Here is a 50,160-nt window from a genome sequence, read left to right as displayed (position 1 = left end):
TAAAAATATTTATCTTTTAATCTAGTGTACCTCATAATAGACGCAAGTGCTGTAACCATGTTAGATACAACTCATTAAGAAGAAACTTAGGTGTTCCAAATCCAGTATTCTTCTTAGAAATTTCTGATTTATTAGATACTCATTGGTCTACAGTTAATCAAATAACAAAACGTTCTAATTTTTCAAAAAGTAAGCCTACTCATACTCCTCATCCACAACGTGAGCGTTCTATTTCACCTATTCTCGATTTCTACTTAATTCCTGTTGAAAGAGCTAAAAATAGGATAGCCGGGCGATATATATTACATACAGACATTTCTCGATTTTATCAATCTATTTACACTAATGGAAGATTCGATAGTAGCAATTTTAGCTTTAAATGCACGTAAGCAAGGACAGATTAAAGAAAGTTTAGATACAAGTACATGGGAACAATTTTTAAATGAAGATGAACTTTATGGCGAGCAATGGCTCCTTTGTTATGAAGCTAATCTACAAGGGCATTTATTTAAAGGAGTCGATTACGTATCAAAAGATCCTTGGTTTTCTCTGCTAAAGGATAATGGTGTTACTTTTTATGCAAGTAAGACTCCCTTAGTTATTCCGCCAAGCTCTACTAGTGGCCCCTCTGGTAAATTCTGAACTTTGGCAATTTAACTTGTTAACACTAGTATTTGGCGAGAAACTCTTTTGCGATCGCACCAGTCTCCTGCTGACCAAAACTATTGGTAAACTAAAGGCAACGCCAGTTCTGCTGAGTAATTTATTCTATGTTCGCTGAAACCTCCTCACGCTACGTTACCCGTAACCCTGAAATATTGAGTGGAGAGCCAATTATTATTGGTACTCGGACATCTGTTCGTGCAATTGTCGGTTTGTGGCGATTGGGGATTATGCCAGAAGAAATCTTGAACCATTTGCCACATCTGATGCTGGCACAAGTGTTTGATGCCTTGAGTTTTTATCTCGATCATCAAGCAGAGATTAATGAATACATTGAGCGAAACCGAGTACCCGATGAATTAGTACATCCGTCTGTAAAAGCTGTATTGGGGACATCGTGACGGTTTTTGCTGCACTTTACAGTGATGAGGATATGTCAGCTTTGGTTGCTAGACTGTTGCGATCGCGCGGTCTAGATATCACAACTGTTTCGGAACAAGCAACACTCGGAAAAACTGACCGCGAACAACTTGAATTTGCAACTTCTGTGAGTAGATGTATCCTGACACATAACCGTGTCGATTTTGAACGGTTGCATCTCCAGTATATAGAGGAGAATAAAGAACATTTTGGGATTATCGTTGTGCCTCAGAAAAACGCTTATGAAGTCGCACAACGGATTGGGATTCTGGTAAGCACACTAACGGCTGATGAAATTAGGAATCAGTTGTTGTATGGATAAATCCTTCCAAATTAAAAATATTAAGGTGGTCAGTAAATGACACTAACCACCATGCGTGAAACTTTATCTCACTATTCCTGAATGACCGGGGATATCTGCCAAAGGTTCAAATCTACCGCCTAAGTATTTGGCGAGAAATTCTTCTGCGATCGCAAAAAAGTGCAACCGATTTTCTGGTCTAGCAAAACCATGTCCTTCATCTGTGTAAAGTACATATTGCACTGGCAAACCAGCCTGTTGCATTGCGTTGACAATTTGATCGCTTTCTGATTGTTTCACTCGTGGATCGTTTGCACCTTGACCGATAAGTAAAGGTTTTTGAATCCGGTCAGCAAAGAATAAAGGCGATCGCGATTTCAGAAATTCCTCTTCTGTCTCCAAGTTACCGACACGATGAGAAAGCATTGCCTTCAATGGTTCCCAATAAGGCGGTATAGTTTCTATCAGAGTAATCAGGCTACTCGGCCCGACAATATCCACACCAGCCGCAAATACTTCTGGTGTAAAAGTTAATCCTACTAGAGTGGCGTAACCTCCATAAGAACCGCCCATAATCGCAATCTTTTGCGGATCGGAAATGCCTTGTTCCACCAGCCAGTTAACACTGTCAATCAAGTCATCGTGCATTTTACCAGCCCATTCCCGATTCCCAGCATTCAAAAATGCTTTACCGTAGCCAGTGGAACCGCGAAAGTTCACTTGCAGAACGGCATAACCCCGGTTAGCTAGCCATTGCGCTGTGGGAGAGAAACCCCAAACATCCCGCGCCCAAGGGCCGCCATGAACCAGCAGTACTGTTGGGAGATTCTGCGTAGGTATTCCTACAGGGGTTGTCAGGTAACTGTGAATAGTTAAACCATCCCGCGCTTCATAGGAAATCGGTTGCATTGAAGCTAACTGCAACGCTTCGAGTTTGGGTTGGTTGCTAAAAAGGAAAGTGCTAGTTTTGGACTCTCGGTTGTAGGCATAGTAATAAACTGGCCCATCGTCAGTTCTATAAGCTACTAGCCAGGTTTTATCTTCCAAGTCGCGGCTAATTATAGAGAATTCTCCAGGACGCACCTTAGCGATTTCCTCAAAATCTGCGGCGATACTTTCGTCAATTACCTGCCATTCCTGTTTATCTTTGTAGAAAGAAACTGCTTGGATAACTCGTGTTACAGGCTGAATGACTATCCCCATAACATCATACTGCTCATCTTGGGCGATCGCTGTTTCTTCACGGGTATCTAAGTCAACAGCTAGCAGACGTTGGGCGTTAGCATCATGACTGCCTTCAATATAAAGTGTTTTGCCATCAGCCGAGAAGCTAACAGAATTCCCTTGTTCTTCTAGTCCCCAGTGACGGAGAACATCCCACTCTTTATCCGTGGTTTCCCGTAATAACAAATCGTAACCACCATCAGGAGTACTAGCTATTGCTGCACGTACTTGGAAATCAGCATCAGCTGTCCAACTGATAATATTACCGGGGTTGTCAGTGTCAAAATCTACTGCACCATTTGTCAGGTTGATTCGGTAAACGTCGAACTTTTGCGGATTATTTAAGTTCAAAGCTACCAGCACTTGATCTGGAAATTTTGGTTCCAGTTCCACTAGTTCTGCTTTCACACCCTGGAATGGCGTTAAGTCACGCACAATCTTGGAGTGAATATTAACCAAGTGGAGATGAAAGTTCTCGTCACCATCCGAGTCTTGCATATAAATTAACTGGTCGGCGTTATAAGTCCAGAAGAAAATGCGGATACCGCGCTTTTTATCGACAGTTAGTATCTGGTCGTCTTCTTGTCCTATAGTTCGCAACCATACCTGCAAGACATTTTTCTCATCAGGGGCGATATATGCCAAGTACTTGCCATCAGGCGAGAGTTGTGGGCTGGTTTTTTCGGGATTCCCAAACAGGATTTCGCGCGGAATCAACGGTGGTAGCGAGGGCGCTTGAGCAGATGACATATTTTTATCCTCTACTTGACTACCCTATTGTCACTTGGTGGTGAAAATGACAATTCATCCTATTGGGTGAACCTCATTGGAGAATAGTAAATGAGTCTTTGATATTCGTGAATGAGTCTTTGATACTCGGCGACGAGTCTTTGATACTCGTGAACGAGTCTTTTATACTCATTGACGGCAATTGTCGCAATGTCCGCAACGCAGGTTAGCGGCTTCTTTGTCAAAACCAAAGGCATTTAACAAAAACTGCCAACGACACTGCTTAGTTGTTAGGTATTGCTGCATCTGTTTAGCAGCGTGTAATTGTGTTGGTGGCTGATTTCCCGCTTTTTGCCCAATGGTGTAATGGAAAGGATCGAGCCAGTTTAGCTGACCGTTGCTATGGAGTAAAGCTAGCGCCGTTGCACCTTCGGGAAATTGTCGAGTTACTGCACTCACTTCTCCCTGTTTTGGTAATTTTTTCACAAGTTGCTGCGCTATTTGTTGTTGCGATCGCATTTGTTCTTGAAAAAACTCCTGTCTTTGCTTATCCCCTGAATCTAACCACCCGGTAGGTTCACTCACCAACGTTAACGCTTCGGCGGGTTTCCCATCCCTTCCAGCGCGGCCAATTTCTTGCACATATTCAGATAGCAGATGTGGCGCGTGAAAATGTGCTACCCAGCGAACATCACTTTTATTTATCCCCATACCAAACGCACAGGTACACACAACAAAAGGGATTTTGCTACTTAACCAGCTTGCTTCTACTTCACGGCGTTCTGTTGCACCCAGTCCCGCATGATAGCTAGCTGTAGCGTAACCCATCTCTGCTAACCATTCAGCTAAATCTTCGCTATCTCTCCGAGTGCGAACATAAACTAATCCCGATTGTTGCGGTCTATTTTGAATAAACTTTAATAATTGTTGTTTCCTACCCCGTGGTGTCCAAGCGATGCGAACGCTGGGATGCAAGTTCGGACGGTAGGGATTCAAGCGGAAAATCTCTGGTTGCTGTAATTGTAAAACTGTTTGAATAATTTTTTGGGCTGAGGGGTCAGCAGTCGCAGTAAAAGCGGCGATGCTAATTTTTGTTCCTGGTGGTTTTGATTTGAGCAATGCCGGACGCACCGCCCCTAATCTGCGATAAGCTGGGCGAAAAGTATCACCCCACTGCACTAAACAATGAGCTTCATCTAAAATCAAGCCATTAATTTGCAATTGCGGGTGACATAATCTTTCCCACACTGGCGCACTGAGCAAAGTTTCGGGCGATAAATAAAGTAATCTTAGCTGTTGACGTTCTAAAGCTTGCAGAGTTGCACGGCGTTGAGATGAAGATAATTCACTATGCAAAAGTGCTGCTTTTTGGTGGCTTTCTCGTAGTTCCTGAACTTGGTTTTCCATCAACGCCACCAAAGGCGAAACTACCAAGGTTAATCCTGTTTGTAGCAGTGCGGGAAGTTGAAAACAAATTGACTTTCCGCCACCTGTGGGCATAATAATCAGCGCATCTTTTTGTGATAATAAACTGCTGACAATTTCTCCCTGTGGTGGACGAAAATCTTCATAACCCCAGATTTGTTGAAAAGCTGCTCGAACTTCTTGCCAAGATTTTGTTGTAGGCTGATTCATAATCAATGATAAATGCACCCATATCCTTGAATGCTGAATATAGCCTCTGTTATCCAGTTAATGGTTCAGTAATTTCATCATTTGACACTATAAACCACTGACCCCAAGAATGAATTATAATTTTTCAACCTATTAAATAAAAGATGTAGCGAGATGAATGAAGAATTAAAACATCGATTTTACATCAACACCGATAAATCTAAATTAGATATTCAAATGATTCATGATTTTTTACAAACTTCCTATTGGGCTGAAAACATCTCATTAGCTACTGTGCAAAAGTCAATACAAAATTCTTTATGTTTTGGACTTTATGAAGATAATCAACAAGTTGGCTTTGCAAGAGTCATCACTGATTATGCAACTTCTGCGTTGTTAAAAGATGTTTTTATTCTGGAGCCTTATCGAGGACAGGGTTTAGGAAAATGGTTTGTAGAATATATTTTGGAATATCCAGAATTGGAAGATGTTCAAAGATGGATGTTAGGCACAAAAGACGCTCATGGACTTTATCGACGTTATGGATTTAAAAATTTGACAGAGCCAGAGAAAATCATGATGCGTTTAAATCCCAATGCTAACCAAGCTTGAGCAAAGCGGGGGGAAATAAGTGCGTAGGCGTAGCCCGTCGTAGACATCGCTAATAATTATTAATCTACGAACAAAGATTCTAAATCTCGATAACCACTGGCAACACGATTAATACTAATTCTGTCTTCTATCGGATAATAAAATATAATGTAATCATCCACAATAAAACCGCGCAGATTTGGTACAAGCCTTCCATAACTTTTTCTCATATTGGGGAAACTCTCTACTAGTTTACATTTGGAGCGAATGTCATCAAAAAGCTTACTAGCTGCTTTTGGGCTACTCCGAGCAATATATTCACAAATTTCATCTAAATCTTGAATTGCTGCATCTGAAAATGAATAATTACTCATTCAGCAGACTCCTCAGCAATTAGACGAATTTTTTCTTGTAATTTGGCGAATACAACTTCGCCGTCAGTTACTTGCCCCTTAGCAATTTGTTCAGTTCCTACAGCAATTTTTTGCCGTAATTCTTCAAGTCGCTGCTCTCTTTCTTGTAATAGTTTAAAGGCTTCATTGATAACATCATCTGCATTAGTAAATCTACCACTTGCAAGCTGTGCCTGAATAAATTGCTCTAGTTCTGGTTTAATTTGGATGTACATATTTTCTAGCTCTATATAATAGATATTCTTATCTAGATTTTAACAGCATTGCTTTCTCGATTGGTAACTAACCATCCCACAAATGCCGTAAGCGTTTAGGCGTAATAGCCTTTCCTTACGACGACTACCGATGTGGTAAACCGCAATTGTATTTTGTAATTGCTACCCATAACCATCGATATTTACCTTCCTCGTACCAAGGTGTTTCGTCAAGGTGGTTGTTAGGCACAAAAGATGCTCATGGACTTTATCGCTGTTATGGGTTTAAAAATTTGACATAACCAGAGAAAATTATGATGCGTTTAAATCCCAATGCTAATCGAGTTTGAGTAAAGCGGGAGCAAGCCAGTGCGTAGGCGTAGCCCGTCGTAGACATCGCTAACCCACATTGACAGTTAGATTACAATCTTAGGTATAGTTTCTCTGACTGGAGTTGTTCATCGGGTGATTCAATCCGATTCAATGACAAAGCATACCAGACAAGTATTACTTAGTGCGCTCAAGGTAGTTGTCTTATGCCTGACACTGTTCCTACTATGCACAAGCAATAGTTGGGCGCAAATCACTACTGACAGCAAAATTGCTCCCCTGATTGAGAAGCTGATAGATAACGATGCCCACATCAGAAGCCTTGCAGCAGATGCATTAGTTAATATCGGTTCGGCAGCAGTGCCGTCTCTGATTGAAGCTTTGAAAAATCAGGATATTAATCTTCGCTGGCACGCCGCTTCGGTTTTAGGAGATTTGGGTGCAGAAGCAGCACCAGCAGTTTCAGCCTTAAGTGCGGCATTGCAAGATGAAGATGGACAAGTCCGCCTGTACGCCACCTTAGCTTTAGGAAATATTGGTACAGCAGCCAAAGCAGCAGTTCCATCGTTAATGGCAGCATTACAAGACAAGGAGCAATTCGTTCGCATTTATGTTCCTTCTGCACTCAGAAAAATTGGTGTAGAAGCGAAAGTAGCTGTCCCAGTATTAACTGCTGCCTTAAAAGATAAGAACCCCACTGTACGTTACAATTCTGCTTACGCTCTGGGTGCAATGGGTACAGAAGCAGTATCTTCTGTCCCGAATTTAATTGCCCTGTTGAATGATAGCCAGTTTTACGTGCGTTTAGGTGCTATCAAAGGTTTAGGAGGAATAGCGGCAGGCTTTCAGGACAAGGCAAATGCTTTACCTACCTCCAAGTTGCAGAAAGTCATCTCAGACTTTGAAGAAGTATTGGCAACTATACAAAAATACAAAGATAAATTCACAGAGACAGACATTAGGCTGATACGTCGCCCTCTCAATGCCCTGAAAGCAGAAAAAGAAACTCGCCTCTTTGATAGAGTTCTGGAATCGCTATTTGAGCATAAATTACTCTTGGGAATTGCCGCTTACCTTATCTTATTGCCTTCTATTTGGTTAATTCTCTTGCGGATAGCCCCTTTATGGTTGTTGAAAATTAACAACGCCCTCAAACCTTACACAGATTTTTCTCTCCCATTTATCAGCGTTAATGTACCTCTGCGATATGTGCTATTTGTTGGCTGGTTTCATTACCATCCCAGAGTATTAGATGCGTGGGTAGCTAAATATATCAAAGCAGCCCGCGAACAATTCCCTAAAAAGGATACAGTTAGCAGTCGCGCCTGTTACATCCCCATTCCCGTTGTTCTGGATGGTACAACAGTTCCCCAACTGATGAATGAGAATCTGCGCTCAACTTTCGAGAAACAACGTAGCTGTCTAGTAATCGGTGGGGAAGGGGGTGTAGGTAAAACCAGTTTAGCGTGTCGAATCGCTGGATGGGCAATGGCTGAGGATGAAGACCAACAACTCTGCAAACATTTGATGTTACCTGTGCTTTTAGAAGAAGAATTTCGGGTAACTGAAGGTAAGTCGCCGCTTTTAGAAGCCATTAGAGGACAGTTGCAAGCTTTAATTGATGAACCAGAGCCGATTTGTCAAGAATTACTATTACGTTTGTTAAGAAAGAAACGCATTCTAGTGATTGTAGACCGTTTCTCAGAAATGAATGCCACTACACGAGAAGCAATTGAGCCGGAGTCGCCAGAGTTTCCGGTGAATGCGTTGGTGATTACTTCTCGAATTGAGGAAAAACTGGGGCGGGTTAATAAGACGATAATTAAACCCTTGCGGATTGAGGCGAATAAACTATCGTCCTTTATGGAAGCTTATCTCATGCAGCGAGGTAAACGCGATCGCTTTACTGACCAGGAATTTTTTGACGCTTGTAACCGTCTTTCTCTCATGGTGGGTCAAAATAATATCACTGTCTTGCTGGCTAAACTTTATGCTGAACAGTTAATCGCCAGTAAAGATGTTACATCTAATATTTCTGCGTTGCCAGAGAATATTCCCAATTTGATGCTGGGTTATATCAATGAACTCAATCGTGATGTTACAGACAATCAATTTGATGACCGCACTGTTCATCAAATTGCCAAAACCATCGCCTGGGAATGCTTGCAGCAAAGTTATCAACCAGGAACCGCCAAGCGTGCAGATGCCATTGCTGCATTAGCAAATTTGGGTATTGATGACCCCGAAGCACACCTCAATTATCTGGAAAAGCGCCTCCACCTGATTCAAACTATCGGTTCTGCCAAAGACAGAATCCGTTTCTGTCTTGACCCTTTAGCTGAGTATCTTGCAGGTTGGTATTTAATCGAATTGTATGGCAATAACGATGGGAAATGGCGATCGCATTTTTTCAAAAAGGCAGACGATTTAGTTAAAACAGGCGCACCAGATGCCATCAAAGGCTTGTTGTTAGCAGTGCGAGATTGCTACTTATCTGAGGTTCAAGGTAGCAAAGAAACGGATTTTGTACCCCAAAAGTCGGGTAAACTGGCTGGGTTTACACCTTCAGTCAACACAGCAGCTAATACTGTGCAAACACGAATACCATAAACGGTATTTTCCAACTTATTTAAATTTCTCCGCATTCCCTTCTATTGCAGACTTTCGATGATTATAATCACTCGATCGACGCTCACTGCTGTTTGCTAAGAGCGCCGATGAGCGTGCTATTCGATAGACTATAACTAAATGAAAATTAGTGATTGTTCTGATTTTGAGAATGGAAAGGACAACCACCTGCCGTTAATTTCTGAAGAAAGACATTATTATCAAAATAATGTTCTAAAGACTCAATCTTCAAATCATCAGTGACGCGAGCAATACTAACTCCGACGATTTCGATTGTTTCACCTGTGGGTGCATAGTCTTTATAGGAACCATTAAATGTTCCCCAATGTCGCCACTTAAAGGTAACATTAGGCGGCCCCGAAAGAATTTCTGTTAATTCCCAAAGAAAGCCATTAGGAAAGGCTGTATGAAAAACTTGAAATGAAGATTCAAAGGTTTCTGTTTCAGAACTGTATTGCTCAGTTTCACCCAAAAACAGGTTATAAGTCCCTTCGGTTGCAACATCCTGAGCAGTGAATTGTTGTCCCCCATTGGTACTCATTTTGAACTTATCAGTAACAATCGAAAGCCACTGTTGAGGATTAGATTTATTAGAAGCTTCCATCTCAAAATTTCGGACTAAGTTTTGAGCGATCGCTTCTAAAGAACCTTCTGGATGCTGAAATTTACTCTCTTGATGAAGAAATTCATTGGTATATGAATAATCCGGGCGTTTTCCTTCTCGCCACTGTACTTCTTCATCATGAGCAATGACTATATCTCTATCTTGTACCCAGAGTGGCAATTCTGTTGTCTTTTCGCTACTCATACAAGCTGACTGATTATAAACATCGTTTCTCAGAATAAAGTTTTATCCATACAAGTCAATCGAAAAATTTAAAAAAGTAAACAATATTCATAATCCACCCAATAAACTTGACCTGTTGTACAAATCCGAATATGAGCAAACACGGATGCTTCTTGAGCTAGAAACTTATCCTGTCAGATTTAGGTTTGTTCACCCGCTAGTTACACAGAATTAAATTCTGAATTCTGGCTCCTGACCCCTGAATTCTGTTTTGTTAAATCAAATCCAATTGCATTACATTCCCTTCAGAGAAACCGAGGCTGGAGTAAACTGGTTTACCCAATGGCGAGGCGTTAAGAACCACCCGCGTGCAAGCGATCGCTTTTAAATATTCAATTGCTCTATTAGTTAAGGATTTGGCAATTCCTTGTCTGCGGTAAGATTGTTCGACATAAACGCCCCAAATATATCCAAACTTACGATATTCATCTTTTAAAACATTCGGGTATAAACCTGCAAACAGTTGACAGCTTACAGAACCCACAACTGTCTTATCAATCTCTGCAATAAAAGCCTTATAAAACAAATCTCGACGCGCTTCTTCTATAAATTTGAGGGTAATATTCTCCCACTCCAGAATAATATTACTCTCATCAACACCAATATCTAGCCACATTTGGTAAAAGTGTTTTGCAATCAGTAAGTCTTCTTTGATTGTGCCTTCTCTAATAATGAGATGTTTTTCTGTCAGCATAATTTCTAACAAATTTTTGGAACTCACAAATAACTCCTCCCCAAAGTTGGAGAGGAGTTTGTTAGCATCAGCTAAAAACTGGCAGTTTCACAGATTCCGATCTCAGACTTTCTGTGCAGTTACTTCCTCTGGCTTTTCTTGAGTTTGCAAAGATGCATACAACCTATTCAACGCATTTACATAAGCTTGCGCGGATGCCACGATGATATCTGTGTTCGCTGCATGACCAGAAAATACTTTAGATTCATAACGTAAACGTATCGTCACTTCGCCAAGGGCATCAATACCGCCTGTTACTGACTGCACAGAAAACTCAATCAACTGGTTGGGTACATTCACTACACGGTTGATGGCTTTGTAAACTGCATCCACTGGCCCAGTACCGATCGCAGCATCGGTTAATTCTTCACCTTCTGGGGTACGCAGGGTAACTGTAGCAGTAGGACGGGCGTTGCTACCGCAGGAAACTTGCACCAACTCTACCCGGAATAAATCGGGTGCTTGTTGGATTTCATCGTTAACGATCGCTTCCAAATCCCAATCAGAAATATCTTTCTTTTTATCTGCGACTTCTTTGAATCTGACGAAGGCTTTATTTAACTCGGTATCCGACAGTTCAAAGCCCAATTCTTTCAACCGAGTCCGGAAAGCATTTCTGCCTGAATGTTTGCCCAAAACTATTTGATTGTCTGTTAAGCCAATCAATTGGGCATCCATAATTTCGTAAGTTAACTTATTCTTTAATACACCATCTTGGTGAATTCCAGACTCATGGGCAAAAGCATTCGCCCCTACAATCGCTTTATTTGGTTGTACCAACATTCCCGTCAAATTAGAAACTAAGCGTGAGGTTTTGTAAATTTGTCGGGTGTCGATATTTGTCAGGGATTCTTGAGAATCTTCTGGTCTGCCGAGATAAGGGTTAAAATATTGCCGCCGCACGTGCAGCGCCATTACTAATTCTTCTAGTGAGGCATTGCCGGCGCGTTCACCAATACCATTGATGGTACATTCTAGTTGCCGTGCGCCATTTTTTACGGCTTCTAAGAAGTTAGCAACTGCCAAGCCTAAATCATTATGACCGTGAACGGAAATAATCGCTTGGTCGATGTTGGGGACATTTTCGATAATGCCCTTAATCATGGCTCCAAATTCGCTAGGAGTTGTGTAACCTACAGTATCGGGAATATTAACTGTTGTTGCACCAGCTGCGATCGTTCGCTCTAATACTTGGTACAGAAATTCTGGATCGGTACGAGCCGCATCCATCGGCGAAAATTCTATATCTGTCATGAAGGACTTGGCATAAGCTACCATTTCTTCAGCGATCGCTAGCACTTCTGCTCGTGACTTTCGCAATTGATACTCTAAATGAATATCAGAAGTCGAAATGAATGTGTGAATTCTGGCATTAACTGCTGGTTTTAATGCTTCGGCTGCCGCTTCAATATCTGCTTTAATCGCTCTTGCCAAACTACAAATTACCGGGCCATTTTCTGTCCCGACAATTTGAGCAATTTTCTTGACTGCTTCAAAATCTCCGGGACTAGCAAAGGCAAAGCCTGCTTCAATTACATCTACACCTAGACGCGCTAATTGCTTGGCAATAACTAGCTTTTCGTCTATATTCAAAGTCGCTCCCGGACACTGCTCTCCATCTCGCAATGTTGTATCAAAAATGATGATTCGATCTGTTTTGTTTGTCATTTGCCGTTTGGTGTTTAGTGTTTACTTGTGGCTTAATATATCTTCAACCCTAGTTTTTCTTTTACTCTTATTTTTGTAAATAATTGTTAAAGCTACTAACCTTCAGTTTTTTCTATTTGATCTCTGATATCATTTAAATCTATATATCTATCAGTAGCATTGCGTAGTTCTCTAGCAATCATTCCTTCCGTTGATACTACCGTAATATGTGTATTTTTTGAGCGTAATAGTTCGATTGCTCTTTCAAAATCTCCATCACCACTGAATAATACTACTCGGTCATACTGGTCTACTGTATTAAACATATCTACAACAATTTCAATATCTAAATTCGCTTTTTGCGAGTAACGACCAGACGTATCATCATAATATTCTTTAAGAATCTTAGTTCGTACTGTATATCCTAAACTAATTAGAGCATCTCTGAAACCTCGCTGGTCTTGTGGATCTTTTAAGCCAGTGTACCAGAAGGCATTAATTAATGTTGTTTCTGATTGCTCATGTTTGAAGTATTCTAAGACTCGCCGCGGGTCAAAAAACCAGCCATTTTTTTGTTGAGCATAGAACATATTGTTTCCATCTACAAATATAGACAGACGATTCATTGGAGAACCCATAAAAATTTACACCTAATAATATATATGAATTTAGATGGAACAATAGATTATAGCAATTTTCAAATGCCTTGTTTGCTAATATCTATAACGTAGTTCTTTATCTATAGCTTTTATCCTACCTCTTTCAAGACATAAAAACGCCTGTAATATTGAAGTTGAGATCCTGGGTGTTAACCTGATTCACCTCCAGCACTGCAAGAGCTACTCGGCGATCAAAATCTACCCATAAAATTGACCCAGTAACAGCATTCATCGCTGCATAACACTAAAGTTTACTCCTAAAGAGGTATAACATAGGCTTAAGGTAAGATATAAATTAATGCCTATCTTTCGGTAAAGCTGTCAGTATCAGAACACGCTTTCTGGAGATTACCAACATTGCACCAGAGACAGAAGACAGCCTTGGGACTGCTTCTGGTATAGCACCCAGTTAGTAACGTAGTTGTTGGTTAGGTAAGGGTAAAATCTTGCCACAACCAAATTCACAGGTAGAGTATATCTGGCTCCGATCTATGAGACAATCACTACTTGTAACTCATTCAACAGAAAAAGAATAAATTAAGTAGTGGTTGAGTAAGAATTTATTGGGGGCTGGCTCTGCCAATAAAAGTTTGTTGATGAATAGAAGATACTTTACAAATGTATAAGATTATCATTTAAGTCTTATTTCAATGTGCTTACACTAAAACGCGGTCTGAATAAATAAAAGTGTTGGACTAAAATCAATCAGTAACACGATATGGCAGAAGAACCTACGTCTACCTTAACTAAAAACTATGTCTCTACTGCCAATAGACTGTCAAGTAAACCAACAAAAGTGACTTCAACAGCATCTGCTCGCCACTCCCGGTGGATGGTTCGCTTAGGTCATCTACTGGCAGGTACTTGGGCAATTGGGGGCGCACTATTGAGCGCTTCTGGTGGGGAATTGGTTCAATTGATGGAAAATCAGGTGCTTTCTGGTTTTTTTCAACTGCGCGGGCCGATGGTGCCTCCAGAAGACATTGTAATTTTAGCAATAGACGATCAGTCAATATCGGTTCCCGAACAGTACTATAAAACTGATCCGAAACAGTATGCCTACTTAGAAACACTGAAATCTTATCCTTTTAAACGGGCTGCATACTCGCAGGTAATTGCAAAATTAATCGAGGCAGGTGCCCGTGCTGTAGCGTTAGATGTAGTTTTTGATACAGCAAGCAGCTATGGAGTTGCAGACGATCGCCAATTTCAGACAGTATTACAAAAATATGGCAATAAAGTTACCTTAGCAGCCGTCTACGAAAATTCCCAGACGCATCAAGGCTCTTTTACGCAACTAACAGACCCACAACAAATGTTTCGTACAGGGTCAGTATCCATTGGCTCAGTTAATTTTCCTTTAGAAGTAGATGGAAAAGTTCATCGATTAGCGAGTGAGTTTCCCAAGTTCTTAGGTGAAGATAATTTATTTACTAAAAAGCGACTCTCTTTTGATGAAGCAGCACTGAAGGCAGCACAAGTAAATTATCCCCGACCAAAGGGCGATCGCATTTATTTTTGGGGGCCTGCGGGTACATTTGAGCAAAAACCTTTTTGGCACGTACTCGACCCGGAAAACTGGAACACCTATTTGCAGCAGGGAAAGGTGTTCAAAGACAAGATCGTGCTGATTGGTGCAACAGATAAGTTACACAATGATTATTATCCAGTTGCTGGTAGTAATAGCACTGAACCGATGTCGGGCGTGGAAATTCACGCCAATGCGATCGCAACTTTGATGACAGGAAAAGCGATCGCACCAGGAATTAAGAGTCCACCATTGCAGGGTTTGTTTGTGCTAATGCTAGTGGGCAGTACAGCCTTGATGATTAGCAGACGCAAGCGTAGCATCCATAGATTTTTCTATAGCCTCGGCCTGTCTGGCGCTTGGGGAGTAATTAGCTATGGGTTATTTATCTATGGTCAGTTAATTTTCCCTACTAGTATACCAATGATCGCGATCGCCATGACCGGAATTTGCTATTTGGCAACCTCAGTCATCAGAGAAAGCATCAGAAAACGCCAATTGGTAGACATTTTTCAGAAGTATAAAACTTCCCCTGTTGTCCAAGAGATTATCAGCCAACAAGATGACTTCCAACACCTAATTCAGCAACGAGATTTAGCCTTATCTGGGAAAGTTTTGGCGAGACGCTACAAAATTGTCAAAGTGCTCGGTTCTGGTGGATTTAGTGAAACCTACATTGCCGAAGATACCCAACGTCCTGGTAATCCGCGATGCGTTGTCAAACAATTAAAACCAGCCAACACTAAACCAGAAGGATTGCAACTTGCCAGACGTTTATTTCACTCAGAAGCACAAACATTAGAAAAATTGGGAAGACACGCTCAAATTCCTCAACTTTTGGCTTATTTTGAAGAAGATGAAGAATTTTATTTAGTCCAAGAACAGATAATTGGTCATCCTTTAAATGAAGAACTTCCAGCAGGTAGAGCAATTGAAGAAATTGCCGCGATCAAAATTGTCAGAGACTTATTGCAAACATTAACATTTGTCCATGAAAATCACGTGATTCATCGGGATATTAAACCCAGTAATATCATCCGGCGACACTCAGACGGAAAACTAGTGTTGATCGACTTTGGAGCCGTCAAGGAAGTCGGCATCAAGCAACTCGATCGTCAAGAGTCAACCCCTTTCACCATTGGTATTGGTACTCAGGGTTACGCACCAAGCGAACAATGTTTTGGGCGTCCACACTATAGTAGTGATATCTATGCAGTTGGCATGGTTGGGATTAAAGCCTTGACTGGTGTAGCACCCCGTGAGCTAGATAGAAATGCTGATGGGGAAATCAAATGGAGCGATCGCACTCAGGTAAGTCACTCCTTAGCTAAGATTCTCAGTAAAATGGTACTGGATGACTTCAAAGAGCGATATCAGTCTGCATCAGAAGCTCTTAAGGATCTTGAAGCTCTGAAAGCTATTAAAGCTCTTGACGATTTGGTAAATTCCCAACACAGAGACTATATTCCACAAGATGACTTATTAATGAATACTTTAGATGAATTAGGCGCTCCCACAAAATCTTACTCAGAACCATCCTCAGAAAATCCTTGAGAAGGAATGTAGGGACAATATTTAGATATCAAAGGAACAGCGATCGCGCAATTCTTACTAAGCTATATTACATTGTGTTGACAAACAACGTATCTTGTCTATTTGTAAGAGGTGAAGTTTGCGATCGCACTTAGCCAGCAGCGATATAAGTGATGCATTGTTTGCGTATAATTACAGAGAATTAAGAAAAATTTGCATATCCTGTGCATCTTGTGTCATCCCTAATTGCTTAAAACCATTAATAGCCTTAGTTGACCATTCCTGAGCCTTCTCTACGCTTCCCCACTTTTTCTCCCAACGGGCAAAAGAACGTTGATAGCGAGCTAAACGCCGCTTGTTGTGAGTCATTTCAGCAACAGTGAATCCTTGAATTAATAGCTTTTGAGCTTCTTCGCGATCGCCTTGTTCAATGGCAATATCAGCAAGCCAATTGCTAGCAGAATTGATCACCCGATGCCAACTAATGTTTTCTGCACTTCTCATCACCTCTTGAAATAGCTGCTTTGCTAAAAGATATTCACCTTCTAAATAAAAGATTTCAGCCTGATGGTAAAGAACGGGAATAAAATAGCGGATATGCTGTCGCTCTTCAAGATTTGCCTCGATCACCAATTTTTCTTCTATCGTCAGCCAGTGGCGTGCATCTTGATAATCCTTTTGTCTAATTTTTAGCCTAGCCATACTTTCGGCTAAGTCAGCCTGAACGCACAAATCCGCATGGTCACGCAAAATCCATGTCCGCTGCAAAATTTCGTCTGCTTCTTTCAGACTTACAGAAGAACACTCTCGAATTAGTAACCAGCTTTTGCGGACGATAATTTTTACAAAAGAAGACCATTCCCCACGGCGTTCTGATTGTTCAATGAGCCATTGCAGCCAATCTAGGCGATCGTCCCAGTAGGCGTAGACATTTGCATAATGGATCAAGAGCATCCATAAATCTCTAACTGCTTCGTAGCGGTCTTGGTCTTTACACCAATAAAGTACTGTGCGCAGATTTGCTTCTTCTGGCTCTAACTTATTGTAGTGTATCCACTTTTCCCAATCTTCACCGGCATAACTGTGGGCAAAATCCAAATACCATTTAACCCACCTATTACGTGCTTCCTTCTCAAAATCTGGGTAAGCAGCTAATTCTGCTAAAGCGTACTCACGAGTCAGAGAAAGCATTTCAAACCGCTTAGTCTCTGGGTTTAGATTCACCAAGGAAAGTTGCTGCAAACGTGCCAAGCCATTATTTACAGCATCAGGAGCGGTTGTTAGTCCAGCAACCTCAGCCACAGCAGCAAGTATGGGAGAGTCAGGAAAAATCGCCAGTGACATCAGTAACTTGTGGGGCGACTGTCCCTTGATTCCTTGCACTGATTGCTCGAAGCAAAAACAAGCTACATCATCTGTAGCCGAGGTTAATCGATCCAATACTGAGTTTAAAGAGTAGCCACTAGATACTTGACCGATCGCATACACAATCGCGAGAGGGATTCCACCAGTGTTTTTGTAGAGGAGCTTTGATTCCTCATCGTTGAGGGCTATACCTTTTTCTTCAGCTTGTTGTCGAATCAGCTGCAAACCATCATCTAAGGGCAAGTTTCGTAGACGAATCGGTAGCAAGGCAATTTGCTCACGGGTAGTAATTACCACTTTGACGCAAATGGGCAGATTATATAAAAACTCAATAACCTCATCTCTGTCTTCTATAGTCTCCATATTATCCACAATCAACAGTGTTCTTTGTCTTGAGAGACTTTGGCGTACACGGTCAAATTGGTCATGGGCAGGAGATTGAATAATTGTAGGATCGTCTAAAGCATTGGCAATTTCCCGAAAGATATCGCGCAGGTTACGCTGTCCCTGTTGCCGCCGCAATATACTATTGTTGGGAATAAGTTCTTGTTGTTTGGCTGAAGTGAAAATAATCGCCTCAAATTTTGGTGCATCAGAAAAGTTTTCATTACTGGCTTTTAAACACAGGTAAGCAGCTGCTAACACCAACGCCGTTTTACCCACACCACCAATACCATGCACCGTGATGATATGAGCGCCATGATCCGGGGAAAGGCGTTTTAGTAGCTTATTCATATCCGGTTCCCGGCCAATAAATTGCGTGTAAGTTGGTGCTGGTAAATTGTGGGGAATAGAGCGGCTTTTGATCGTGGATACCACAGAATTTTTGCGATACCCATGTTTTTCTAAAACGTGGACAAGATTGCTGGACTTGACAGTGTTATTTGGTTCTCCTGTCAAAATTTCAATGTCCCGATAGATATTGCTTAATCCTGCTCTGACAACAGAATTTTCCTTGTGTAAATCTTGACCAATCTTTTTCAAGCTACACCCACAGAGTAACCCAAGTAACAGGTCTTTTCTGGTACTTTGTCTATAACGTTTTTGAAGCATAGACTCTAAGTCAGTCAGTAGTCGGTTTATCTCCCAGCCCTGCAAAATCTTGCTATTCCAACTTTTAGGTAAATTCCAAGGTTCTGACTGACCTGACATAAATATCACCTAATAAATTTGTCATCAATGTGGCATTAATAACAACATTTTAACGAACAGGAGTTTGATAAATCACTAACATTTTTTTAACAATGTTAATTCCTGCCTGAAATTTAATCAGTAAGCTAATTTATAAGTCTATTTTTTTCTCTAGTTGTTAGAGGCTAGAGGCTCTCGACATACTACCTTCTAAGCTCTAAAAGTAGACCCGGTTATTTTTTTCAGAAATTACTCAATAAAACTATGACAAAGAAAGCATCTAGTTTCCTAAATCTATTGCTTGGGCTAAAACAATCCCGGCGTTATTTCCCAGAAGAAAGACAAGTCTGTGTATTCAATAAGCGTCCCATATTATACCGAGACTTTTCGCCAAACTCTGCACAAGAATCAATTAATGAACTACAAGAACGACTGCAAGCTCAGGGTTTTCTCTCAACTATTAGTGGTAAATTTGACTTAGAAACAGAAGAGGCTGTACTAAAATTTCAGAAAGCCAATAATCTTCAGGTGGATGGAGTAGTCGGGCCACTAAGTTGGGCTTGCCTTTTCTACCCAAGGCTTTACCGCAATCAGAAAAGTATGTCGCCAAAATTACAGGATGCTATTAAGGAACTGCAAACTATCCTTAATGAAGAAGGATTTTTCAAAAAAGAACCTGATGGATATTTTAGTCGGGAAACTGAAAGAGGTGTTAAACGCTTTCAAAGAACTTATGGACTGAAAGATGATGGCGTAGTTGGGGCTGCAACTTGGGCTGTATTAATGGGAATGCGACAAAAAATAGATAACAAAAGCTTTCTCCAGTTAGTTTATTTTCTATCGCCCCAATCCTGGTTTTTTTGTGAGCAGCTTTTAATGATCTCTTTCATTCTACTGGGTATTTATTGTAGCCCCATACCAGTAGCAGATGAACTGAAATGGAATATAGCCTTAGCAACTGCCTATGGACTCACCTGTATAGTGCCTTTTCTCTTGGAGTGTTTACCGCTGAAGCCCTCGAAGCACTCAAGTTTACCGCTTTTAGAATATGCTCCTTATGTGTTAACTGGTATCTTTTGGAAACCAATTATCGGTTTTTTGGGGACATTGTTTAATTAACATTCAGTGAGTGAATAGATGATGAGCGATCGCTGTGCTTTTAAAAAATAGCGATCGCCTATCTGACCGATGCGATCGCACTTTTTGAGAAGTACGACACCAATATTGAGTGCAGAATAACATAGTTAATAAATTGGTGAGGAATGGAACAGTTGTTCGACTCAATTATCAACCTTCTTCCTCCCAATCCTCAATCTGTAACCCATTCACGCGATTGAATTCACTCCTATTATGGGTAACTAAGATTAAATTATGTGCCTGAGCAATTGATGCAATTTGTAAATCGTAAGGCCCAATAGGCGTACCTAAAGTTGCCAATTCAGCACGAATTCGACCAAAAATTGTGGCGGCTACATCATCGAAACTCAAAGAGACAAAATTATTGAGAAAAGCTAACTGTAAAGCTAAGGTGCGTTGAGGATTCTTGCTTCTTATCGCACCATAAAACAGTTCAGCCTTAACAATTGAACAAATAGCAATATCCTGTGGTGATAAAGACTCTAACCGTCGTCGCACTCCAGATATTGGACGATTTAGATAAACAATGCAAGCATTGGTATCTAATAAATACATCACTCTAATGACTCCCGCACTTCATAGTCACCTTGGGGATATCTCACCAGAGGATCATCTTGCAGACAACCAGCCGTCTGTTCAAAAAAACCAGGAGGCCACCCCAATTCTTCAGGTGTTTTTACCTGCACTGGTGCTTCAATGTTACCCTTTGCTGCAAACACCTTCAGAGCATCAACAATTACTTCCTCTGGCGAAGCATACTTACCACTTTCAATCTGAGTTTGGATGAATTGCTCTATCTCTGGATTTAAGAACACATTCATAGATTTATTTCCAAGGGTGCTTTTCCATAACTATTTTAGTCTGAGGTGAGATCGTAACTGAAAATCAGGCTGTTATTTATATGCTTTGGCTCAAAAGTGCGATCGCACATCGAAGACACCCTACTCTTACCTATCGCTGAAATAGAAAAACGACCATTCAAAAATTAAATCGCCTTCTTGTTTGCGTGAGCTAAAAATCAAACAAAGGCGGGTGCGGGGATTGAACCCGCTAATCCCCACAATGGTGGAGACGTAACCGATAATCCTAAATTCATCGGCCCCGAAAGGCAAGTTGCGAACAAGGATAACCCGCCATGAAGCATGAAGGATAAAGTGTTTCATCCTTTATCCTTCAGCAATATCTACACTTCACCCGTAGCCAGCATCTGGATAATCCGAGGCGTACCTGGGTCGAACCCTGCCAAATCCCAAGATAGCGAATCTTCAGGATCTACCAAAGTAATTTGGTAAGGTGTCAAGGTGACATACACCGCCTTGACGTTGGGATTTACCTTTTTGCGGTACTCCTTCAGCGCTTGACTTGGATGCTTATACCCAGCCCAGCTTTCCGAGTCAGTCCAAAAGCAGACTACATCAGCTTTGAACTTATTCTTAATCATCCAGTCATAAGCTACTGATGCATCCGTTCCACCGAAGTTTTGGTTGCTAGCTTTGCGAACCGCAGAACTAAAACTATCTTTGGCAGTGATACCTAATTCCCGGAATTCGGTAGCAAAACCACGAATCATGTAGTTTTTCTCTGCTTTTGCTGTCACCAATGCCATTGTGGTGGCAATTTCACAGCAAGTCAGTCCCATATCTGCAACCATGCTACCCATAGAACCAGAAACATCTACGGCGTGCATGAACGCTTTACCTGTGGGTTGCACAACATCAAAAGACAGTTCAACCGCCTTTTCTAAAATGTCCGCAATCCGAGGAACTGGGTTCCAAGTTTTCTTACTGCGTCCTAATGTCCCACCAGATTGATATGTTTTGAGTGCTTTCAAAACATCAATCGGATGGATGCGACCTTTACGCAGATGTTCCTTGTTGTTGAGAACTGCTTCCACTCGCAGTAAGTTGGCACTTTCATCGGCTCGCAACACACCGAGTTCAGTTAAAGAACCCAAGTTACGTAACATTGCACCTATTGGCATTTCCTGAAATAGCAACTGCCAAGCAAGCTTATCCATTTTGCCCACAGGTGCAGCCATTTCGTGGGTTAAGCGTCCTTGGGAAATAGCTTCATGGGTTTGGGCTGGATTCCGCTTCAGCCACTCATACCACCAAATCTGCGCCAACGCTTCTGAGGGGATATCTGCTGGCAATTCTTCCCAGCCTCTAACTACCCACTCAAATAGTTGACGGTGATTTTCTGTAGGCGGTTTGACATGAAACAACCGCAACGCATCCCGGTGGGAAAAGCCTTGACGCTGTTGATATTTCAACAGTTGATAAGCTAAACCCTTAACATCTTCCCTTGAGAGCCAACTTTTACCAGCTTCCCGCACTACTTTGCCAAATCCCCGCAGAGATTTGGTGTAGTTGAGCCATTCATAGAAGTGGCTACCAGTACGGACAACTTGCGGGAATATTTCACCAAACGCCTGTTTTGCTTCCGGTGCTTCACCCATTGATAGCAATACCAAAGCCAAGATAGGCGCACTGTTATTGATGGCGCGTCCATCGCTTGCATACAGAATTTCTTCTGCTACACGGCTGGGATTCTCAGCAACAGCTTGTCTGACAACTGTCACAAAATCTTCAGTTAATTCCTGTTTACCAGCGTAGTAAGTGCTTTTTGCTGTGCCAACTAAAAGACAACGGCGCAGCATTTTCCAAATACCAGCATCAAACATCCAACCGCCGGAACGTCCCTGAAGCATTTCTGCTTCTCGTCCGGGGATAGGTTGATTTTGGGGTGTAGTTGTTTTCTTTTTAGTGAAAAAATTGTAATTCATCACTTCATCTCCCGGCCCTTGCGGGCAAAAATGAAAGGTGGCAGAGCAGGAATCGAACCTGCGACATCCGGCTTAAGAGGCGATAACCCTAATTCGTCGGCCTTTTCAGGCAAGGTGTGAACAAGGATGTTTTTCGGCGCTCTACCAACTGAGCTATCTGCCACATGAAAATTTTAGATTTTAGATTTTGGATTTTAAATTTAATCCAAAATTAATTGGTGTGGTGGAGCGGGAATCGAACCCGCGACCTCCCGCTTGGCAGGCGATAACCCTCAATTCTTCGGCCTTTTCAGGCAAGGGTTGAATAAGGATGTTTAGGCGCTCTAACCACTGAGCTACCCACCACATGAAAATTAAAAATTCAGCACTCTATTTGCTGTAGCGAAGTAGGATTCTTACCTACACCTCCAGAAGTTTGATCGAGGGTGTTTTTGTTATATACGATAACCCTCGATACGTCGGCCCTTTCGAGCAAGGTGGGCGCTCTGCCATTTGAGCTATTCGCTACTGGTGAAAGCTAACTCCCTCATGAAAGTTGACTTGTATTATTAATGTAGTATATGTATTATTTGTTGTCAAGGAAATTTAGAATTATTGCTTTGGAAAGAAAAGTCTGAGGAGTACAAGCAAGACATTGCTCAGAATTTCGGGAGCAGATTATCCGAGATGTATGGCGCTTATTTTCTCTGGTAAAAACTTTTGCGCGTAGTTTACCGCCGTAGGCATCGCAGACCAATCTTATCTGAGCCGAAGGGTGATAAGCCTATAACACTTACTGAATAAAGATTTTGCTGGCAAATTTGCCGCAACTTTGCCAAAAGATACAAAAAAGTGACACAATTTTTGCCAAGATAGATAATATTATTTACTAAAATTCACTTGGCAAAAATCGGCATGAGTGAGAAACCCATAGAAGGTAACGGTAAGGCTTTTCTCGTTCTACTTTTGCCCATCTCGTTTTTGATTATTTTCCTAGTTGCCACTTGGAGAATTTTACTGGCGGTAATTGTGCTGGTAATTGCCTTCAAGCTTTGGCAGGAATATCAATGGCAACAGTGGACTGTGCGAGTTAACCCAATTTTTCATCAATTGGTTCGCGAAAATCAGGGCAGACTGACGCCAATGGACTTGGCAATCAGGGGCAATTTTCCTGGAACAACGGCAAAACGCTACTTGGATAGTAAAGCCTCGGAATTTGGTGCCAGTATAGTCAACTCTGAAGATGCAGGGCAGTCTTATTACTTTATAACTGCCAGCATTCTCGGCAATATTCTTGATAGTAGTGAGCCTGTTAAAGAACTTCCGGCTCAACCAGTTACTAAAACAGCGCGATCGCTATTAGCACCACCACCAATCCCACAGGAGGAGGAACCAGAAACCGAATCACTACCACAGACAACTCATGAAGAAGCTAAACGATCGCTGGAAAAACAGTTAATTTTTGGCTCTCTAATTCAATCTGAACTCGCCAAACGGCTAAATGTCTATTCCAGCACGGTTTATAAACGGCGAAACGATCCAGAGTTTCCTGAGTGGAGTCGCAGCAAAGACCCTGATAATATTGCCTGGTCATACTCGGAAAAAACTAAAGAGTTTTTCCCAGTGGAGGAAGAAGGGTAAAACAATTCGTAATTCGTAATTCGTAATTCGTAATTAGAATTTTGGAATTTTTGTTTGTAAACCCACAGCTTCGTTGATGGAATTTAATCCGCTTTGTTCTAGCTTGGAAAGTAAACCAGCTAGAATTCGGCGTACCATCATTGGCCCTTCGTAAATCCAGCCTGTATAAACCTGAATCAAGCTAGCACCAGCAGTAATTTTCTCCCAAGCATCTTCTGAGGAAAAAATACCACCAACCCCAATTATTGGGATTTGTCCTTGAGTTTGCTGCCAAATAAAACGAATTACCTCAGTGGAGCGATCGCGCAATGGTTCACCACTAATTCCGCCAGCTTCTTCCTGGGGTGATTTGCCTGTTTGGTCAATCACTTGGGTTTTCAGTCCATCACGGCTGATGGTGGTATTAGTGGCGATAATTCCTGCCAGTTGGTAGGTTTTAGCAAGAGTTATAATGTCAGCGATCGCTTCCCATTCTAAATCTGGGGCTATCTTGACAAAAATTGGTTTTTGTGTAGTATTTTCTTGTTGTAATAAATCTAAGATGGCACTGAGCATAGAAGCATCTTGGAGCGATCGTAACCCTGGTGTATTGGGAGAAGAGACATTAACAACAAAATAGTCTCCCAAATCCTTGAGTAAACGAAAACTATCGAGATAATCCTGTGCGGCTGCTTCTAGGGGAGTTATCTTAGATTTACCCAAATTTATCCCTATGGGTATCGATCGGGTTAACTCATACTTTCCTTGTGACAAACGTGCTGCCATTACTGCTGCACCACTGTTATTAAAGCCCATCCGATTGAGAGCAGCTTTATCCGACGGGAGGCGAAACAAACGAGGACGCGGATTTCCGGGCTGTGCGTGAAAAGTTACAGTTCCTAGTTCTGCAAAGCCAAAACCCAAGTTAGACCAAATGCCCGCAGCGACTCCATCCTTGTCGAAGCCAGCCGCTAACCCTACAGGATTTGAAAAGTTTAGCCCAAACAAATTTTGTTCTAAACGTGAATCATACAGGCATAAAGACTTCTGTAAGCGTTGGTTTACCCAACTAGAAGGCGTTTGCGATAGCCAATTAAAACTGCGAATCGTCTGCTGATGTAACCACTCCGGGTCTGTTTTTACCACATTGAACAAAAGCGGACTAATTGCAAATTTATAAATATCCATTAGCTTTTATAAAGAATAACTCAGAAATCAGAAGTCAGAATTCACTCTGAAATTATGTACGAGTAGGCTCAAAACCTTACCCAGAAGCAAAATCAGGATGATTACAGTTCAAGTAGAACAGGAAGTAACTCAGCAGGATCGGATGACTGTCATCCAAATGATTCGCCAGTTCAATCAAAATTTTTTTCCGTTGTCGCAGTGGCAACCCATAGCAGTTTTTGCACGAGATGAATCAGGCTTAATTGTTGGTGGAGTTCTGGGTGAAATCGGTTGCGATTGGCTTTATATCAGAGTTCTAGTTGTTCAAGAAGACTTACGCGGCAAAGGAATCGGAAGCAACATCCTGAAAATTGCTGAAAAAGAAGGTCAAAAGCAAAACTGTGTAGGGGTTCATCTTGAGACATTAGACTTTCAAGCTAAGGAATTTTATGAATCTCAAGGCTACACTGTATTTGCTTTTCAAGAAAATTACCCACTGGGCCATAAAAGATACTTCATGCAAAAGTTGTTTAATCTGAGTTAAACATTCAGAAGGTAGCGATTTTAAGTTGTATAGTTCAAATCGCTAGAAAGACGCAAAGATGCGGAATGCAATTTGAATGACGATTAGCTTAATGTCCTATTAACCTGTCCAGGTTCAACATTAAACACTTGTGGCAATATTACTCAGGGTGCTTTTCTGGGCATCTTATATATTACAAGTTATGTTAACCAATAAATCAGATGGGGCAGCCACAAAAACCTATAGCCGCCGAACAGCAGATCCTCTCTTTGGGGCGCGTCCTCCAGAGCCTTAGAGAAGAAGATGATGTTGACGTTCTGATTGAAACAACTATTTCTTATCTCAAGGAAGAGTTTGACTACAAACTGATTTGGATTGCTCTTTACGATCGCCTGAATCACATATTATTTGGAAAAGGGGGCATCACACCCGATCGCGACATGAGCTTTTTACGCCAAAGGGTTGTTCTCAGTCCTGGGGATTTATTAGAGCAAGTAGTAATTGAACAGCATCCTTTGGGCGTAGCTGATTTGCAAACTGAAATCCGTGCCGCCGAATGGCGAAAAGTTGCCGAAAAATTCCACATCCAAGGAACGATTATTTTACCGATTCGCTACAAAGACCGTTGCTTGGGCTTGGTATTACTGGGTTCAGAACGCTGGGGCTACCTACTGACAGGAGAAACAAAAGCACGTTTGATGATGGTTTTAGGTGAACTGGGGGCAGTGCTTTATCAAAATGAAATGCATAAGCACCAAAAGCAAACCAGGCGAACTGACGAGCCATTATTAGAATTGCTAGAAAATTTACGCACCCTCAGCAACCTGAATCAAAGACTTGAAGCAGCTGTGCAAGCAACTCATAAATTTGTCTCCCCCAGCCGGACAAATGTTTACTGGTTTGAGCGCGAAGGGCGCTACTTTTGGTGTCGAATGAGCAATCAGCTGGTCAAAATGGATCGCAATTCTAGCAGTCAGCAAGCAGCAGGAATGACTGTACAGGACTTGAGCGATTTTTATTATGCTTTGGCAGTTAACCAAATTGTCTCCATTGGTGATGCCCGCAGTTCTTTAAAAAGCCATTTTACGGCTAAATTGCTGCAACGTTTGAACGTGCGATCGCTCCTAGCAGCTCCGATTATTTGGCAAAAGAACTTAGTCGGTTTTCTGGCGGTGGAAAGCAATGAACCTCGCATCTGGACAGACACAGACAAAAATTTTGTCCAGGGTGTTGCTGGTTTAATCTCCCTAGTTACACCTACCGAAAGCATGGAAAGCACTATCAAACAGATTCAAGAGGATGCCCAACTCACTAGCCAAGTTGCTCAAGGTATCTATAGCGAACATGACCTCCAGACAACTTTACATAGTTGTGCTAAAAGGGTTTTAGCTCGATTAGGTGCTACCCGCTTTTTGCTGTTGCAGTATGACCCCGAACAGAAGAATTATCAATTTACTTACCAAAGTCAGCCCCAAAATCGTCGTCCGTTGGCATTTACCCTTCAAACCCTCAAAGAATTAGATGGGCAGCTTTTACAAAGTTCAACTCAAGCGGTAGAAATTGAGAACTTAGATGAAGATTTACGCTTTTTTAACTGGCGACCCTTGTTGTTAGAGAATAATGTGCGATCGCTACTTATTTGTAAATGCACTCATGAGCATATCCCAGCAGCACTTTTGCTGATTACTCATGACACCCATCGTTCTTGGACAACTATAGAAAAAGAATTACTGTGGGCTGTCAGTCAACAGATTGGTGTAATTGTTCGTCAGTGGCAATTACATAACCGCACTACCCAGCAGCAAAAAACTTCCCAGGCATTTGAGCAATGCTTACGCATCCTGACACAATCCCAAAACAGCGTTGAGGTCGAAAAAAAGCATTTAGAATCTACAGCCCTCGAACAAATAGCCTCAATTTTGGGTTGTCCTCTAGCGCTAATGCTATCCTGGGCACCTGGTGAAAGTCGGGCAGAAATTATTCCTGGAGTGATTGACAATAGCCAATTTGGGATTTTTTCTGATGCATCTATTTATATCCAGGCTGAAGCCTTAATTCAGTGGGCACTTGTTACGGAGAATTATCTGACTTTGAAGGTGGATAATTTACCTCCAGAAACCAGGAAATGGTTGAATGTTCCAGACAAAAGTCAAATTTTGGTAATGGCATTACGTACAACTGCTGATTATGAAACCACTGGTGTCGTGTTGCTTGTAGACTATCAAGAGCGTCGTTGGTCAGAACAAAACCTCAGTGCAACAGCAACTCTGATTTCTCAATTAGCCTGGTGGCGTCGTGAAAAGCAAATTACCCGACTTTTAGAATCCACAACCGAAGAATTACGACAACTCAACTGGTACAAACACCGTCGTCTAGAGGAAATTCAAAGAATAACGGCCCATTCCCTTAAACAAATACATGATTTGGGCATTCCTGCTAATGAACTGACTCAGATGCGCTACCAGCTATTGCTGCGGCAGTTAGACCATACAGCCACCTCTATGAGTGGAATGCTAAAACTCGAACACTGGCAGCTACATATTAGTTGGGAAACGATGCCCATAGCCAGTTTACTGAAGCGATCGCTCGAACGGATCGACAATTTACTTAAACAACAAAAGCTGTGGATTGGGGTACATGGCTTGGGACAATCAATTGACGAGCAAGAATCGCCCAAAAACTCTCCATTAGTTAGAGGCGTTCCTCCCTCCAGCGCTCAATCTGCAATGGCGATCGCTGGTGATATTGTCAAAATTGAATTAGTTATCCATGAATTATTGATTACTGCCTGTAACCGTTCTCAAACCGGTAGCAGAATTGATATTTGGTGTCGCCGTTTAGATGCGTCAAAACCCTTAGATATAAAATATTCTTCTTCTTCTTCAACTGGAGCGGCTGAACATCAGACATCCCTAGAATTATCGATCACATATAACGGTGCGATCGAACCCCAGTTACTCACAGAACTACATGATAATACACCCAAAGATGTGCTTGCTCCCTCCAACCTCGATCAACCACCAGGTTTACATCTAGCCATCTGCCAAAACCTCATGCAAGAGTTGGGAGGAGAATTAAATTTCTATCAATTACCAGATAATCGGGTAGTCAGTCGCTTGCTATTACCGTTAGCTATTCATGATTCTTAGTGCAGTTTTGCATAAAATCGTGGCGAATTGAGAGTTGAAATTTAAACGCAGATGCGCTTCATCTTCCCGCAGGGAAGATTAGTACAGATGTGCTGTGGTTAATTATCTGACTTATACGATCACTGCTATAACTACAAGCATTAACAATTTATTTTTGTCACTGTCAAGGCTAATTAAACCTAAATATAAAATTATGTTGGCAATTATCGCAACTATTTTGTATATATTTACTGAGTCTATAAAGAGTTCAACAGTTAGCTTTTGTTAACTTGAATATCTCCAAAAAACGTGACATTTTTTAAAAGAATAGTTAACATATAGCTTGATAAAATACTGATTATCACTATTATTAATTTTAATTCAGGTGAAAAATAATCAGATTAACAACTTGTACTAAATTTTTCTATAAATTTTCTTTACAAATATTATTAAACTAGAAAAATCTAGAAAGTATTTAGTATTTAATTATTGATTAAATATCAAGCTTAATACTTTGCATAAATAATTAAATCAAAATTAATTTCTGAAATTACATATCGTATTTACATATTTAATCAACCTTTTATATTGCTTTTGGGATGGCAATAGCAGCTTGAGCCTACATTTTTGAGGTAATGAGATGGAATCAGTGCATCGAATTATAATTGTCAGTTTATGGATTTTAAGTTTACAGCAAAGAGAGTTATATGGATGCTACAAAATATTTACAAGCATCAAGAGGATTAAATTGCGACTCTTAAACTACCGTTTTGAGGAAGGTGAATATAAAATTTATCTGCCTGGAGAAATCTATCAATGAGCTTTAGATACCTTAAGCATTTGTTGAGATTTAGTTCAATCCGAAGCATTATTATTTTGGTTCTAATATCAATTCCTAACTTGTATACTGCATCTGCTCAGACTACTACGAAAGGTGGAATTGACTGGATTTTAGTCGTAGATACTTCTGCTTCCATGCGTGGTGCTGGTGGAACCAAAAACATTTTTGAACCAGTAAAAAACTCTATTACCGAATTTGTTAATACAGCCAGATTAGGCGATACAGTTACTATTTATAGCTTTGATAAAGATGTCACTCTAAATGCCAATGATATCACTATTAATAGTAACCCAGACAGAGGTAAACTCAAGCAAATAATTAGCTCACTTCAAGCTGAGGGTGTGCGTACTTATACAGGTAAGGCTGTGCAAAAGGCTTTAGAACATTCTGCCTTATTAAATAAACGTGCTGACGCTCTTGGTCGTACTGTGAGTATCGTATTTTTGACAGATGGATTAGAAGATGTGCGTGGTATTGCTAATCCTGTTTCTATTCCTGGTAATACCCAATTTCTACGCGAGCAACAATGCAAACCCTACATATTTTTTGTGTCTTTAGGATTAAAAGAACACGAAAAGCAACTGAATGACTTTGCTAGCAATCCAGCGCTTTGTGGCAAAGGGCAAGTATTGCGAGATCCTGGAGGAGTTCAGCTAAACCAACTGGCTCAAAATATTCGACCAGCGCTTATTAAACCCAAACTTGATGTTAATCTAACGACTGTCAATTTACCCCCAGTGTTACCGGGAGCAACTACTGAACCACTCAATATTAATGGTATTAGTAATGTCAATGCTAAGGTAAGTTTGCAACTGGAAGACCCTCAGCAAAGTGGTATTCGCTTAATTTCAGCAGATCGCACCATCGACTTAGCAGCTAATCAAGCAAAAGTAATTCCTGTGCGTTTACAGATACCACCGGAGGCAAAGGGAGGCGTTAGTAGCTTGCGCTTGGTATTGACAAGTGCAGATCAAGCGATCGCACCAATTAAAATTGACCTACCTGTAACCATTCAGTCACAACTACAAATACAACCTACAAAGATAGATTTTGGCTCAATAGAAGCAGGGAAAACCACTGAAACCCAAACTTTTGTAGTTCGCAGCAATATATCTGGAACAGCTAGCTTACAACTGCAAGGCAATTTCAAAGACGTTTCTATAGCAGAACCTTCAGCAGCCATATCCTTACAACCAGGGGAAAGTAAAATTCCTGTGCAGTTGCAGGTTACTGATAGTAGTTTTGCAGGCGATCGCACCTTCACCTTAGCCCTGAAGCCAGATAACTCAATTGCTAGTCCTGTAAGTGCAGAAGCTCATCTGTATATTTTGATGCCCCTATGGCGGAAAATAGTTATTTGGTTGCTCTTAGTGCTGCTGGTGTTGTTAATTGCCTTGATAGTAGTTTGTTTGATTCAACGCAAAACCCCCTTAGAATTAGCCGAAGATTTCCGCAACCGCAACCGCTTAGAAGGAGCATTGGTAGTGCTAGAACCACTGCCACAATCATCGGAAGATGAAGAGATTAGTCTCACTCACCTACAGAAGGGTAGAGTATGCCTGAGTGATTTGATACCAGCCATTGCTGCGACAAATTCTGATGCCGAGTTAGTCACAGTTTGGCGGTTAGGCAAAAAGAATATAGATTTGCGGTGTTTGAAAGGTGTAATTTTTGTCAATACTAAAAAGATAAATACAGATGAACTCTTCAACGAGGACATCATCGAGATTGGCAACGTTAAGTTGCAATTTAACTGGATTGAACACCAAAGACCCTCTGAGACAAGCAGTGGGCAGACAAACTTTTGAATAAGATCGCAGGAAAGTGAATGTTAAGTCCCACGGTTGTGCGTCCCACGGTTGTTTTTCGTCCTACCGTTGTTATCGGGCTAGGAGGAACGGGTTATGAAGTCGTACTCAAACTTAAAAAGCGATTTATAGATGTTTATGGCTCAGTTCCAGAAGTTATTCGTTTTATTTCTATTGATACTACTGAAAATATCCAAGAACGAGAAAAATCACCTGATGGCACCAAGGTTATCTTAGAACCGAATGAACTTTATGCAATTTCTGTCGCAAATCCCCTACCGCTAACACGTAACGACCACATCGCTGAATGGTGGCCTAGGGATATTTCCGCAGCTAGCTTGATCAGTGGCGCTGGACAGATTCGGGCCCGGGGACGGCTCGCCTTGTTTGCGAAAGTAGGCGATATTGACGCTTTAATCGCTCAAGCAATCAACACTGTCCGCGAAATTCGCACTAGTAAACAAGCATTTTCCGATAACTTTCAAGTTTCCAGTCGGGATGGTGTCGAAGTTTTTATTGTTGGTAGCTTGGCTGGTGGAACGGGCAGTGGCACATTCTTAGATACGGCTTTTTTAACACGAGAACATCTTAATAATTTTTCTAATATTACGGGGGTATTTGTTTTACCCAGAGTGTTTGCCAATATTCCCCAAACTCACTTGGTAAAGTCTAATGCCTATGGCGCTCTCAAAGAAATCGAACACTTTTGGGGATTGTCACCATCTAATAGCATTGAGATCGATTATGGCATTAAAAAAATCAAAGCCGATCGCCCTCCCTTTGATGCAGTATTTTTAATTGACGGGGTTAACAAAAATGGAACTGTAGTCGGTCGTCCAGATGATTTGCAAAATTTAGTTGCAGATGGTTTGTACATCCAAATTGGTTCTCAAATCGGTCTAGACGCTGCTAACGTTGCTGATAACATTCGCGCTTATCTGGCAACTGGTGAAAAAGTTCGAGGACGCAATATCAATTACTGTAGTTTTGGTTTTGCTACTCTAACTCTGCCAGTACAGCAATATGAGCGGATGAAATTAGAAGATGCTCAAAGTTTGCTGAAGAATGAGTTGATGGCATCTACCCCAACACTTGATTTAGAAAGCGACATTACCCGGTTTTTAGAAGATTGCAAATTAGCAGAAGCTACTACTCTCCTGAATGCGTTGACTGAAAGCGATCGCGGCGGACAGATGAAACCCGAATTTAGAATTGGCGAAATCCGTCAGGATCGGACAGCTTTGCCGACGATCAAAGAACTCTACAAACGCCAGTTGGATCAATTTGAACAACGGACGGCTCAAGAATTGGGATTAAGTTTTTATCGCTTAGAGCAGACTGCATCTACTGCGATCGCAACTTTCTGGGAACGCAGTCTTAATCGTCCCAATGGACTAGCTTATGTTTTGGAGTTTTTGAGTAACCTTTCCCAAAAATTAGACGAACTACAACAAGGTGTCCAGCGTAAGTCGCAAGAGGCACAATCCAGTTTCAATGCTTTGAAATTAGAACCACAAGAAGAAAAAATTAAAGAAGTTGCAGAAACTTGGTTCCCAAATAAAAACACGATCCAAGCAGCTTGTCAGAGATACAAAGAACGGGCTGACCAAAAGTGGAAAACTTATTTACATTGGAAACGGTGTGATAAAGCGGCTGAACTCTATGGTGTACTACGGGCAAAGGTAGAGCAAATCCAGGAAAAGTGTCAGCGTCTACACAGCAACTTAGATAAAGTTTACCGAGATTTAGAACAAAGTTATCACGAGGTCAACCGTCAAGGAAGTAACGATAATCCTTTTATTCATACCATTCAGCGTATAAATATCCAATCGAAACGCCCCAAAGTTACTGGCGAAGATTTTATCCGTTGGCATCGAGAACAGTCCCAAACTTTAACGAATTGGTCTGAGAAAAAAGCTGAAGATGTCAAGAACGAAATCCTGAAATTTGTAAATGAAGCTTACTATCCTCTCACCAGCATGACTGTTGAGCAGGTTTTAGCAGATAGTAATCCCGAAGATGCGGGGCAAGATTTGCAACAACTTGGCAAACTTGCAGTTCCTCTCTGGCAGTATGAAGTATCGGAAATTCCCATTCAACAGCAGCACTTAATCACAGAATTTTATTATTACGGAGTAGAGAGCAACAACACAATTTTTAGCGATCCACCTCTTTCTAACCGCTTACCTAAAGGAAATAATAATCCTTCCTTCGTACCGACAGGCGAACCCCATAAGGTGATGCTGTTTCGGGTGGAAGTCGGCGTTCCCTTATTTGCCTTCAACGGAATGAGGGAACTGGAATCAGCTTACCTAGATCCGAATAAAGTCTTCAAGCACTTACATCGCAATTGGACAAACTTAGCTAATTTAATTCCACCGGAAGACGACGGTGGGGCGTTGCGTTGGTTTGCTTTAGCGCTAGCACCCGATCCTTATAAATTGGTTGTCAATCAGAGTAAAAAATATTTTGTTTCTACAGAACAAGCGAAAAGATTAGAGGGCGGAGTTTTGCCATTGGGAGGCGATCGCAAATCAGCATTTAAAGCTTTCAAAAGCAACTTGCCTCTAGTTAAGGAAATTGCTGACAAAATTGAGCGAATTACCCACGAAGATCAAGACAAAGCCAAATCTACTTTGCAAAACTACATCAATCACCTCAATCAAGTTTTAAAGGGAGGCAAGGTTGATGCCCAAATTCAAGAACAGGTAGAAATGGAAATCCAGGAAATTGAAGCTTACCTGGAAGATTTAGATGTGATTATTTAGCCCTATACTTTGCACTCTGAGAGGATGTTTGAAAAGTCGCAATTCATACTAGTCCTGGCGACTAGAAGTCGCGGCTATACAGACAAAACCTGCCTCCGCAGGTTAAAAACTCTTGATTTTTTCTTAGTCCACGGAGGTGGACTTTGTTTGTGTAGTAGCGAATTCTATTCGCCCAATCTTTTCAAACAACCTCTAAGAATGTTTTTATGCCAAAACCAACTATTTTACTTGCACTCGATCCTCACAGTGCCGCTTTTTGTACAGCCATTAAACGGCAACTGCAAAAATTTCCAGCCGATCAAACCTGTTTAATCCAAACTTATAACTTAACTTGGGATGGTCAAACTTTTGGCTTTAGTGGCGAGTTAGATCGGTTTGCTGACACAAGTTTTGATCTGGCTCAAACTCATAGTAAACAAGCTTATGTTTCCAAAATCCGTACCCAGTTCAACGAAGCTACTGGCGAACTGCAAACTGCACTGATTGAATTATTGAAAACAGCTAGTCAATCAAAAGAAGCGATCGCAGCGAAACGTCAGGGAGTGGAAATCAGCAGCAGCCATCGAGTATATCTCATGCTATCAGCCAGCAATCAATTTGCTAGGGGAGTAGTTTTTGACATAGTACGCTTGATTCGTTGGCTATTTTCTAAGTACTTTACAGATATTCCTTACAGTTTAGAAGCTTTATTGCTGCTGCCAGGGTTATTTACCCAAGCCACAACTACTGATTATGGTGCTGCTTACGCCTTCCTGAAAGAGTTAGATTACAAAATGATCGGTGGAGTTGTGATTACAGGTAGTCAAAAAGTACCACCTTTTGATAACTGCTGGCTGATGGATGAGCGAATTGGGGGACTGAGCGATAATTTGCCTAGCTATGCTGATGCTTTGGCAGGTTTTCTCACCGTGGAACCAGAAACCAACGGCTTATTGCTTGGCGCACAAAAAGTACGGGGGAAAATACCCGCCTATAGTTCATTTGGTTATGGAGAATTGTTTTTCGCTGGAGAAACAACTATTAACCGTTTGAGTGCTGCCTTTGCTGCCGATATTATCAGGGAGCAGTTTTTACCGAAGGCAGAGTTCACTCCCGAAGCAAGTCGAAAATGCCTGTTAGATGCCAAAGGATTTGTCCTTAGCGAAGATTTCAGTAATGCTTTTTTGCAATTAGAACGAGACAACGGTAAACCAGTTTGGCAAGATTTTAATCCGCGTATTGAGATCCATGCAGGGATGGCGCGGGAATATGGGATGGAATTGCAGCGTGCTTATCGGCAGTTTGAAAATAAAGAGCTACTTTCTTATAAGCGCACGTTGGAAAAGTGTTGTAAACAACTACAAGCAAACCTAACCAACTTCTTAGATCGCAGCATAAATAGCTATGTTGATGCTACACCTAGAGGCTTACATGAAGGAGTTAGGCTATTAAACATATTGACCTTTTTATATTTGGAACTGCAAACGGATGCCATTGGCGATCAATCCCAGAATCTGGTTACAGAACTACGAACGGCTGAAGCATTTCTCGATTCAAGATTGCAGGTAACAATTGATCCAGAAGCCACTCAAAAGCTGCTCAACCAAGTTCTATCCTTAAAATTGCGGCAGCAACAATTACAAGATGCTTTAACTGAAAGAAAATCTGAAGAACAACTGCAAGAGTTACAAACTACACAAAAACAGCTAGAAACAGCCGTTGCTGACTATCGTCAAGGGTTAAATGCCGAAATCGAACAAGCTCGACAAATTCGCTTTATGGCGATCGCTCGCGCTCGCGAACAAGCTGAAGCTGCGATCGTTGTCGCTCAGAATCACTTAACGGCCATTGAAAATCAACTTGAAACAGCTACAGATAATTTAGATGAACTACTAACGGAAGAAAACCGTTTTCGATCGCAGTATCTGATCGTTTATCCGATTTTAGTTACTGGAGCTTTATTAGCCTTACTGATTCTGACGGGAATTTTCAGTCAATCAACGCTGTGGCTGTTATTGCAAAAATTTTGGGCTAACTTAGTTACTTATCTGCTTTGGACTGCGGTAACAATTTTGACTTACTTAGGGATAGTTTGGCTCAAATACAGCACTAATATTCGCGATCGCATTCAGAAGGTTCAGAAACAAATTAAACGCCTAGAAAGCACTATTAAAGCAACCGCCGTCGAATTACGTCGCAGTTATAACGAACAATTAAAGTTAGAGTACGATTTATACGCCCAAAATCTCCGTGTCGAGGCGTTAAATTATTTGATTAAAACAGCTAAACAAAGAACTGAAACCTTACGTCAAACTCTATCTGATTTCTCTGAGATACACAATAATTTAATTGCTCAACGCGATCTATCTACTACAAAGTTCTCTGAAACTCGGCTCACAGTTCTAACCGATGCAGATATTGATGCTTATTACCAAAGTTTCCTTTCCACATTACCAACAAAAAAGTTTACTCAGGAACAGGTTAGCCGTTCTCAATCGTGGAAAATTTCTGCTGAAGAATTTCAGAATCAACTTATGCCCTTTGCTCGTCAGCAGTTCGAGCAATTGGGTAACTTGTCTATTGGCGAAGTATTAAAGCAGTCAGATTTAATTGCCGCTAATACAGCTAATTTGCGTTTGAATCAACTTTATGATAGTGCTAATTTATTACTGCGAATTCAAGATATTGACACTAACTTGAACCCAACTTCTCAACGGGAGATTACCCTCTGGCTGGGAGCAAAAGATAAAGAACAAATTTTTGCGTTTTACAGTCGCTTTAGTCGTAGTTTAACCGCCTTGGTAGCTGAAGATGAGCAACGGTTGTGTATTTTGACTCGTTCGTTAGGCTTTCCGGCTTATTTTCTCAGTCAAATTGAGTATTATCGAGACTGCTATGAACGGACTCAGAACGAACAAATCGATGAAGACGAAAACATTCCCGATTTAATCCCAGAAGAAATTGGTTCTGGTAGAGAATTAAAGCTAGCTTATCAAACTTTGATTTTAGCGATCGCTCTTGGGCTACTATCCCAGCATTCTCAAGGTGATTATCAATTTAACGGTCGGTCACTTGGTAAAGACCGAGAACAAATTGCCTTAGCTTTAGCAACTGAGTTTACCCTTCAAGAACTCTATGGAGACTTAGAAGAACGTATCGAAATATTTGAAGGTGATTTTATTTACCATAAATTACAGGAATTTGGAACATCTGCTTCAGATTTAAATCCTTACGAACGCAAGCTTTTAGATCGTCTGCTCTCAGACTATAACCCTCTTAATTAGGCATTAAATCACCTTTTTTACTTCTCTGGAAATTGAATATAGACCTAACCTCAGCCCCTAAAGAACTTCCAGTTAAAACCCTGCGGGACACTGCGCGTTCGCGTAAGCATCCCGCAGGGTACGTAGAGGCGCAATGTCTTATGCCTCCAGTCAGATATTGAGTCATAGGCTCAATGAATGCATTCCCAGTTTCGGACTGAGAAAGAGAAAAATCTTATTAAGCTAGGTTTTTAGGGCTTGTGTGTACACCTAGCTTTTTAAAGGGGATCTTTAGACTATGCACCCTAAGCAAACCGCATTGATACCAATCCTAACTTCGATAATTGGTACAGGCGATCGCTGCTTGATTTTACAGTGAATTGCTTGCTCATCAAAGGATGCTCTGGCACCAACATCACTTATGTGAACTCCTCTCTACTGAATTTGTGAACTTCTCCCTACGCAATCCTTACGTAAATTCCAATTAAAAAACGCTCTTTTTTACTCAAGCTTTACAAGAAACTAGTGGATGCACGACTAGTATGGGTATGTAATCAATCGACTGCATCCCAGATGTAATAACTAAATTACTTATACGGTTATTACTTATGCAGAGGTGTAGAACTGGTAAATAAAAATTCGTCCTTAAATAGAAGATTTCTTCTGCATAAGACAAACATGGCTTGAAAAGTTCCCAAGCTACCCATCCTGCTTGTCTAACTTGGCTCTTACTCATTAGTAAGGCAGTAGATAAGCATGACAAATTTGCAATCTTAACATCGTAAAAAGAAAACCAAAAAATTGTATGAAAAAATACACCACAGTCGTAAAGCGTTTTTTGGCATTAGCTACTCCAGCGATCGCTACTTCGATATTTGCAACCTTACCGAGCCAAGCTGCTACCATTGCCTATTCTGAGTCAAAATTCAACATCAATAACTTTAGTAGTAGTCCTTTAGATGTTAGAACTTTGACTGATAATGTGACTACAGCAATTAGCACAGGTGGTCAAGTAACTGCTGATGCTAACGCTGAGGCTAAGTTTAATATCGATGCAAACAACTCTGCCTCTAATTTGTCTTTCAGCCAAGCTCAAGGTCAGGGTGATGGCTATACAGGGTCGGCGGAAAGCTTCGCTGCGATTATCGGTTATGATTTTATAGTAGACAAAGAGTTTTCTTTTGATTTCAGTGGCTTATTTAACCTTAAAACATCCATTGATGATGCAGTGACTGAACGTGCAAATGCTCGTGGAGAGTTCTTATATCAGTTATACGACAGCGATACTGGTAATCTTTTGGACTCTTTCAAGATTTCTGGAAATCTATCAACGATAGGTAACAATGATGCTTTTGTATTTGAACCGAGTAGTAACATAACTCTTGATTCAAGTCAGACTTCTATTGATAAATCTTTTGGCGGAACACAGGAATATGCTTTGACTAGCTTTAAGGGTAAATATTCCCGTACTTTCGATAAGTCAACTCGTTTAACTTTAATAGAATCTAAAAGTAATCAGGTGAGCGTCTATACTATCCCAGAACCCTCAACAATTCTAGGTTCGCTGTTTAGTTGCACTATGTTTGGTGCTGTCTCAATGCGCAAGCGAAAAAGAGCTTCTTCGGCTGCGTTGTTGATTAATAAAGATTTAAGGTCTGTTTAGTATGTTTGCACTAAGAGAAGTTCAGGTCTGGGAAATGGCATTTATGGAAACCACAATATTTTTGGAACTGTGGATATCGTTTTAAACCCGGAGTACCCCTTTTACAGTTGTCATAAAACCAAGAGATAGAAGACTATGCTTGTTCTCAACTGCTAAGTCTTGCCATTGAGCTAAGTTCATTAGCAAAAGAAAAGTTAGCTGCAAATACAGCACAATCAACTCCATAATTTATGCAAATCTTTTTTAGCTGTATTTTTAATATTTATTCATAGCCAAATACAGCTATTTTGAATAAATTTTACAGTCAGAATTGCATTATCTACTGCTGTTATCTGGGCTGACTTTTCATCAGCTTTGAACTCAAAAACAAGCATAGTCATTCAGCAACGCCGAAGTGTCACTTTTACCTACTGTCTTATACTACATATATGTGGTATCAGATAGAGGTATAAAAATATTCCTAACAAACTTTTATGGGCTATGTCCATAAAAGCTTCCTACAATTTGGTTATGCCAGCTTTATTAAACTTTTGCCGATGTATCGACAGATGCAATAACCTTATCACCATCAGTAATAGCGGCAGCAATACCGGCACCAATAGCACCTGAAATCTCAGCTGAAATACCGGATTTGTCTATTTTATAACTGCTCTTCTTAGCAGTAGAATAACCACGTGCGTAAGCAGATGCAAATCCCCCTTGTACTTGACTAAGATCGGAAACTTCATCTTCACAAAAACTGAGATCGGAAATTCTTAATCGTTCCATAAAAAAGCTCTCTTTGAAAAACGAATGTATTGCTGAAAGTTTTGATAACTTTCAGCAATTTTTCTATCTAAAATGCACTGTAGCACACTGTAGTGCTAAGGCATATTTAGCCGGCAGAAGAACTAGATGAACCAACACTAGCAGATAGGCTGTATTTCTTGGAGACAGCAATGGTGCTAGTGGCAATGCTGGTGATAGCGATGTTTTTACCAAAAGCGAATGCTTTTGAATTAGCATCTGCAAAAGCTATTCCACCTTGAACATTCTCATTTTCAAGAACGGTTTCTACATGAGAAAGATCGTTGATAATCATGATTTTCTTTCCTAAGAGTTAGTAAGGTAAACTTGTTTGTTGTCGTGCCACTACAACTTGTTTTTTAGCAGCATACAAAGAATAGCACTATTAGAATTCGATGAATAGTAGTTTTACGTAAATTTTCTTTCGACAAGTAAAAAACATTCTATTATCAAGTTACTGACACTTTCTGGTATTTAGATATTGTTTGAAAAGTATCTTGCTGTGTATTATCAAGTTACTGACACTCTCTGGTATTTAGATATTTATCTTGCTGTGTATTATCAAGCTACTGACACTTTCTGGTATTTAGATATTGTTTGAAAAGTGTTTCACTATGGCTTTAGACACTTTTACATTCCCTAACTTTCAGGGCTATTTAATTCGATCTATTATGAATATTGCCAACAGCATAGCCAATAAATTTGGTGAAGTTAGTAATCGAAAAATTACTATCTTAAAGAGTCAATTTCAGTACGTTGGCAAAGCCTTGCCGGAGGCATCACCATTTTCTTGTGCAATCAGATTTTTATTCACCTGATTTTTTGCTTGAAACGCTTGTAAATCAGCACCTTTTAGGAAAAGAAACACCCTTGACGGGTTAGGGGTGTTTCATAGCCTTCATTGGTATCAGTCAACTTAAGCTAAAACTCCTTTAAAATCTCGTTTCCAGCCTCCGACAGAGAGCGAGATAATCTCCTAGAAGCTTTTTCTAGACTGGCTTTAACCTTAATTTGACACCAATGCAAGACCTTGCGCCCCTATAAATCTAGAAATAATTTGAGATAATTTATTTTTTGCAAGTCCTTAAAAGAGAAAGATAGTAAGATTCAAAGCCTCTCTCTTTTTAGAAAAAATATTGCAAATAAGTCTAAGGATAGATTGACAATATATTTGTTCGTCGAATTTATCCTGCCTTCTTAGCAAACTGGTTATAATTATCTTCCATCTCCCTCAGAAATCAAATTCTCATATACACAGTATTTATATGGGACGTGTTCGTTCTAAATCTGACCTACCTACAAAAATCTGTCCGGTATGTCAACGTCCTTTCACATGGCGTAAAAAGTGGCAAGATTGTTGGGACGATGTGAAATATTGCTCAGAACGTTGTCGTCGTCGCCGTTCTGAAGCTCAAAATGAAACCAACCGCGATACAGACGCAAATAGCGCAAGAGATTAATGGAGTTACAGGTGCAACCTAAATTAATTATTCATGGAGGGGCTGGTAGTTCTCTCCACGGTAAAGGCGGATTAGAGGCGGTGCGCCGATCGCTCCATACAGTAATAGAAGAAGTTTATTCTCTGCTATTGTCAGGAGCAACTGCCTCAGAGGCAGTGGTGCAGGGTTGCCTAATGCTCGAAGACAACCCCCGTTTTAATGCTGGTACTGGTTCAGTATTGCAATCTGATGGACAAATCCGTATGAGTGCTTCCCTGATGGATGGTGCATCAGGGCGGTTTAGTGGTGTGATTAATATCTCGCGGGTGAAAAATCCGATTGATTTAGCGCAATTTTTACAAAGCTCGCCAGATCGAGTGCTATCAGATTTCGGTTCGGCTGAGTTGGCGCGGGAAATGCAAATTCCCAGCTACAACGCTTTAACGGATTTGCGGTTACAAGAGTGGATACAAGAGCGCCAGGATAATTTTAAAAGCACAATGGCTGGCGTGGTAGCAGAACCCGAACTGTTAGAAACTAGCAATGCCGGACGCGGAACTATCGGTGTAGTAGCTTTAGATGCATCTGGTAAGTTAGCTGCTGGCACTTCTACTGGTGGGAAGGGCTTTGAGCGGATTGGCAGGGTAAGTGATTCGGCGATGCCAGCAGGTAATTATGCGACTAGTAATGCTGGTGTTAGCTGTACTGGCATTGGCGAAGATATCATCGATGAGTGTTTAGCCGCACGGATTGTAGTGCGTGTTACTGATGGGATGTCATTGAAGGAGGCGATGCAGCGATCCTTTGGGGAAGCCCAGGAGAACAAACGCGATTTGGGAGCGATCGCCTTAGATGCTAGTGGAGCGATCGCTTGGGGGAAAACTAGCGAAATCTTACTCGCCGCCTACCACGACGGCGAAAAAGTTGGTGACACCTTGGAATGGACTGGCAACGAACTGATCGGCTATTGTTGAATCAGTTTCAGGGCTTCAGCTAAAGTTTCTTGCCGATCAACCATTGCGGCCAATTCTTGGGCTTCATAACGCCCCTCAAAAGCTTCTAGCGCCGCTCGTTTCAGTGCCACTTGATATCCTTGTTCCAGAATATCGATTAATTCTGTTTGATTCAAGTAAAAGCCACTGGATTTGCGGCGCTTGTTTATTTTGTTGATTTCCCGCACTGTATTTTCTATTAAAACATCCCAAGAGCGAGTAGAACGTTTTTCGGCCTTTTGTTTAATTAAATGGATGAGCAGAATCACACCATAACTATCAATTTTATTGATTTTGTCACTGAGGCTCATTTCTTCTAACTCATCCACCAACAGTAGCGCCTCATGGATTTTGCCTTGTTCTAGAAATTGCCTAAGTTCTAGCAATTCTTCCATGCATGTTATATGTTGAGATTTTGGCTATATTACTAATCTAGCTAGATTAGACATCTGGCAAAAATCGTGATTTATAGTCTAAAACCACAAATCGAGTGCAATTAACACCGATGAATTATTTATGTCGATCTGTGGTTTCATTTTCAACATTTTTCCTTCGCCAAGCTGGTTTCACCACCTGACGACTACGGGCAATTACCAGAGAATCATCAGGCACATCTTCTGTCACAGTAGAACCAGCTGCAATGTAGACATCATCTCCCAAAGTGAGCGGAGCCACTAAAACGCTATTGGCGCCAGTTTTTGTGCGATCGCCTATTTTGGTGCGATGTTTCTTCACGCCGTCATAGTTGGCAGTAATTGTACCAGCACCAATATTTACCTGATTGCCGACAACAGTATCACCTATATATGACAAATGGGCTGCATTGGTGCGATCGCCTAATTGCGTATTTTTCAATTCCACAAAATTCCCCACACGGCAACCAGCACCCACCTGTACCTGACCGCGCAAATGAGTATAAGGGCCAATTCGACTTCCGGCCTGCACAGTGCTATTTATGACTACTGAATATTGCACTGTGACATTTTCACTTAACTGACTATTTTCAATTAAACTTCCCGGCCCAATGTGACTTCCTGTTTGAATCGCCGTATTTCCCCGCAGGTGAGTTTGGGGTTCAATAATTACATCTGGCTGTAATTCCACTGTTTCATCAATGGTGATGCTTGTGGGGTCGATGAGGGTGACACCCGCCAGCATCCATTTTTCCTTGACTCGTTTTTGCAAAATTTCGGATGCTGTTGCTAGTTGCAAACGATCGTTGATGCCGAGAATTTCTTGGTAATCTTCCACATCCACTGCCATTACTTGTCCCACCTGAGTCACAGCATCGGTAAGATAGTATTCTTTTTGGGCATTGTTTGCTTGAAGGTGGGGAAGCACCTTTGCCAAATCTGGCCAGCGAAAGCAGTAAACTCCAGCGTTAATCCGCTGATTTTCTCGTTGAGCAGCCGTACAATCCTTGTGTTCGACAATTTGCTGCACAATATTTTCATCGTTGCAAAAAACGCGCCCATAGCCTGTGGGGTCAGGTAGATGCGAGGTGAGAATAGTGGCAGAGTTTTGATTTTGGACATGAGTTTGTAACATCTGCTTAAGAGTTTCGCTACGCATTAACGGTAAATCACCGTTAAGTACCAGCAAATCTCCACTGTAATTTTCCAAGTGAGGAAGTAATTGCTGGATAGCATGACCTGTCCCCAATTGCACAGTCTGTTCGACAAACTCCAAACTGGGAATTGAATGCATGGCGGCTTGCACTTCCTCGGATTGATATCCCACAATCACGATTCGCCGTGAGGGCGAAAGTGGTTCTACACTTTCGAGAACTCTCTCTACTAGCGATCGCCCACCCAAAGAATGTAAAACCTTGGGTAAGCGTGATTTCATCCGTGTGCCGCGTCCCGCCGCTAGAATTGCTACAACTACCATAATTAGCTATCAGCTATCAGTGAAATTGTGATTAATGCTGTTGGTACTTTAAAATCTCGGCTCAAATCATACCAGCTAATTATAGAAGACTGAAAATATTAAAGGAGTCGGAATTCAGGAGTCGGTATAATTTCACTCCTCAAAAGCAGAGATTATCATACCAATTAGCGTTCATTACAGCAGCTACAAATCATTACTCCCTATTCCCCACTCTTACCTTTTTCCTGACAAGAGCGAATAAACTCTGCAAACTGCTGCATTAATTTGGGGTTACGCCAACCGGAATCAGTTTCTTCTTGCATCACTAAAAGTGCTTCTGCTGAAGTAAAAGCTCTTTTGTAAGGTCGTTCGCTGGTTAGGGCATCGTAAATATCAATTAACTGAAATACTTGCGCTAGGTAAGGAATATCATCCCCCTTGAGTCCATCGGGGTAGCCTGAGCCATCCCAACGTTCATGGTGATGACGAATAATCGGAATTACACCGCGCATACTCCGTAGTGGTTGGCAAATTTTTTCTCCAATCAAAACGTGCTGCTGCATAATTTGCCAATCTTCGGGGGTGAGTTTGCCTTTTTTTAACAGCACAGCATCGGGAATACCTACCTTACCGATATCGTGGAGATAACCACCCCACATCAAATCTCGAATTTGATAGCGTGAGAGGTTGAGGTATTCACCAAAAATTTGTCCCAGTTTTACTAGACGTTCGCAATGGTTGCCTGTATTGGGATCGCGGCTTTCAATGGACATGGCAATGGAAAACAGTACTTGTTCGGCATGGTCTAAATCTTCGTTCAGACGCTTCTGCCGCACCAAGGACTTTACACGCGCCGCTAGTTCTACACGATCGAAGGGTTTGGTGAGAAAATCATCTGCCCCAACTTCAATTCCTCGAATGCGCGATCGCCTGTCATTTAAGGCTGTAATAAAAATTACTGGGATTAACCTAGTCTGCTCATCTTGTTTAAGCAATTGGCACACTTCAAATCCATCCATTCCTGGCATCATTACATCCAGCAAAATCAAATCTGGTTGTTTTTGAGTTACCAATCCGACAACAATAGAACCACTATCCGCCTCAATCACTTCGTATCCTTCCATCCCCAAGAGGGCAACAGCAGTCATCCGGCTGGCGGCATGATCGTCAACGACTAAAACCTTCGGCGGATCTAAATCAAACCCATTCACTTTAGAACCTTTGGCTTGTAGTGTTCTAGAGACCAATGAATCATCATCACAATTAACATCAGATTTTATCCAAGAAGACATTGCTTGCCTATCTTCAAGCATAAAGTCTCCTTGAGATAAGCCTAAAGAATAACCCTCCGCATTTTGCGATTCCACAGCATGATTTGAACCGATACTCTTCACTGTGCTAATAGGGTTTGACCCATTAACAATTTTTTCTGTAAAGCCTGTATGGTTGGATTTCCATTGAATCACAAAGGCACTCCAAGTTTTTGCACAAGTTAGTTAACAGTGTCAGATTTTAAAAAAAAATTTAAGATTCGACTGTATCTGAGTCAGAGTTTCGATATGGATTATGCATGATGTCAGGCTGCCGATCTGGATTTTTTGCAGCATGTATCTTTTATGTTACGAACAAGGTGTATCTTGTTGTCAAATTTTTTGCTTCTAATTCCAGTATGATAAATTCTCACAAATGTTAAATCAGGTTTTTTACGGAGATTTTTTAGCCTTGTGGCGTCAGAAAACGTTGTAATTGACCACTTTATATCAAGATATCGGATTTTGAGTTTTAAGTCTTTATAGTAATCATTTAGATATAAATGTTTTTACTCAGTTATAGGAATACTCCAGTACTGCTAAGTACAATGTAATATTGAATACTAACATATAGTTAAGCTATTTGGCTTGTAAAAACTCGTTGAATTAGGCTTGCAGCACATAGGCGTAGCATATTGTATGATATTGCAATCAAACTACAAACTAGTTCCCATAAAATCCCTGCCTTGTGTTCCCAATAGCCACCTTTTTCGCCAATGAGAGGCAGGTTCAAGGCAAGATATTTGTTGCTCTTGTTGTCGCCGCCTGACTATGACTTCAGTTGGATCGCTCAATTGAGGATCGCGATAGGGAATAGCAGCACGAGTTAGCAAGTGTTCTTTTTCAACTTCTGAGAGGGTAGTGAGTAGCGACTGGTCTTTAGACTCAGCATCTTTAGAATGTGTTGCTATGGTACCAGGCGATCGCCTTCCTACGGGTGGAGTAGAAGATATCACCAAGCCAGCAGACAAAAGTGCTGTGCGTACAGCAGCAGCGCAAGAATAGGTGGCTAATACACCATCTGGATGTAAACACAATGACAGCTGTTTAATAAATTCAACAGTCCACAATTGAGGACACTGTGGTGGTGAAAAGGGATCGAGGAAAATTGCATCTGCCCAGAAACCCGACTGACGTACTAGGGCGATTGTAGTTCTAGCATCGCCAATTAGTAGCTTCGCTATCAAGCAAGGTGTTTGTACTTGATGCTCAAAAGCTAGCTTTTTCAAAATTTCAATATAGTTACAGTTCCAATTGTCGAACAATTGATGAGCGATCGCCGCTTGTGGCACTGCTGGATTCAGTTCTAAACCGATTACTTCAACACAACAACTAGGATTTACTGCCCAAATTGTTTGCAAAGCAGCAGCTGTGTTATATCCTAGACCATAACAAACATCCAATAGTCGCAAGACTGGTTTTTGCGCTGCTGTAGCCAGTTGAGTAGGTTCTACAAACTTGCAAAAACTTTCCTGCGTAGCTCCATAATGGCTGTGAAAGGATTCACCAAACTCTTGAGAGACAAAGGTGAAAGAACCATCTGCTGTTAACTTAGGTGTAAAATTCTCTAAGCCTGACATCTTACAAAAAAAACTAAATAATGACTAATGCCCAATCCCCAATTTGTTGTTTCGCCAGCTTGGCTGTTTGAACATCTAGAAGATCCGCAAGTCGTTATTGTGGATTGTCGCTTTTCTTTAGCCGATCCACAACTAGGACGACAAAAGTATCAAACAAGTCATATAGAGGGGTCATATTACTTAGATTTGAATCAGGATCTTTCCAGTCCAGTGGATAAGCATGGCGGGAGACATCCTTTACCTAATCCTAATGATATAGCTAACAAATTGGCAGCAATCGGGGTAAATTACCAAAAAAGTTTAGTTGTAGCTTATGATGATTCGCGCTTTGCCTTTGCAGCTCGTTTATGGTGGCTGTTGCACTATCTAGGACATGAGCAAGTAGCAGTATTGGATGGCGGCTTGGCTGGATGGCAAAAATCTGGATATTCTGTTACAGATGTTATTCCTTCCCCGCGGATGGGTACGTTTGTCCCTCAAGTACAAACAGAAAAGGTGGTAGATATTACAGCGGTGAAAAACCGGAAAGACAGCCACGAGGTAGTATTAGTAGATTCAAGAGAGAGCGATCGCTACCGAGGCGAACGAGAGCCAATCGATAAAATTGCCGGACATATTCCTGGTGCAGTCAACTATCCCTGGCAAGAAGTTACAGACTCTTCCGGCTACCTACTCCCTCCAGAAGAACAACGCCGTCGGTGGGAAAAGCTAGAAACATCTGAAGAAATATTCGTATATTGTGGTTCTGGCGTTACTGCTTGTGTGAATTTACTTTCTTTAGAATTAGCTGGTATTAGCAAGGGTAAACTTTATGCTGGTAGCTGGAGTGATTGGATTTCCTATTTATAGTTAGGAGTTAGAAGTTAAGAATTAAAACTCCTAACTCTTAACTCCTAACTCTTAACTCCTAACTCTTAACTCCTAACTCTTTTCAAAACCGACCTAATTGCAAACCATAATTAATACTGAAGAACCAGCCATCAAAATCAATGTTTTCGGCGGTTGAACTACCTAAACTTACTCCAGCTTGGACATTCATAAAAATGGTATCGGATATTCGGTAATTTAAGTGTCCGAATAGCCGATAAAATTCGTCTTCTCGATCGCGCTGTGTAAAGTCTGATAAACTCATTTGGTAGTCAATACCAACCTGGAGAGGCTTTTGCAAGTTATAGTTCAGAGACACCCAAAAGGAATTGATTATCCGATTACGACTTTGGGGATCGGCAAAATTTACACTCAATTCGTAGAAGCTATCTAGGGTTAATCTTGAAGTTAAGGGATCTCGCCGTCCCAAAGACAGTTGTAGGGAATTTTCATTTAAAAAGCGATCGCCTGCTTTGAAACTACTGAAACTACAAACTAAAATTACTGCTTTTCGGATTTTTCCCGGATTTTTTTAAACTGAGATGCTCCGATAAAGTTCCTGCTTAAATTTTAGTGAAATACAGCCAGTGGATAATTTCACAACAAATCTTAGCAAGTTATTGTCCCCCATAATTAATGACCCTCTGTCTGAAATGATTATAAAGGATTATATGTAAGGTACTTCTCGTTTAATTTTTTATATCAAATACTCACTTTTCAATCTCCCACAGACTTTATTCCATAAAATTTCAGTCTCTGAAGGAAAACTTAAATCAACTCAATACTTATAGTAATCCAATTTGATTCATGAACTGGCTTGCATAGATGAGGAAAATGTCAACACGAAAAAAAGTAATAACTGAGTTTTTTCAAAAATAAAATATGAGCATATTATTTTATTTAATGCATTAAATCTAAATTAAAATTTAAACTAATTTCCCTAAAAAACTCTTACAACAATTAGCATTAGCTTAAACTTTAATTTTTATGATATTAGTTGAAGGTCAAAATTTCTCAAACTATGTTTTATAAATCGTTTCCATTATTGGTTCTTGGTTTATGGGGACTTATAGTACTGCCTTTGCCAAATCGGGTAAGTGCCATAACTCCTCTAACGCGAGCAGAGATTCAGAACCTCCGCAACATCGTACAACTGATACCCAAAGATAAATTGAAGAAACGTCCTGCACGCAAATTAGATGCAATGACTCCTGGGGACGGTTTGTCAACTGGTCGATCTTCTCTAGCAGATTTGCGTTTTAATGATGGCTCTTTGGCACGAGTTGGAGAACAGGCGTTATTTCAATTTTTGCCGAAGACTCGTGACTTTAAACTGACAAATGGGACTGTGTTGTTGCTCATCCCACCAGGAAAGGGGCAAACACGTATACAAACACCAAATGCAGCAGCAGCAATTCGTGGTTCAGCATTATTTGTACGCTACGATCAACAAACAGACACCACGATTGTGGGTGCGCTGACAAATAGCGGCATTGAAGTTTCTAACAAGAAAGCTTCTGAAACTCAGGTGTTAGAAGCAGGGCAAATGGTGATTATAGTTAAAGGCGAATTTCAGAGGTTATATGATTTTGATCTCAGAAATTTTTATGAAACGAGCCAACTGGTTCGGGAGCTTGATTTAAACAGGCAGAGTCCTGTGCCTACACCTGATCCTGCAATCACCAGTGTTCAAGCCGAAACTACTGCGGCTTTGAAAGCACAGCCACCTATAAAAGGCGAGGGAGTAATTGAAAACCCCTCTTTTGTGCAACTAACTCCTAGCCTAACAGATAAATTACCAATCACTCCAACACCTGTAACGCCCGTAACTCCAACACCTGTAACCTCAACAGATCCAACACCCGTAACCTCAACAGATCCAACACCTGTAACTCCAACACCTGTAACTCCAACACCTGTAACCTCAACAGATCCAACACCTGTAACGCCAACACCTGTAACGCCCGTAACACCCGTAACTCCAACACCCGTAACCTCAACAGATCCAACACCTGTAACGCCAACACCTGTAACGCCCGTAACACCCGTAACTCCAACACCCGTAACCTCAACAGATCCAACACCTGTAACGCCAACACCTGTAAC

At 41.1% G+C, this 50,160-nt stretch carries 39 protein-coding genes, 2 tRNA genes and 3 pseudogenes; 18 read left to right on the top strand and 26 right to left on the bottom strand.

The window, feature by feature from the left end:
• The first annotated feature begins 345 nt into the window (after nucleotides 1-345).
• The 3 genes from ACM0OX_RS21235 to ACM0OX_RS21225 all read left to right on the top strand — a co-directional run bounded on the left by ACM0OX_RS21235 (nucleotide 346) and on the right by ACM0OX_RS21225 (nucleotide 1,405).
• Entirely contained in the window at nucleotides 346-642 is a 297-nt protein-coding gene (locus ACM0OX_RS21235; RefSeq protein ID WP_414516966.1) for a hypothetical protein, read from the top strand.
• 128 nt (nucleotides 643-770) lie between these two features.
• Entirely contained in the window at nucleotides 771-1,064 is a 294-nt protein-coding gene (locus tag ACM0OX_RS21230; protein WP_414516965.1) for a DUF433 domain-containing protein, read from the top strand.
• Nucleotides 1,061-1,405: a DUF5615 family PIN-like protein gene (locus tag ACM0OX_RS21225; RefSeq protein ID WP_414516964.1), complete on the top strand. Its 345-nt coding sequence runs from the start codon at nucleotides 1,061-1,063 to the stop codon at nucleotides 1,403-1,405. Before ACM0OX_RS21230 ends, ACM0OX_RS21225 begins: the two co-directional genes overlap by 4 nt.
• A 63-nt stretch (nucleotides 1,406-1,468) precedes the next feature.
• On the opposite strand, the gene ACM0OX_RS21220 is transcribed toward ACM0OX_RS21225, so the two are convergent.
• On the bottom strand, nucleotides 1,469-3,358 hold the full coding sequence (locus tag ACM0OX_RS21220; protein ID WP_414516963.1) for an alpha/beta fold hydrolase: 1,890 nt from the start codon (nucleotides 3,356-3,358) through the stop codon (nucleotides 1,469-1,471).
• Between the two features lie 168 nt (nucleotides 3,359-3,526).
• Nucleotides 3,527-4,972 carry a RecQ family ATP-dependent DNA helicase gene (locus ACM0OX_RS21215; RefSeq protein WP_414516962.1) on the bottom strand — a complete coding sequence of 482 codons (1,446 nt, stop codon included), beginning with the start codon at nucleotides 4,970-4,972 and terminating at the stop codon, nucleotides 3,527-3,529.
• A gap of 153 nt (nucleotides 4,973-5,125) precedes the next feature.
• Here ACM0OX_RS21215 and ACM0OX_RS21210 point away from each other — a divergent pair, with 153 nt between their 5' ends.
• Nucleotides 5,126-5,563 (top strand): GNAT family N-acetyltransferase, encoded by a 438-nt coding sequence (locus ACM0OX_RS21210; protein WP_414516961.1) that lies wholly within the window; start codon nucleotides 5,126-5,128, stop codon nucleotides 5,561-5,563.
• Nucleotides 5,564-5,622: 59 nt separating this feature from the next.
• On the opposite strand, the gene ACM0OX_RS21205 is transcribed toward ACM0OX_RS21210, so the two are convergent.
• The 3 genes and pseudogenes from ACM0OX_RS21205 to ACM0OX_RS21195 all read right to left on the bottom strand — a co-directional run.
• Nucleotides 5,623-5,916, bottom strand: a complete 294-nt coding sequence (locus tag ACM0OX_RS21205; RefSeq protein WP_414516960.1) for a type II toxin-antitoxin system RelE/ParE family toxin — start codon at nucleotides 5,914-5,916, stop codon at nucleotides 5,623-5,625.
• A gap of 2 nt (nucleotides 5,917-5,918) precedes the next feature.
• Nucleotides 5,919-6,002: pseudogene (locus ACM0OX_RS21200) on the bottom strand (type II toxin-antitoxin system ParD family antitoxin); the annotation flags it as partial.
• 12 nt (nucleotides 6,003-6,014) lie between these two features.
• Nucleotides 6,015-6,170 (bottom strand): annotated as a pseudogene (locus ACM0OX_RS21195) (type II toxin-antitoxin system ParD family antitoxin); the annotation flags it as partial.
• Between the two features lie 462 nt (nucleotides 6,171-6,632).
• Here ACM0OX_RS21195 and ACM0OX_RS21190 point away from each other — a divergent pair.
• Nucleotides 6,633-9,089, top strand: coding sequence for a HEAT repeat domain-containing protein (locus tag ACM0OX_RS21190; RefSeq protein WP_414516959.1), 2,457 nt, complete (start codon nucleotides 6,633-6,635; stop codon nucleotides 9,087-9,089).
• A gap of 145 nt (nucleotides 9,090-9,234) precedes the next feature.
• Here the strand turns inward: ACM0OX_RS21190 and ACM0OX_RS21185 are convergent, their stop codons facing one another.
• The 5 genes from ACM0OX_RS21185 to ACM0OX_RS21165 form a co-directional block, all read right to left on the bottom strand.
• Entirely contained in the window at nucleotides 9,235-9,915 is a 681-nt protein-coding gene (locus ACM0OX_RS21185; protein WP_414516958.1) for an ester cyclase, read from the bottom strand.
• A gap of 253 nt (nucleotides 9,916-10,168) precedes the next feature.
• Entirely contained in the window at nucleotides 10,169-10,675 is a 507-nt protein-coding gene (locus ACM0OX_RS21180; protein ID WP_414516957.1) for a GNAT family N-acetyltransferase, read from the bottom strand.
• Between the two features lie 75 nt (nucleotides 10,676-10,750).
• Complete coding sequence (locus ACM0OX_RS21175) at nucleotides 10,751-12,355, bottom strand: 2-isopropylmalate synthase (protein WP_414516956.1); 1,605 nt, start codon at nucleotides 12,353-12,355, stop codon at nucleotides 10,751-10,753.
• A 95-nt stretch (nucleotides 12,356-12,450) separates the two neighbouring features.
• The gene (locus ACM0OX_RS21170; RefSeq protein WP_041565194.1) at nucleotides 12,451-12,972 is read right to left on the bottom strand and encodes an NYN domain-containing protein; all 522 of its coding nucleotides are present in this window, start codon (nucleotides 12,970-12,972) and stop codon (nucleotides 12,451-12,453) included.
• A 124-nt stretch (nucleotides 12,973-13,096) separates the two neighbouring features.
• On the bottom strand, nucleotides 13,097-13,225 hold the full coding sequence (locus ACM0OX_RS21165) for a hypothetical protein (protein ID WP_414516955.1): 129 nt from the start codon (nucleotides 13,223-13,225) through the stop codon (nucleotides 13,097-13,099).
• 486 nt (nucleotides 13,226-13,711) lie between these two features.
• Between ACM0OX_RS21165 and ACM0OX_RS21160 the strand changes: the two genes are divergently transcribed.
• Nucleotides 13,712-16,075: a CHASE2 domain-containing protein gene (locus tag ACM0OX_RS21160; RefSeq protein WP_414516954.1), complete on the top strand. Its 2,364-nt coding sequence runs from the start codon at nucleotides 13,712-13,714 to the stop codon at nucleotides 16,073-16,075.
• 171 nt (nucleotides 16,076-16,246) lie between these two features.
• Here ACM0OX_RS21160 and ACM0OX_RS21155 read toward each other — a convergent pair whose 3' ends face one another.
• Complete coding sequence (locus ACM0OX_RS21155; RefSeq protein WP_414516952.1) at nucleotides 16,247-18,571, bottom strand: NB-ARC domain-containing protein; 2,325 nt, start codon at nucleotides 18,569-18,571, stop codon at nucleotides 16,247-16,249.
• A 243-nt stretch (nucleotides 18,572-18,814) separates the two neighbouring features.
• Here ACM0OX_RS21155 and ACM0OX_RS21150 point away from each other — a divergent pair, with 243 nt between their 5' ends.
• Nucleotides 18,815-19,669, top strand: a complete 855-nt coding sequence (locus tag ACM0OX_RS21150) for a peptidoglycan-binding domain-containing protein (RefSeq protein ID WP_414516950.1) — start codon at nucleotides 18,815-18,817, stop codon at nucleotides 19,667-19,669.
• Between the two features lie 3 nt (nucleotides 19,670-19,672).
• Here ACM0OX_RS21150 and ACM0OX_RS21145 read toward each other — a convergent pair whose 3' ends face one another.
• From ACM0OX_RS21145 to ACM0OX_RS21115, 7 genes are all read right to left on the bottom strand, one after another.
• A complete protein-coding gene (locus ACM0OX_RS21145; protein WP_414516948.1) occupies nucleotides 19,673-19,834 on the bottom strand; it encodes a hypothetical protein in 162 nt (53 codons plus the stop codon).
• Between the two features lie 3 nt (nucleotides 19,835-19,837).
• A complete protein-coding gene (gene vapC / locus ACM0OX_RS21140) occupies nucleotides 19,838-20,245 on the bottom strand; it encodes a type II toxin-antitoxin system tRNA(fMet)-specific endonuclease VapC (RefSeq protein ID WP_414516947.1) in 408 nt (135 codons plus the stop codon).
• Nucleotides 20,242-20,508, bottom strand: coding sequence for a ribbon-helix-helix domain-containing protein (locus ACM0OX_RS21135; RefSeq protein ID WP_414516946.1), 267 nt, complete (start codon nucleotides 20,506-20,508; stop codon nucleotides 20,242-20,244). Before ACM0OX_RS21135 ends, vapC begins: the two co-directional genes overlap by 4 nt.
• A 126-nt stretch (nucleotides 20,509-20,634) precedes the next feature.
• Nucleotides 20,635-20,850, bottom strand: a complete 216-nt coding sequence (locus tag ACM0OX_RS21130) for a hypothetical protein (RefSeq protein ID WP_414516945.1) — start codon at nucleotides 20,848-20,850, stop codon at nucleotides 20,635-20,637.
• 20 nt (nucleotides 20,851-20,870) lie between these two features.
• On the bottom strand, nucleotides 20,871-22,472 hold the full coding sequence (locus tag ACM0OX_RS21125) for a TROVE domain-containing protein (RefSeq protein WP_414516944.1): 1,602 nt from the start codon (nucleotides 22,470-22,472) through the stop codon (nucleotides 20,871-20,873).
• Between the two features lie 37 nt (nucleotides 22,473-22,509).
• A tRNA-OTHER gene (locus ACM0OX_RS21120) sits at nucleotides 22,510-22,635 on the bottom strand.
• 53 nt (nucleotides 22,636-22,688) lie between these two features.
• Nucleotides 22,689-22,818 (bottom strand) — tRNA-OTHER (locus ACM0OX_RS21115).
• A 548-nt stretch (nucleotides 22,819-23,366) separates the two neighbouring features.
• On the opposite strand from ACM0OX_RS21115, the gene ACM0OX_RS21110 reads away from it, so the two are divergent.
• Nucleotides 23,367-24,092, top strand: coding sequence for a hypothetical protein (locus ACM0OX_RS21110; RefSeq protein ID WP_414516943.1), 726 nt, complete (start codon nucleotides 23,367-23,369; stop codon nucleotides 24,090-24,092).
• A gap of 33 nt (nucleotides 24,093-24,125) precedes the next feature.
• On the opposite strand, the gene ACM0OX_RS21105 is transcribed toward ACM0OX_RS21110, so the two are convergent.
• Nucleotides 24,126-25,259: a quinone-dependent dihydroorotate dehydrogenase gene (locus ACM0OX_RS21105; protein ID WP_414516942.1), complete on the bottom strand. Its 1,134-nt coding sequence runs from the start codon at nucleotides 25,257-25,259 to the stop codon at nucleotides 24,126-24,128.
• 97 nt (nucleotides 25,260-25,356) lie between these two features.
• Between ACM0OX_RS21105 and ACM0OX_RS21100 the strand changes: the two genes are divergently transcribed.
• The 6 genes from ACM0OX_RS21100 to ACM0OX_RS21075 all read left to right on the top strand — a co-directional run bounded on the left by ACM0OX_RS21100 (nucleotide 25,357) and on the right by ACM0OX_RS21075 (nucleotide 39,211).
• Entirely contained in the window at nucleotides 25,357-25,782 is a 426-nt protein-coding gene (locus tag ACM0OX_RS21100) for a GNAT family N-acetyltransferase (protein ID WP_414516941.1), read from the top strand.
• Between the two features lie 200 nt (nucleotides 25,783-25,982).
• A complete protein-coding gene (locus ACM0OX_RS21095) occupies nucleotides 25,983-28,910 on the top strand; it encodes a GAF domain-containing protein (RefSeq protein ID WP_414516940.1) in 2,928 nt (975 codons plus the stop codon).
• An 855-nt stretch (nucleotides 28,911-29,765) separates the two neighbouring features.
• Nucleotides 29,766-31,538, top strand: coding sequence for a VWA domain-containing protein (locus ACM0OX_RS21090; protein ID WP_414516939.1), 1,773 nt, complete (start codon nucleotides 29,766-29,768; stop codon nucleotides 31,536-31,538).
• Between the two features lie 20 nt (nucleotides 31,539-31,558).
• A complete protein-coding gene (locus ACM0OX_RS21085) occupies nucleotides 31,559-34,306 on the top strand; it encodes a tubulin-like doman-containing protein (protein ID WP_414516938.1) in 2,748 nt (915 codons plus the stop codon).
• A gap of 206 nt (nucleotides 34,307-34,512) precedes the next feature.
• Entirely contained in the window at nucleotides 34,513-37,569 is a 3,057-nt protein-coding gene (locus ACM0OX_RS21080; RefSeq protein ID WP_414516937.1) for a hypothetical protein, read from the top strand.
• A 784-nt stretch (nucleotides 37,570-38,353) separates the two neighbouring features.
• Nucleotides 38,354-39,211 (top strand): PEP-CTERM sorting domain-containing protein, encoded by an 858-nt coding sequence (locus ACM0OX_RS21075; protein WP_414516936.1) that lies wholly within the window; start codon nucleotides 38,354-38,356, stop codon nucleotides 39,209-39,211.
• Nucleotides 39,212-39,733: 522 nt separating this feature from the next.
• Here the strand turns inward: ACM0OX_RS21075 and ACM0OX_RS21070 are convergent.
• Both ACM0OX_RS21070 and ACM0OX_RS21065 read right to left on the bottom strand, forming a co-directional pair.
• Complete coding sequence (locus ACM0OX_RS21070; RefSeq protein ID WP_289799007.1) at nucleotides 39,734-39,979, bottom strand: hypothetical protein; 246 nt, start codon at nucleotides 39,977-39,979, stop codon at nucleotides 39,734-39,736.
• Between the two features lie 106 nt (nucleotides 39,980-40,085).
• The gene (locus ACM0OX_RS21065) at nucleotides 40,086-40,292 is read right to left on the bottom strand and encodes a hypothetical protein (protein ID WP_414516935.1); all 207 of its coding nucleotides are present in this window, start codon (nucleotides 40,290-40,292) and stop codon (nucleotides 40,086-40,088) included.
• A 970-nt stretch (nucleotides 40,293-41,262) separates the two neighbouring features.
• On the opposite strand from ACM0OX_RS21065, the gene ACM0OX_RS21060 reads away from it, so the two are divergent.
• Nucleotides 41,263-41,457 (top strand): DUF2256 domain-containing protein, encoded by a 195-nt coding sequence (locus ACM0OX_RS21060; protein ID WP_289799005.1) that lies wholly within the window; start codon nucleotides 41,263-41,265, stop codon nucleotides 41,455-41,457.
• Nucleotides 41,457-42,410: an isoaspartyl peptidase/L-asparaginase gene (locus ACM0OX_RS21055; protein ID WP_334840036.1), complete on the top strand. Its 954-nt coding sequence runs from the start codon at nucleotides 41,457-41,459 to the stop codon at nucleotides 42,408-42,410. Before ACM0OX_RS21060 ends, ACM0OX_RS21055 begins: the two co-directional genes overlap by 1 nt.
• Here ACM0OX_RS21055 and ACM0OX_RS21050 read toward each other — a convergent pair.
• The 4 genes from ACM0OX_RS21050 to ACM0OX_RS21035 form a co-directional block, all read right to left on the bottom strand.
• Nucleotides 42,401-42,823, bottom strand: a complete 423-nt coding sequence (locus ACM0OX_RS21050; RefSeq protein WP_414516934.1) for a DUF29 family protein — start codon at nucleotides 42,821-42,823, stop codon at nucleotides 42,401-42,403. The genes ACM0OX_RS21055 and ACM0OX_RS21050 overlap by 10 nt on opposite strands.
• Nucleotides 42,824-42,938: 115 nt before the next feature.
• Nucleotides 42,939-44,318, bottom strand: a complete 1,380-nt coding sequence (gene glmU / locus ACM0OX_RS21045; protein ID WP_414516933.1) for a bifunctional UDP-N-acetylglucosamine diphosphorylase/glucosamine-1-phosphate N-acetyltransferase GlmU — start codon at nucleotides 44,316-44,318, stop codon at nucleotides 42,939-42,941.
• A 200-nt stretch (nucleotides 44,319-44,518) separates the two neighbouring features.
• Nucleotides 44,519-45,763 (bottom strand): HD domain-containing phosphohydrolase, encoded by a 1,245-nt coding sequence (locus tag ACM0OX_RS21040; RefSeq protein ID WP_414516932.1) that lies wholly within the window; start codon nucleotides 45,761-45,763, stop codon nucleotides 44,519-44,521.
• Between the two features lie 500 nt (nucleotides 45,764-46,263).
• Complete coding sequence (locus ACM0OX_RS21035; protein WP_414516931.1) at nucleotides 46,264-47,187, bottom strand: tRNA (5-methylaminomethyl-2-thiouridine)(34)-methyltransferase MnmD; 924 nt, start codon at nucleotides 47,185-47,187, stop codon at nucleotides 46,264-46,266.
• A gap of 27 nt (nucleotides 47,188-47,214) precedes the next feature.
• On the opposite strand from ACM0OX_RS21035, the gene ACM0OX_RS21030 reads away from it, so the two are divergent.
• On the top strand, nucleotides 47,215-48,036 hold the full coding sequence (locus tag ACM0OX_RS21030) for a sulfurtransferase (protein ID WP_414516930.1): 822 nt from the start codon (nucleotides 47,215-47,217) through the stop codon (nucleotides 48,034-48,036).
• Nucleotides 48,037-48,118: 82 nt separating this feature from the next.
• Here ACM0OX_RS21030 and ACM0OX_RS21025 read toward each other — a convergent pair.
• Nucleotides 48,119-48,532, bottom strand: a pseudogene (locus tag ACM0OX_RS21025) (hypothetical protein); the annotation flags it as partial.
• Between the two features lie 543 nt (nucleotides 48,533-49,075).
• Between ACM0OX_RS21025 and ACM0OX_RS21020 the strand changes: the two are divergent.
• Nucleotides 49,076-50,160 (top strand): FecR domain-containing protein (locus ACM0OX_RS21020; RefSeq protein ID WP_414516929.1); only part of this gene is annotated, 1,085 nt, incomplete at its 3' end.

The organism is Nostoc sp. PCC 9305, from assembly GCF_963920915.1.
In the GTDB taxonomy this organism is placed as follows: domain Bacteria; phylum Cyanobacteriota; class Cyanobacteriia; order Cyanobacteriales; family Nostocaceae; genus Nostoc.
This window is presented reverse-complemented; position numbering and strand designations above follow the sequence as displayed.

Bases quoted from the DNA above. Each gene is read 5' to 3' on its own strand.
- ACM0OX_RS21050 (WP_414516934.1), bottom strand. From the start codon at position 42,823: ATGGAAGAATTGCTAGAACTTAGGCAATTTCTAGAACAAGGCAAAATC.
- ACM0OX_RS21175 (WP_414516956.1), bottom strand. From the start codon at position 12,355: ATGACAAACAAAACAGATCGAATCATCATTTTTGATACAACATTGCGA.
- ACM0OX_RS21085 (WP_414516938.1), top strand. From the start codon at position 31,559: ATGTTAAGTCCCACGGTTGTGCGTCCCACGGTTGTTTTTCGTCCTACC.
- ACM0OX_RS21205 (WP_414516960.1), bottom strand. From the start codon at position 5,916: ATGAGTAATTATTCATTTTCAGATGCAGCAATTCAAGATTTAGATGAA.
- ACM0OX_RS21100 (WP_414516941.1), top strand. From the start codon at position 25,357: ATGATTACAGTTCAAGTAGAACAGGAAGTAACTCAGCAGGATCGGATG.
- glmU (WP_414516933.1), bottom strand. From the start codon at position 44,318: ATGGTAGTTGTAGCAATTCTAGCGGCGGGACGCGGCACACGGATGAAA.
- ACM0OX_RS21160 (WP_414516954.1), top strand. From the start codon at position 13,712: ATGGCAGAAGAACCTACGTCTACCTTAACTAAAAACTATGTCTCTACT.
- ACM0OX_RS21170 (WP_041565194.1), bottom strand. From the start codon at position 12,972: ATGGGTTCTCCAATGAATCGTCTGTCTATATTTGTAGATGGAAACAAT.
- ACM0OX_RS21065 (WP_414516935.1), bottom strand. From the start codon at position 40,292: ATGATTATCAACGATCTTTCTCATGTAGAAACCGTTCTTGAAAATGAG.
- ACM0OX_RS21135 (WP_414516946.1), bottom strand. From the start codon at position 20,508: ATGAATGTGTTCTTAAATCCAGAGATAGAGCAATTCATCCAAACTCAG.
- ACM0OX_RS21030 (WP_414516930.1), top strand. From the start codon at position 47,215: ATGCCCAATCCCCAATTTGTTGTTTCGCCAGCTTGGCTGTTTGAACAT.
- ACM0OX_RS21210 (WP_414516961.1), top strand. From the start codon at position 5,126: ATGAATGAAGAATTAAAACATCGATTTTACATCAACACCGATAAATCT.
- ACM0OX_RS21035 (WP_414516931.1), bottom strand. From the start codon at position 47,187: ATGTCAGGCTTAGAGAATTTTACACCTAAGTTAACAGCAGATGGTTCT.
- ACM0OX_RS21080 (WP_414516937.1), top strand. From the start codon at position 34,513: ATGCCAAAACCAACTATTTTACTTGCACTCGATCCTCACAGTGCCGCT.
- ACM0OX_RS21070 (WP_289799007.1), bottom strand. From the start codon at position 39,979: ATGGAACGATTAAGAATTTCCGATCTCAGTTTTTGTGAAGATGAAGTT.
- ACM0OX_RS21220 (WP_414516963.1), bottom strand. From the start codon at position 3,358: ATGTCATCTGCTCAAGCGCCCTCGCTACCACCGTTGATTCCGCGCGAA.
- ACM0OX_RS21075 (WP_414516936.1), top strand. From the start codon at position 38,354: ATGAAAAAATACACCACAGTCGTAAAGCGTTTTTTGGCATTAGCTACT.
- ACM0OX_RS21130 (WP_414516945.1), bottom strand. From the start codon at position 20,850: ATGAAACACTTTATCCTTCATGCTTCATGGCGGGTTATCCTTGTTCGC.
- ACM0OX_RS21185 (WP_414516958.1), bottom strand. From the start codon at position 9,915: ATGAGTAGCGAAAAGACAACAGAATTGCCACTCTGGGTACAAGATAGA.
- ACM0OX_RS21150 (WP_414516950.1), top strand. From the start codon at position 18,815: ATGACAAAGAAAGCATCTAGTTTCCTAAATCTATTGCTTGGGCTAAAA.
- ACM0OX_RS21105 (WP_414516942.1), bottom strand. From the start codon at position 25,259: ATGGATATTTATAAATTTGCAATTAGTCCGCTTTTGTTCAATGTGGTA.
- ACM0OX_RS21110 (WP_414516943.1), top strand. From the start codon at position 23,367: ATGAGTGAGAAACCCATAGAAGGTAACGGTAAGGCTTTTCTCGTTCTA.
- ACM0OX_RS21235 (WP_414516966.1), top strand. From the start codon at position 346: ATGGAAGATTCGATAGTAGCAATTTTAGCTTTAAATGCACGTAAGCAA.
- ACM0OX_RS21125 (WP_414516944.1), bottom strand. From the start codon at position 22,472: ATGAATTACAATTTTTTCACTAAAAAGAAAACAACTACACCCCAAAAT.
- ACM0OX_RS21165 (WP_414516955.1), bottom strand. From the start codon at position 13,225: ATGAATGCTGTTACTGGGTCAATTTTATGGGTAGATTTTGATCGCCGA.
- ACM0OX_RS21155 (WP_414516952.1), bottom strand. From the start codon at position 18,571: ATGTCAGGTCAGTCAGAACCTTGGAATTTACCTAAAAGTTGGAATAGC.
- ACM0OX_RS21055 (WP_334840036.1), top strand. From the start codon at position 41,457: ATGGAGTTACAGGTGCAACCTAAATTAATTATTCATGGAGGGGCTGGT.
- ACM0OX_RS21230 (WP_414516965.1), top strand. From the start codon at position 771: ATGTTCGCTGAAACCTCCTCACGCTACGTTACCCGTAACCCTGAAATA.
- ACM0OX_RS21215 (WP_414516962.1), bottom strand. From the start codon at position 4,972: ATGAATCAGCCTACAACAAAATCTTGGCAAGAAGTTCGAGCAGCTTTT.
- ACM0OX_RS21095 (WP_414516940.1), top strand. From the start codon at position 25,983: ATGGGGCAGCCACAAAAACCTATAGCCGCCGAACAGCAGATCCTCTCT.
- ACM0OX_RS21190 (WP_414516959.1), top strand. From the start codon at position 6,633: ATGACAAAGCATACCAGACAAGTATTACTTAGTGCGCTCAAGGTAGTT.
- ACM0OX_RS21060 (WP_289799005.1), top strand. From the start codon at position 41,263: ATGGGACGTGTTCGTTCTAAATCTGACCTACCTACAAAAATCTGTCCG.